Source organism: Streptomyces viridochromogenes (assembly GCF_001270495.1).
Taxonomy (GTDB): Bacteria; Actinomycetota; Actinomycetes; order Streptomycetales; family Streptomycetaceae; genus Streptomyces; species Streptomyces viridochromogenes_A.
Genome location: NZ_LGUR01000200.1, coordinates 55,788 through 113,458, shown reverse-complemented (window position 1 = coordinate 113,458; position 57,671 = coordinate 55,788). Strand labels below are relative to the sequence as shown.

Below are 57,671 nucleotides of genomic sequence, written 5' to 3'. Positions count from 1 at the left end.
CTGCCCGACCAACGGTCCCTCCGGCGGTACGACGAGAGTGCCGCCGGACGCGAAGGCCATGCACAGCTCGCCCACGGAGATGTCGAACGCGGGCGAGGCCAGCTGGAGCACCCGGCTGTCCGCGTCCAGCGCCAGGGCGTCCACGAGGCCGTCCGCGAGGGCCGTCAGGCCCGTGTGCGGGACGACGACGCCCTTGGGGCGGCCGGTGGAGCCCGAGGTGTGGATGACGTAGGCGGGAGTCGACGGGGCCAACTCATCGGCGTTCAGCGGCTGTTCGTCGAAGACGCGGTCATCGAGGACGAGCGTGGGGACGGCCGTCTCCGGCAGCGCCCCGGGCTCGCCGACCACCACCAGCACCGGCCCCGCGTCCGCCAGCGCCGTCCGGATGCGCTCCGGCGGATAGTCCGGGTCGACCGGCAGGTAGGCGGCGCCCGTGCGCTGCACCGCCAGCAGGGCCTGGACCATGGCCGCCGTGCGGCCCAGGGCGAGGGCCACGATGCGGCCGGGCCCGGACCCGTGCCGGGTCAGACGAGCAGCCAGCCGGTTCACGCGGTCGGTCAGCTCGGCGTACGTCAGCCGCAGGCCGTCGGCCTCCAGCGCCGGCGCGCCGGGGGTGCGGGCCGCCTGCCGGGCCACCAGGTCGGGCAGGGCGCGGGGCGCGGGCGCGGGGGCGCCGGACGCGAGCTCAGCGACGCGGCGCAGGCCGGCCTCCGGCACGAGCCCGACCTCGGCGAGCGGCACCTCGGGGTCGGCGGTGAAGCGGCGCAGCAGCTCCAGGTAGGCGTCCGTCCAGTGCCGTACGGTGTCGGCGCCGAAGAGGGCCGTACGGATCTCGAAACTGCCGTCCATCGTGCCGTCGTCGGCGTCCCGGACGATGCCGACGAGGTCGTGCTCGCCACCTGTGTGGATGCGCTCGGGCTCGCTGAACTCCCGCAGCGCGGCCACGCTGCGCTGCTGCGTGAGGTGCATGAACACCCACTGGAACAGCGGGGAGCGCCCGGCGCTGCGGTCGGGCGCGACCGCCGACACGATCCGGCCCACGGGCACGTCGGAGTTGGCCATCAGCTCGGGGAAGTCCGTGGCGAACCGGCCGAGCACGTCGGCGAAGGAGTCACCGGGGCGAATCCGCCAGCGCGTCGGGATGGCGTTCATGACGTACCCGATGACCCGCTCCAGGCCCTTGGCGGCGCGGTTGGCGGTCGGGGTGCCGAGCACCAGGTCGTCGGCGCCGGTGAGACGGTGCGCGAGGACCGCGAAGGCGGCCATCAGGACGACGTAGACGGAGGCGCCGCGCTCCCGGGCCAGTGCCCGTACCGCCTGCGCGGTCGGGGCGTCGACCTTGAACGGGATCTGCGCGATGCCCTCCGCGAGCCCGTTCCCGGCGCCCGGCACGGCGAGCGGCCCCGGGGGCTCGGCGAGATAGCGGCGCCAGAAGTCCAGCCGCGCCTCGAAGACCCCCGACTCCGCCAACTCGCCCTGCCAGGAGGCGAAGTCGGCGTACTGGATACGCGGGCGGGCCGAGGGCGGGGCCGTACCGGCGCGCAACGCGCGGTGGACGTCGGCGAACTCGGCCTGGAGCACGTCGAAGGACCACCAGTCGGCGATGACGTGGTGCAGGCTCAGCATCAGCGTGGTCCGCCGCTCGTCGACCGTGACGAACCGGGCCCGCATCAGGGGTTCTCCGGCGAGGTCGAAGGGGCGGCGCCGGAAGGTCTCGAAGGCCTCGGCGATGGTGGTGCCGGTGCCGCGCAGGTCCTCCCGCTCCAGCCGGAAGCGCTCCTCCGGCGGGAAGGTGACGGTGAGCGCGCCCGGTTCGCCGCCGATGCGGGCGCGCAGGATGTCGTGGTGTCCCCGGACCAGGGTCAGCGCCGTCTCCAGGCGGTCCGGGTCGACCGGCTCGACCGTCTCGTCGAAGTGATAGGCGCAGCACAGGTTGAGCGCCGGGGTGCCCGGATACAGCGACTCGTACACCCACAGGTCCTCCTGCGCCGGGCTGAGCCGCACCGGCCCGTCCCCGTCGCGCGGCGGCACCACCGCCGGGATCAGGCCCGCCTGCCCGGACTCCACCAGCCGCCGCATCAGCCGTACCCGCTGTTCACCGCTGAGCGCGCTGAACCGCTCGGCCATCGACGCTCCGGCCGCCCCCGTTGTCGCCGTCACGCCACGTCCTCCCGCAGCTCGGCCAGCCGGTGCAGCCCGGCCAGCATCTCGTCGCGGCCGAGCCCGAAGTCCACGAAGCAGGCGACCTCGTCGCAGCCCAGTTCGCGCAGGTCGGCGAGCATCTTCCGGCAGGTCTCGGCCGAGCCGAGCAGACTGCCCCAGGTCAGATAGCGATGGAAGGCGAACTCGGCGAGCATCGCGGTCTGTTCGGCCGTCAGCTCCGCCGTCGCCGGGTCGGCCGTGCGGTTCGCCGTGGTCTGCCGTACGTACGACCGCAGATACCTCTTCAGCGGTACGGCGGTCAGGCGTCGCGCCTCCGCGTCGTCCGCGCCGACGAACGTGTGCGCCATCAGGGTCACCCGGCCGTGCGCGTCGGTGCCGCCCTGGTCGGGGGCGGCGGCGCAGGCCGCGCGATAGCGGGCGATCCGCTCGGCCAGCTCCTCCCGGCTCTGCCCGACGGTCGCCCCGAGGACCCCGGTGCGCAGGCTTCCGGCGGCCTCCCAGGTCGCGGGGTTGCCGGAGCTGGTGAGCCACAGGGGAAGGGTGTCCTGCACGGGCCGGGGCTGCGGAAGGACGGTGACCGGGGCGCCGGTGCCGTCGGTGAACTCGGCCGGCTCGCCCGCCCACAGCCGGCGCAGCAGCGGGATGTCCCGCAGGGTCCGCTCGCGGCGGCCCTCGTAGTTGCCGGGGGCGAGGACGAAGTCGGCGGAGTGCCAGCCGGTCGCGGCCGACAGCCCGATCCTGCCGTGCGACAGGTTGTCGACGACGGCCCAGTCCTCCGCGATCCGCAGCGGATGGTGCAGCGGCAGGATCACGCTGCCCGCCCGGATGTTGATCCGCTCGGTGGCCACGGCGAGCGCCGCGCTGAGCACCGGCGGGCTGGGGAACACCTGCCCCACCTGCTGGAAGTGCCGCTCGGGCGTCCAGATCGCGTGGAAGCCGAGCCGGTCCGCGGTACGGGCGACGGTGAGGATGTCGTCGTAGGCCCGGCTGTGCGGCGGTGCGCCGCCCCCGGCCGTGGTGCCGGCGGGCGTGTCGGCGCCGAAGAACATCACGCTCAGGTCCATGGCACCTCCTTCTGGCTGGTGTCGGTACGGCCGTCGGGGCCGGGCTGCCGGGGAACGCGCGGCCGCCGCACGATGGGCGCGGCGGCGGGCGCCTCGGCCGGTGCCCGCTCCAGCTCGGCGGCGAGGGCGGCGACCGTGGGGGAGGTGAACAGCTGGGCGGCCGTCACCGTGCGGCCGGCGCCGGTCAGACGGGCCGCGACCCGTACCGCGCGCAGGGAGTTGCCGCCGAGCTGGAAGAAGTCGTCGTGCGGGGCGATGCCCTCGACGCCGAGGACGTCGGACCAGACGGCGGTGATCTCCCGGCGCAGGGCGGAGTCAGCCGGGGCCGGCCCCGGGCTGTCGGCGGGGGGTGCGGGGGCGCGGAGCGCGTCCAGGGCCGGGTCCGCCCGCCGGGGCGGTGCGGGCAGCGGAAGCCGGGACAGCGGCACGTCCGGATCGGCGGCCGCCGCTCGCAGCGCCTCGACGACGGCGTCCGCCAGCCACTCCGCGAACTCCGGCTCCAGACACGACGTCCGGTACTCGAAGACCAGCGTCATCCCGTCCGGCGCGCCCGACGGCCCGTGCTCGTCCGTGACGTCGACCAGCAGCTCGAACCTCGCCGTGCCGGTCCGCAACGGCTCCACGCCGGACGCGGCACCGGGCAGGTCCACCTCGGCGCGGGCGTTGTTCTGCAACGCCAGCACCACCTCGGTGAACGGCTGCCGCCCCGGTGGCCGCACCGGGTTGAGGGCTCCCACGACCTCCTCGAACGGCACGTCCTGGTGGGCGAAGGCGTCCAGTGCCGTCTCCCGGGTACGCGCGAGCAACTGCCGGGCCGTCGGATCGCCGGACGCGTCGGTGCGCAGCACCAGCATGTTGACGAAGAACCCGACGACGTCGTCGACCGTGCCGTCGTGCCCCCGCCCCGCGATCGGCGAGCCGACCGCGAGATCCTCACCCGCTCCGGCCCGCACCAGCACGGCGGCGAGGGCTGCGTGCAACGCCATGAACAGCGTCGCCCCCTCCGCCCGCGCCACCTCGACGATCCGCGCGTGCCCGGCCGCGTCCAGCCGCCGTACGACGGTGGCGGCCTCCCGGCCCGGTACGGCGGGCCGCTCGGGGCGCCGGGGAAGCAGCGGGCCGCCGACCGGGAGATCGGCCAAAGCCTTGTGCCAGAAGGCGAGTTGGGCGGTCGCGAGGGACCCCGGATCGTCCGCCGAGCCGAGCCGCTCCTGCTGACGGCGGGCGAAGTCGGCGTACGGGACGGGCAGCGGGGCCAGTCCCGGATCGGAACCGGCGACCCGGGCGGCGTAGGCACGCGACAGGTCCCGGAAGAGCGGGGGCAGGGACCAGCCGTCGCCCGCGATGTGGTGCAGCACGAGCAGCAGCGCGTGCTCACCCGGCCGGTCCCGGACGCCGAACAGCACGGCGTGCAAAGGGAGTTCGGCGGCCAGGTCGAAGCGGTGCCGGGCGGCTTCGGCGACGGCTCGCGCCAGCTCACCCGAATCGACCTCGACCTGCCGTAGCCCAGGGCGCGCCTCGACACCGTCCAGCACCCGCTGCCCAGGCTCCCCGGCGCGCTCATCGAAGACGGTACGCAGCGCCGTCTGCCGGGCGGCCACGTCCCCGAGCGCGGTCCGAAGCGCCCGCGCGTCGACCTCGCCGCGCAGCCGCACCAGCACCGGCAGGGTGTACGCCGTCCCCGCGTCGACCCGGTCCAGGAACCAGAGGCGGCGCTGGGCGTACGAGAGGGGCAGCGCGCCGTCGCCCCGCGAAGGCGCGGGAACCGCGGCCCGGTCGCCCTTCGCCGCCGCGTTCTCCCCGTCCGCCGTGTCGGCCTCCGCCACATGGGGCACCAGCGCCGCCGGTGTCCGGCCCTCGAACAGCGCCCGTACGCCGACCCGGGCACCCAGCGTCAGCTGGATCCGCCCCAGCAGGCGCGCCACCATCAGCGAGTTGCCGCCGAGCGCGAAGAAGTCGTCCTCGGGACCGACCGACGCCACCCCCAGTACCTCGGAGAAGAGCCCGCACAGCGCCTCTTCGACCGGGCCGGACGGCTGCCGTGCCGCCGCCGAGGCCAGCGAGCCGGTGATCGGCCCGGGCTCCGGCAGGGCGGCGCGGTCCAGCTTGCCGTTGGCGGTGAGAGGCAGCGCGTCCAGGAGCACGAAGGCGGCCGGGACCAGGTAGTCGGCCAGCACACGAGCGGCGTGCTCGCGCAACTCCCGCTCGGAAGGCCGCGGTTGACGTCCCTCGCGGGGGACGACGTACGCGATCAGTCGCTTCTCACCCGCCGCGTCGGGACGGGCCACGACGGCGGCCCGGACGACACCCGGATGGCGGGCCAGCACTGTCTCCACCTCGCCGGGCTCCACCCGGAACCCGCGGATCTTGACCTGGCCGTCGGCCCGTCCCAGATACTCCAGCACCCCGTCCGCCACCCGGCGCCGCACCAGGTCACCGGTGCGGTACATCCGCTCACCGGCGGCCCCGTCCGGGTCGGCCACGAACCGTTCGGCGGTCAGCTCGGGACGGCCGCAGTAACCGAGGGCGACGCCCGCCCCGGCGGCGTACAGCTCACCGGTCTCGCCGTCCGCGACGGGCCGCAGCCGCTCGTCGAGCACCCGCAGCCGTTTGCCGGCCAGCGGGCGGCCGATCGGCACCGGAGCACCGTCCCGCACCTCCTCCGCGGTGACCCGGTGGACGGTCAGGAAGACCATGCCCTCGACCGGGCCGTAGCCGTTGCTCAGCCTCAGCGCGGGGTGGCGCTCCAGGGCGCGGGCCGCGTGCGCGGGCGACAACGGCTCGCCTCCGACGATCAGTTCGCGCAGCCCGGCCAGGGCCCGCGGGTACTCGTCGACGATCACGTCGAAGAGGGACGCGGAGAGATACAGGGAGGTGACGGCGTGCCGGTCCAGCAGGTCGGCCATCACCACGGGGTCGGGGCGCTGCCCCGGGTGCAGTACGCACACGCCGCCGCCCAGCAGCGGGCCCCACAGCTCCATCGCGAACGCGTCCCAGGACACCGGGGAGCTCTGCAGCCACACCGCACCGGCCCCGAAGGACGCGAAGTCCTGCCCGGTCAGCGTCCCGGTGATCGCGGCATGCGAGGCGACGATGCCCTTGGGACGGCCGGTGGAGCCGGAGGTGAACATCACGCAGGCCGGGTCCTGGGGCCGTACCCGCACCGTGCCGCGCGGAAGCGGCTCGGCCCGCTCGGCGTCCTCCACCGCGACCGACTCGGCCTCGCCGACGGGCTGTCGGGTGCCGCGCCGGGACACCACCACGGTGACGCCCGCGTCGGCCGCCATCCCGCGCAGCCGTTCCGCCGGAAAGTCCGGGTCGAGCATCACATGGCCGGCCCCGGCCTTCAGCGTGCCGAGCAGGGCGACCACCATCTCGGCGGACCGCTCCAGGTAGACGCCCACCAGGGCCCCCGGCCGCACGCCGCGCCGTCGCAGCAGCCCGGCGAACCGGTCCGCGCGGGCGTCGAGTTCGCCGTAGTTCAGCCTTTCGTCGCCGTACACCAGCGCGGTCGCCGCGGGTGTCCGCCGAGCCTGTTCCTCGAAGAGTTCATGTACACCGTGCAACGCCCCCCTCATCGCCATCTCAGGCGTCTACGCCCGTGCGGGTGGGACATATGTCCGTCCAGCGGGCCTCGACGAAGGCGAGGCATTCGGCGCGGCTGCCGGCGGTCAGCGCCACGTCCCACCCGTCCGGCACGGTGATCCCGTCGGGCCACAGCGAGAACTGGCCCTCGGCGTTGGTGAGCACGAGATAGGTCCCGTTCTCGTCCTCGAACGGATTGGTGGTCATGATCAGCCCTCCACGAGTTCTCTGCTCCCCGGGTTCTCCGGGTTGTCGGGGACATCAGGGTTCTCCGGCGCCTCGGGATCGCCTGGGCGCACGGAGTCTTCGGCGGCGTCGGTGGCGTCGGGGGAGTCGCCGGCCGCGTCGGGCAGCAGCGTGTCGATCTCCCGCACCGTGCGCCGGGTCATGCTCAGCACCCCGACGGCGATGCCGCAGAGGCCGGCGAGCAGCAGCATGGCGGCCATGCCGCTGCCCGGTCCGTCGCCCACCAGCGGCCCCAGCACCACGAAGATCCCGGCGCCGTCCGCGGCCTGCGGTTCGAAGACATGGTCGGCGAGCGGCCCGGAGACCGCGGTCGCCAGCGGGACGGAGATCTGCGACAGGAACATCACGGCGCCGAAGACCCGCCCGTGCCACTCCTGCGGCACCTTGGTCTGCACGATCGCCTGCATCACGCCGTTGATCATCGGCATCAGCGCGGCGCCCACCAGAATGGCCGCGCACCAGCCGACCACGCCACCCGCGAGCGCCATCGCCACCTGGGCGGACAGACACATGCCGATGATCCCGAGCAGCATGCCCCGTGCCCGGTTCCTCGGCCCGCTCCACGCCGCCATCAACAGCCCGCCCGCGATCCCGCCCACCCCGATGGCCGTGTTGACGCTCGCCAGCGCCGCGGTCTCGCCGCCGGACCGGGCCAGCACCATGGGCTGTACGGCGGCGAAGCCGAAGACCATGACCAGGTTGACCACGCAGAAGGCCAGCATCAGATCGCGCAGGCTCGGATACCGGAAGAGGAACCGCATCCCCTCCACGGCCTCGGCGGTGAGTTTCTTGCGCGGCCCACCCGCCGCCTTCTTCGCGGGACCGGTGTCCCCCCGCATCCGTACGACCCGGACGGCGGCCAGCGCGAGGGCGAAGCTCACCAGGTCGGCGACCAGGATGAAACCGAGCCCGGAGAACGCCACCAGGAGCCCGCCCAGCGCGGGCCCGCCGACATCCGCCGTGCTCTTGGCGCTGGCCAGCAGACTGTTGGCCCGCTGGAGCTGCCCCTTGTCCACCAGCAACGGCACGGCGGCGCCCAGCGCCGGGAACTGGAAGGCGGCGGCGGAGCCGAGCAGCATGACGGCCGCGTAGACCTCCCAGGTGTGCAGTCCGCCCGTGAAGTGCAGGACGCCGAGCAGCGCCACGATCAGCAGCCCGCAACCGTCCGCGAGTTGCAGCGCCGTACGTCTCCTGATCCGGTCGACGAAGGCCCCGGCGAGCGGGCTGAGCAGCACCTGGGGGAGAAGCGCGCACAGCGAGAGGGTGGTCAGCGCGGTGGCCCGGCCGGTGGCCGACCAGGTCTCGAAGACGAAGGCGAAGCGCAGGACGGAATTGCCCACGAGGGAGATCGCCTGCCCGCTCCAGACGAGCATGAAAGGACCCATGCCGCTGAACCGGCCGGCCGTCCCCCCGTCCTGCGCGGTGTCGTCCGGCGAGCGCGCTGAATCGGCCACGTGCGTACCCCCGTCGAATGTGGCTTTCAGACAGGAACCTTAGTTCGAAGTCGCGCGCGGCGCAGCCCTGATCATGAAAGGCGTCCCGGAAGCGGCACGGACCCCACCGGAGTGGTTGTCGACCCGGCGGTTGACCGATGGACTGGCCGGAGCAACTGCCGCCTCCCTAGGATGTGTTGTCGGCGAGGTGATCTCCTCGGCCGGCCCTGTGACTGGGGGAAACGATGGAGCCTGGAAAGCAGCTGTCCACGTCGATCGATGCCACGATTCCGACGGCCGCGCGCATGTACGACTACTATCTCGGCGGCAAGGACAACTACGCCTCCGACCGAGCCGCCTGCGAGGAGCTGGACAAGGTCGTCCCCAGCACCCGCGCCCTCGCGCTGAACAACCGCCGCTTCCTGCAGCGGGTGGTGCGGACGCTGGCCGAGGACTACGGCATCCGGCAGTTCCTCGACCACGGTTCAGGCCTGCCCACCCAGAACAACGTCCACCAGGTCGCGCAGGCCGTCGACCCGTCCTCGCGCGTGGTCTACGTCGACAACGACCCGATGGTCCTGGTCCACGGCCGCGCCCTGCTGGAGCAGAACGAGAACACGGCCGTCATCCACGCCGACATGCGCGAGACCGACGCCATCTTCGCCCACGCCGACACCCAGCGCCTGATCGACTTCTCGCAGCCGGTGGCCGTGCTGTTCAACTCGGTGTTCCACTGCATCCCGGACAGCGACACCGACGGCCCGCTCGCCGTGGCCCGCCGGGTGCGCGAACGGCTCGCGCCCGGCAGCTACATGGTGATGTGCCAGCTGGTCAGCGAGGACGCCGAGGTCCGCAAGTTCGTCACCGACTTCATGGACCAGGCGACCCAGGGGCACTGGGGCCGGGTGCGCGAGCCGAAGGACGTGGCGGAGTTCTTCGAGGCTCTGGAGATCCTCGAACCCGGTCTGGTGGAGGTCTCCACCTGGCGCCCCGACACCGAGGTGGCACCGCGCCAGCTCACCCAGGAGTGGATCGAGTTCGGCGGCGTGGGCCGACTCCGCTAGGCCGTGCGGACACGGCCCAGGGAGTCTCACCTCGGGGAGTACCGCTCCGCCGTCTCGCGCAGCCGCACCAGGGACTCGCGCGGGTTGAGCGCCTCGTCGCCCAGACGGTCCAGGGCGAGGCGGTACTCCTCGGTCTCGTCGCGGTCCTCCAGGAAGGCCGCGCTCTTGATGTGCTCCAGATAGACGATGTCGGGCAGATCGGCGCCGCCGAACCGGAGATAGGTGATCGGCATCGCGGGCGCGGAAGCGTTGGTCACGTCCAGAGGCACGATCTGGACGGTCACATGGGGCCGCTGGGCCATCTCCACGAGATGCTCCAGCTGCGCCCGCATCACCTCACGGCTGCCCAGGACACGCAGCAGCACCGACTCGTCGACGATCGCCCACAGCTGCGGCGCCTCCGGCCGGTGCAGCAGCTCCCGTCGGCGCATCCGCAGCTCCACGCGCCGCTGCACCTCACGTCCCGGCGCCGTCGGCAGCCCGCGCTCCACGACGGCCCGGGTGTAGTCCTCGGTCTGCAACAGGCCGGGAATGTACTGGAGTTCAAAGGTACGGATGGCCGTGGCCGCCTCCTGCAGCCCGACCAGCCGGTCGAACCACTCCGGCATCAGCCGCTTGTCATAGCGCTGCCACCAACCGGGCTCACCGGCGCGCCGCAGCAACTGGAGCAGCACCGAGGCCTCGTACTCCGCGGCCCCGTACTTCTCCAGCAGGGCGCGGATGTCGGCCTCCGTGGGCGGCCGACGGCCCTTGCCCGCCTCGATGCGCGACAGCTTCGCCGGGCTGAACCCCACGGCACGCGCCGCCTGGTCCTGGGAGAGGCCCGCGTCCTCGCGGATACCCGCCAGCTGGACGCCGACCAGCATCTTCAGCAGGGTCGGCGCGGGTTCGGTCCGGTTCAGATACGGCTCGAGGCGGGAGATGCGAGGTGACTCGGCGGACATCCTGACTCCCCGTAGACCGGCATACGACAGACAGCATTATCGCATCCCGCCGCCTCGCGCCGCCGGAACGGCGAGAAGTGGGGAGCTCAACTTCCGCTTCGTGACGGCGTTTCGCTCCCCGCCGGCCTTCCGTTCCCGGGCGGAGGACCCGTCTCACCCGAAGGTGGGACGAGGTGGTCGAACCGGTTCAGACGAGATGGTCGAACTCCCCCTCCTTCGCCCCCGCCAGGAACGCGGTGATCTCGGCCGGGGTGTACACGAGGGCCGGCCCGTCGGGGTCGCGGGAGTTGCGCATCGCGATGCTGCCGTCGCCCAGGGAGGCCACCTCGACGCAGTTGCCCTCGGCATTGCTGTGCCGGCTCTTGATCCAGCGGACGCCCAACGAGCTCGCCGGTACGCCGTTCGGTGCTGTTGGCACTGCACTCTCCTTGCTCACGTTCCGCCACGCGTGCGCCCCGACGCCCTCCGGGCCCGGACCGCACCACGTGCTCTCCGTCGACACCGCTCGCGCAATTTCCCGTGAAATTGCACGGAGGCGCCGTCGGCGTGGATAATAGTCCGCGGCGTCAACGGCAGTGCGGACGCCTCGCCTTGACCGTGTATCAGGGAGACGTTGTGTCCTTACCTGCGTACGAAGGGCTCCGACTGCCCGGCAGCGCTGCGTCCCCCGCGGGGTTGGCAGGGCCGCCCGGAGCACACCCCGGCGCCCCGGCCCGAGCCCGGCTCACCAGGCCCGAACCCCCACGCACCTCGCCCCGCTCCGCCGCCCTGCGCCTCGTCGGCGCCGAACAGGGCTGCGGCCAGGCCCGCGACTTCGTCCGTCGCACCCTTGCCGACTGGTCGTTGGACCACTGCGGCGCGGACGCCCTCACGGTGGTCGCCGAACTGCTGGCCAACGCGGTGCTGCACGCCGCACCGCACGCCGCATCGCACTCCACGGCCCGCCCCTCGTCCGGCGTCGAGGCCGAGATCTGGCTGAAGCTCAGCCTCCGCCGCCCGGCCCACCTCGTCTGCGCGGTCGCCGACCCGAGCGACAACCTCCCGGTCTACCCGCACACCAGCGACCCCTTCGACGAGCACGGGCGCGGGCTGCGCATCATCGACGCCCTGTCCGAGCACTGGGGCTGGACCCGATGCCAGCCCGCGGGCAAAACGGTCTGGGCGATGCTCCGAACCGACCGGCAGGACTGACCCGGCATCCACCACGGCACTGCATCCGCAAATGTGCCGCAGGGGGCGAACATTTGGGCAAGTGCCCGAACAGGCCGCCATATTTTGGGCAACCCGGCCGCCGGTGTAACACGGTCGCGAGAGCGTGGCGCAGGACTAGGTAAAGGAAGAAGCGGGTCGCCCCCCAGAGCCCATATTCGGCTCCTCGGGGGATAACAAATCCGACCCGGCCCGACTGAGTCCGACTCAGTCCGAACCAGCCCGCCCAGCCACGCGTCAGATCGGATTTCTCGTGAACACCGACCCGGTATCCGGATACCAGCCGTACGACCAGCCCATGGGCCCCGACCGCTCCCGGCGCAACCAGGACGCAGGCCGGAGAGCCGCCCTCACCATCTGCACGATCGCCGACGTCTCGGCCGGTCTGCTCGGCCTCTGGATCGTGTTGTACCTGCTCGACGCGAACCAGGCGAACGTGTTCGTGGAGTTCGTGCACGGCGCGGCGAACTGGCTCGGTGGATGGGCACAGGACATTTTCACGATGGACACGGAAGGTCTACGCGTAATCCTCAATTACGGCCTCCCGGCCGCCCTTTACCTGCTCCTGGGGCACGGAATTGCCGCCCGCCTCAACCGGGCCTGACGGCATCACCCACCAGAAGGACCGGCGCTATGAAACGCACTCCCACCAAAGACGATCACCTGCCGATTTATGAAGACCTCGTGCGCGAACGAGGAGACGCCGTGGCGGAAGCGCAGATAGCGGCCGCACACACCCAGCACCAGGCAGCGGAGCTGCTGACCGAGGGAGAGACACCCCACCGGCACCAGCAGCCGGCACACGATCAGCGGGCCCGCTTCCAGTGAGCCGACGCGCGTACTCGTGGACGAGGCGGCCGACGGCCGGCCTGCTCGTCGAGTACGTCCGCAGACAACGAGAGAGGGCGGGAGCCAGTGAGACCGACTCTCGCCCTCTTCTGCTGCCGGCATCCGCCTAGTACTCCAGCCGTAGATCGTGATCTCGATGGTGAGGGGCGCCGAGGCGACAGTCGGACAGCGTCGACCATCTGGCCGAGACCGCCCACGCCGTCGGCTCCTTCTCCCTCTACCCGATTTCACCGAGAGGGAGGGCGTCCCTTATCTCGCTGAGCTTCGCCGTCGTCGCCGGGGTCTGCTCCTGCGCTTGTTCAGTGAGTCGGAGGGCATCGTCAATCTCGCTGAGCTTCGCCGAGGGCAGGACGGCCGCCCGCTCTATCAGGTCGTCCCGTGACACAGTGGTCAGCCACGTGCAAGGGGTGAAGCCTGGACGCGGGAACGCGAGCCGCAGCACGCCTTCGAACGGTACTCCTTCACCGGCGCCCACCATCACTTCGATGCCCAGACCGCTGATGTCGACGCCCGCCGGAGCGACGACCTGCATCACCCGGATCCCGGACGCGTCGTCTCCCGACAGCAGTACGACCAACCTCCGCTCGTCGAACTGGACCCACCAGACTTCGCCACGTTGCACAAGTCCTCCAGACACAGGACGGCGGACAGACGCTGCGCGAGCCTGACGCGGTGTGGAGACGGGTTCGGCCACCGTTGATCATCGGTGTGTGAAGCCTGGAGATCACGCAGTGGCCGCAGTTCACAGCGTAAACCCTGCCCACTGGCAGGAGGCGTTCGAGGGCCTGATGAGCCGGATAGCGGGACGGTTCACGCGGGTCGAATCCCGGCGCCGAGCCCGGAAGTTGGTACTCGGCCTGCTGTCGGACCTGCCGCGCAAGAACTGCTGGACCATCGCCGAGTGGGCCGGGGACAGGACCCCGGACGGCATGCAGCACCTGCTCGGGCGGGCCAAGTGGGACGCCGACCAGGTCCGCGACGACGTGGTGGAGCATCTGCACGACGACGAGGCGGTGCTGGTGGTCGACGAGACCGGCGACGTGAAGAAGAGCACCGACACTGTCGGTGTCCAGCGCCAGTACACCGGCACCGCCGGACGCGTCGAGAACAGCCAGGTAGCCGTTTACCTCGCCTACTCGACTCCGCGAGGGCACGCGGCGATCGACCGGGAACTCTAGGTTCCGCGTTCCTGGACCACCTCCGACCCCGACCGCTGCCGGGCCGCCGGACTCGGTGACAAGACGGAGTTCGCGACCAAGCCAGAGCCGGCCGCCCGCATGGTCACCCGATTCCTGGACGCCGGCCACCGGGCCGCCTGGGTCGCGGGAGACGAGGTCCACGGCGGCAACCCGAGGCTGCGCGCCCCGCTGGAGGAACGCGGCACCGGCTACGTCCTAGCGTGGCCTGCTCGCACGAAGTCACCACAGGCGCCGGGAAGTTCCGCGCGGACACGCTGGCCAGGAAGGTGCCCAAGAGGACCTGGCAGAAGCTGTCCGCAGGGGTCGCAGCCAAGGGCCACCGCTTCTACGACTGGGCCGTCATCGACCTCACCGACCCCCGGCCCGGGAGCCGGCAGTTGCTGATCCAACGCGTCTTTGACCCTGTCCACCGGCTTGGCTGGTCCGACTGGTGACGCCGCCACCAGGCCCGATCCCAGACCAGCCACTACCGACGACAAGCCGCTCAAGCATGAAGATCACGATCTACGGCTGGAGTACTAGGCGATCACCTCCGTGGTGGCGACACACCTGAGCGGTGGCGCTGGAATCCAATGGACGGCAAGTGGTACTCATATCCGCTTGGGTCCTACATGCTCATCGAGATTGAGGTGCTCTCCACGCGCCCACCGACATCTTTCGAACTTGAACACACCTACGAACTGCCTCAGATCTTCAAGGTGGTGTCGTCGGCCTATGAGGGGTTGAAAGCGCGATGGCCTCATGCAGTCTGGAGCGCGCGAACGGGTGAGTGGCGGAGCGTGAAGACGGGCGCGACGGTCCAGCCGAGTCCACCGCAGGGAAGCCCGTCGGCAGGCCTTCCGCAACAGGCCCTCCAGAGAATTGAAAGAGTGCGCCAATTCGAGGCTAGGGGTCACATCAGTCGCGACGAGGCAGCAAGGCTGATCCTCGCCATCATTGAGGAGTACACCTCGTGCTGTGACCGCACAAGTTCGCAGGGTGCGGTCTTGGCAGCTGGAAGCGCGGGTGACATCCGATCCAACCGCTGGAGTGAGGCTTCTTGACGGGCGGCTCCCCCAGCTGGCGTATCCGGGCAGGCATACCGGCGGGGCGGGCCCGAGTTTGGATTCATGCATAGGCCCAGAGTGGTCGTGGAACCACCGGACAGTCGTGGCCTGCGGAAGGTCCGTATGGGGGGCGAGGTGGTGGGCGCGGCCTGGTCCCTACGCGATCTTCGGAAGATCCTCGTCCGCAATGGCTTCCCACAGGACGTGAGCCTCAAGGATCGTGCGCTTATTTCCTGGCGCGAGGTGGGCAGCGAGGGCTGGCCCGACCGCACGCGCAAGAGACGCGCGACCGCTGTAGTCATGACGGCGGGATTGATCGGGTCGGCGGTCGTCCTCGTGGTCATTGGCAGCGAGGATGCCTTCGGCGCGCTGACCTTCGCGTCGCAGGTAAGCGGCTTCCTCCTCTTCCTCGCGGGCCTCGCCCAGCTCTTGGCCGCCTGCGCTGTGCAGGACTACTGGGGCAGGCGGACGGTGCGGTACTCCGGGCTGATGGTTTTGGTCGGCGCTTTCATTGCGCTACTGGTCCATTCCATGCTTGTGGCCCTCTGGTTCCAGAAGATGGAGTTCACGCCCTGGGCCTTCAGCTATATGCCACTGTGGGTATGGTCCCTGTGGGCAACGTGGATCGTCGTTCGGGAGAAGGCCTGGCATGGCACCCCGCACCCCAGACAGGTCACTGCGGGGGTGTTGGCTACTGCCCTGATTGCCGGCGCGAACTTCGCGTACTCGGCCGCGTATCAGCCGTACGCGACGGCTCCCCAAATCACGCTCAGCGCCAAGTTCGGCAAGCCGCAACTGGACCCCAGCGAGCCGGTAATCCGTATTCCGGTGACGTTCTCCCTGCAGAACAGCGGAAAGGTGTCCACTGTGATCCTCGGTAGCGTGTTCCGGGTGCACGGCAGGACATCGGACCCCGAGACCGGCAAGAAGGGACTGGATGGGGTCAGGGAGGACGTGGACTCGTACACGGACAGTGAGCTCTATGCTGGCTTGCCGAAGCGGCGTCTGATCATGACTGGGATGATCACCGATCCCGGAGACTGGTTCGACCCAGGGACGGGGCAAGTCAAGGAAGTAATCGTACAAGTCCCAAAGGCAGCCGCCTACGAGAGTCTGGAGGTCTATGGGGACGTCACCCTGTTCAGAAAAGACCGGGGTAGGATTAACGACGCTTTCCTGTCTCCCCGGTACTCCTGGGTGAAGGGGAAAACGGACATCTTCGAGTGTCCACCGAAGGAATGCGGTGACTACGTCCTGTATATGGGCGCACTGACCCACAACAACCACATCATCAACGTGACACGGAGACAGCGCTACGTATTCGCGGCCCGATATCTTGGCGAAAACTCGGACATGCTCGCGTTTATTTCCCCGCTCAATGCCCAGGGGAAGGTGTCCTATGAGTTCGAACCCGACGAGGCATACGGAGTGGCAACCGTCCCTACCGGAACCGTCATCCCATACGCCACCGTCCTGAAAACTGCCCTCTAATGCTGTGATCGCGTAGGTTCGCCAGGTTCGGGTCTGGCTGCGGTTTTGAGAGGGCGTCCGCCCCAGCGAATGCCCTTCTCGCTGCGGATGCGGGCGCGTTCCTTACGTTCGGCGACCAGGACGTCGCGGTGGCACGGGCCGAACTCGTCGAAGGCGAAGCCCCGGTCCGGGAAGCGGTCCAGCACTTCTTCGATGCGGTCCAGCTTCGCCTCACGTTCCGGGTCCGGGGACTCCTTCCATGTCTTGGTGTGCTGGAAGGTGACGCCACGGCGGGCGAGCAGGCAGCGTAAGGCTTCGCGGCCGATGCGGATGGCCTGGCCGTGGACTTTCCAGAGGTAGGCGACAAGTTTGCGCAGTGACCAGCGGGTGAAGGGCTGGCCGAGCTTGGCAGGTCGGGTGGTGGCCGTCTGGATGACGAAGTCCTCGTTGTCATGGCTGAGCAGGCGGGGACGGCCTCCCGCCCGCTGAGGGTCCAGGCAGGCCAGGCCGATCTCGTTAAACCGATGGATGACGTCCCGGACAGTGTCCTCGTCGGCCTGCACCAGCTGCGCGATCACCGGGACCCCTATTGCCGCCAGCCGACGCCAGCAGCATCATCGCGCGCCGGCAGCGCACCGAACTGCTGCCGCGGCGCACGGTCTGCTGCAGCCGCTGCCCCTCCTGATCGGTCAGCCTGCGCACACGGACAGGCTCAGCCACTGTGCCTCCAGCGGTCGGATCGGACGTCACCGCACATCCAACCGCCACGACCACCAACCCGGCGAACCTACGCGGTCACAGCACTAGGCCCTAGAGATACGCGCGAACACGGGACCAGATTCCGGCCTTGGCGCGGCTTGCGCATGGTCGGCAGGCGGGAAGGTGGTCCAGCCCAACTGCCATCCGCGCCGCTGAAGATCCCTCTCGGTCGCCAACAGCATGGGACCCCGCCATCTTCTGGCGCTCTCGTGTGGGGGCGTGGGGTATCACGGCGGGTCTTAACACGCGCCCACACATAGGGCGGACCGCTGTACAGGGTGTGTCGGAGGTGTGTCGCGACCACTGAGAGACAACGAGAGAGGGCGGGAGTCAGTGAGACTGACTCCCGCCCTTTTCTGCTGGCATCCGCCCTGGTCAGGTCTCGTTTCAACTTTCTGACCGGCGAGTGCCCCCGGCAGGATTCGAACCTGCGCACACGGCTCCGGAGGGCACGCCGTGCACGTTGCTGTTCAGCCATCTGACCTGCAAGAACGCCGCTGCATGGGCTCGGGGGAGGGGCGTTCACTCACCACTCACTCGGAGAGACTCGGCGGAGCCCTACCGGCTCGGTACGTGGCCTGCGTGACTCGTTCGACCCTCAACTTTGAGCCCCTTGGCTAGAAGAGCGCTCTACCAGCCACTGTTTTGCCCGGTCACCCTGTCAATAGCGGCTAGCACGACAACTGTCTGAGTGTGGGGAGCGCTTGGGGGTGGCTGGTGGCCTACGTTCCTATTCTGAAGGGGAAGGCAGGGGAGTTTCTGGCGCTGGGACACGTCGCAGCGGAGGTGCAGGCGCAACTCCGCCCAGTGATGGAGATCGTGCCGGACTTGGAGCTTCGGGACTTGCTAGAGACCTTCTGCGAGCACGCGATGGAGAACGTGCCAAACGGCATGGTCCTCACAGTTGACGGCGGCGCGTTGCCCCCAGTCCGCGTGCTCAGAGGGGATACGGGCGGGCCCATGGTGAGGGTTGGCGAGTCTCTGTGGCTCCGTGGCGTTGCCATGTGCCCAGTCTTCAGGTCTTCCGACACTGACGAAGTGTTGGCAGAGGTGGCAGCGGTATCCGCAGACCACCAGCGGGGAGCCTGCTTGCGCGTATCTACGGCGGAGGACCTCGGCGATTCGCTCCCATGCGGAGAGCGGATCCGGGATCTGCTTCGAGCAGTGCGACTGGCCCCAGACGAAGTTGATCTGTTGATTGATGCCGGTCCAGTGCACTCGGAACGGGCCGGGTCAGCCCTGGCTGATGCAACCACTGAAGCTCTGAAGCGCCTCTCGCTGTGGCCGTGGAGGCGACTCTGCGTGGCGGCCGGCGCCTTCCCCGTCAACCTGACGGGCTTCCGGCGAGGGGGATCAACGCCAGTAGTGAGGGAAGACGCACGCTTGTGGCAGGCAGTCGTCCAGAAGTGGTCAGGGCGGGAACCTGAATTCGGGGACTTCGGCGTGACCTACCCCCGCATGCTGCCCAAGAGCCGTGGGACCCCAGACCCCAACATGCGTTACACCACGGCGGCCGAGTGGCAGGTTTTCGTCTATCCGCGCGTCAAGCCGGGCAACGACGACTTCTTCACTCTCAGTCAAGACCTAGTTAATTCGCCGCACTGGCCTGTCACGGGAGCCGCCACATCCTGGGGTGACGCACGTCTTCAGGAATGCGCCCAGCGGAAGCGACCGAAGGCGGGCGGGGGGACCGAGTGGCGCGCCTGGGCCACGTCGCACCATCTAGCCGTCGTAACGTCCCAGCTGGCAATGACTGGTCGTCCCTAAGGGCTGTCCCGCAAGTGATCTTGATTGCGACATCTCGGATTGTGGTTGGTGTGATCACGGCACCGGAGCCGTGCTGGAGTCCGTGCACCGGGGCGAGCCCGCGCGCCTTCGGCAACCGGCTCACGCCGACCTGGGTGGTCAGCCGGTGAAGGACTCGGGGCCGAAACGGCCCCACGCCAGGAAGAGGGCCAGAGCGAGGTAGACCAGGTCGCCCGCGATCGTGACTCTCTCGCCACGGCGGAGGCGCATGGTCAGCGCGCCGGCGAACAGCAGCACCAGTCCGGTGGCGGCCAGCGGTACCAGGACCGGTGCGATGTCGAGCGCGGCGGGCAGGATCAGGCCCGCCGCGGCCAGGAGCTCGATGGCGCCGATGATTTTGAGGGCACCGGGGCGGAAGTCCTCGACCCATCGGGTGGCGGTGCCGCCCATGGCGGCCAGCTTCTCCTTGGGCACGAACATTTTGGAGCTGCCGGTCAAGCAGACGGCGGCCATCAGTCCGGCGATGATCCAGAGTGCGAGGTTCACAGCAGCTCCTTGATCGAGGATTACCTGCTTCCCCTGGGACGAGACAGCGCCCCCGCATGTGACATCTCCGAACATCCGAGTTCGGGGAGACGTGGATCACACGCGTCCGTGTCACAGGGCGTCGGGCTGTCTCGTCCCAGGGGGTGTAGCCACCGACGAGCACGGAGGAGCACACCATGGACGCGCGACTGAACTACTTCGCCAGCCCGACCGCCGCAAAAGCCCTCAAGCACCTCATGTCGGCGGGCAAGACGCTCAAGGACTCGCCGCTGGCGGCCGCGACACAGGAACTCGTGGCCCTGCGCGTGAGCCAGATCAACGGCTGCGCCGTCTGCATCGACATGCACACCAAGGAGGCCGCCGCGGCCGGCGAGAACTCGGTGCGGCTGAACCTGGTGACGGCGTGGCGGGAGGCCACGGTCTTCACAGAGGCCGAGCGTGCCGCGCTGGAGCTGGCGGAGCAGGGGACCCGGGTTGCGGACGCGGCCGGCGGGGTCAGCGACGAGGTCTGGGCGCGTGCCGCGAAGCACTTCGACGAGGAGCAGCTCACTGCCCTGGTGGTCCTGGTCTCTTTCATGAACACGGCGAACCGGCTGAACATCATCGCCCAGCAGCCGGCCGGCGACTACGAGGTCGGGCAGTTCCACTGATTTGGCCATCGATGAGCCGCCCGGGGCACTGTCACCCCGGGCGCGGGGGTGTTGCACAGCCCCGTTGACGGACCGCAAGATCACCAGAACTGGCCCGCGCCGGGAGATACGGCCGGGCGGGAAGACCTCAAGGGGGATGCGGCGTGAACAAGGTCGACGAGTTCGAGGAGCTGCGGCCACTGCTTTTCTCGATCGCTTACCGGATTCTGGGCAGCGTGAGCGAGGCCGAGGACGCGGTGCAGGAGACATGGCTGCGCTTCGATGGCTCGACGACCCTTCCCACGTCGGTCAAGGCGTTTCTGTCCGCCACGGTGACGCGGATCTCGATCGACGTGCTGCGCTCCGCGCGGGTGCGGCGGGAGGAGTACGTGGGCCCGTGGTTCCCCGAGCCACTGCTGAGTGATCCGTATCAGGATCCGGCGCGCTCGGCGGAGCTGGCCGACTCGGTGTCGATGGCGGCGCTGCTGCTTCTGGAGCGGCTGAGCCCGCTGGAGCGGTCGGTGTTCGTGCTGCGGGAGGTGTTCGGTTTCGGGTTCGACGACGTCGCCTCGGCGGTGGGGCGTTCGGAGGCTGCGTGCCGGCAGCTGCTGGTACGGGCGCGGCGGCACATGGAGGCCGGGCGGCCGCGGTTCGAAGCGGACCGTCAGGAGCGGCAGGAGCTGGCGACGCGGTTCTTCGACGCCCTCCGCGAAGGCGATGTCGCCGGCCTGCGGGATCTGCTGGCCGCCGACGTGCAGATGGTCGGGGACGGCGGCGGCAAGGCCCCGCAGCTGGCCAGGGCCGTCATCGGCGCCGAGAGCGTGGCCCGGCTGCTGGCCTCCGTTTTCCCGCTGCTGGCCCGGATCGACGTGACGTTCGAGCCGCACGAGGTCAACGGCCAGCCCGGCGCCATTTTCCGAGACAGGGACGGCAAGGTCCTCCATGCCCTGGCCCTCGACGTGCTCGACGGGCAGATCCAGACCATCCGCTCGGTGATCAACCCCGACAAGCTCGGCCACCTCGGACCGGTGGCCGACGCCTGGGCCATCGACGGCGAGGTGAAACAAGCCCGCCGGCAGATGAAGTGACCCCGGGACCGGCCGTGGGCCGGCTCGTTCGCCTATCCGGTGACGTTGAGGTTATGCAGGCGGGCGATGCCGCGCATCGCGTGGTGCACGCCGTCGCCGCGGAGGCGGCAGTCACGCAAGATCTTCCAGGTCTTCATGCGCGCGAAGACGTGCTCGACGCGGGCCCGGACCTGTTTGTGGCTTTTGTTGTGTGCCTGCTTCCAGCCGGGGAGTTCTTCGCCCGCGCTGGTGCGGCGGTGAGGGATGATCAGTCCCGTTCCGCGGTAGCCGCCGTCGGCGATCGTTACGGTCTTCCCGACGGCGTCCTTCGCGCCGGACTCGGCCCAGGCACGGCAGTCGTTGCGGTTGCCCGGCAGTGGCCGGCCGATCACGACCACCAGCCGGGTGTCGGCGTCGACGCCCACCTGATGGTTCGTCGAATACCGATAGTTCTTTGACTGCTCGGCCACGCTGTGATCGCGGGTCGGCACCAGGGTGCCGTCCACGATCAGCACGGCGTTCGCGCGAAATCGGCACCGCGGCGGGAGCGCGAGCTTCGGTCCGAGGTGGTCGATGACCCGGCCCGCCGCCGACTTCGACACCCCCGAACAACGGCGCCAGCTGCCTCAGTGTCAGGTTGGTGCGCCAGTAAGCGGCCACCAGCAGCACCCGGTCCTGAAGAGGGAGCTTCCAGGCCGACCACGGCCCGGCGCGTCGGCACCCTCTCGGCGCAGCTGAGTCACCAACTTGCCGAAGGTGCGCGGGCTCAGCCCGGTGAACGGGGCTATCCAAGACGGCTCCGACGCCGTGATCACACCAGCCACAGCCCAAGACCATCGCGCATCAAGATCACTTACGGGACAGCCCTTAGGTCCGCGGAACCGAGGGCGGCGACTCGTGGCCTTCTTTGCTTGCCAGCTCTATGCCGCCATGCGGCCGGCCGAAGTGGTTGGGCTGCGCGAGGAAGACTGCTACCTCCCCGAGATGGGATGGGGCACTCTCACCCTGCGAGAGACACGCCCTGTGTCCGGCAAGAAGTGGACTGACTCAGGGAAGCGCCACGACAAGCGGGGCTTGAAAGCCCGCGAGGTCAACTCGGATAGACCTGTGCCCGCACCGCCCTTGCTGGTTGAGATCCTTCGTGCGCACATTAAGGAGTTCGGCCGGGCCAAGGATGGCCGGATCTTCCAGAACGAGCGCGGCGACGTGCTAGGTACCTTTAGTTACTGGCGGGTCTGGCAGGAGGCCCGGCCGATCGGGCTCCCACCGGACAAGGTGACTTCCCTGCTCGGGCGGCGGCCGTACGACCTGCGGCATACCTGCATCACGAACTGGCTGAACGCAGGGGTTCCGGTAGCCGAGGTGGCCCGCCGTGCGGGCAACTCTCCCGAGGTCATCCATCGCCGATATGAGGGATGCATCGACGGCCACGAGGAGCTGAATAATAGGAAGATCGAGAGGGCGATGGGCTGGGGAGAAGACGACTAAGGTCGACTGTAAATTTACGTACTCAAGTCATGCAGGGTCGGGGAAACAGAAAGCGCGACCGGAAATTGCTCAAGATGCACCTAAGGGGAACGCAATGAAAGTCCCCGGATCTTTATCGATAGATTTCGATCCGGGGATTTACGCGCGTTGCGCGACTAGCGGTACACGCTAATTCAGCGGAAGTTATTCTGAATTTCGACCGGCATTGTCGCCGCGGCTCTGCCAATTACAGATTGTCAATACCGTCGCTGTTCCGACCCCTGCAATCGCAGCTGCGGCCGACGTCTGTTCTGCACCAAGAACCCCCGCGAACACGAGCACGCAGAGAACTCCTGCCACAGCCAACACGCTGATGACCAGCAGATTCCGGTGTCGAGTCGGCCAAGGCGGTTGGACTGGCGACGGTTCGCCTGGGCTTTCGTGGCCATCCATCGTAGAATGAGACATGGAGAGGGCTTTCCCTTCTAGGGAGCTGTGATAAGCCACTCCGGGCGGCCTCCTGTTACAGCAGGGGGCCGCCATTTTTCATTCAGGCGACCTAGGCCATCCGGGTGACCCGGTGGCTTCCATGGTGTACCCGAGAGCCCTCTCAGGCAAACCTATGCTCAGGGTCGTGGAAAACCACTCCTTGCCCCGCACAGCGGCCTTCTTTGACCTGGACAAGACGGTCATTGCGAAGTCGAGCACGCTCACGTTCAGTAAGTCGTTCTATCAAGGCGGACGGATCAACCGCAGGGCCGCCTTGCGTACCGCCTATGCCCAGTTCGTCGTCATGGTCGGCGGCATGGACCACGATTAGATGGAGCGCACCCGCGAGTACCTGTCCGCACTGTGTCACCTGCTGGAACGTCCAGCAGGTGAAGGAAATCGTCGCCGAGACCCTGCACGACCCGATCATCTACGACGAGGCCGCGTCCCTCATCGAGGAGCACCACACGGCCGGGCGCGACGTCGTGATCGTGTCCACGTCGGGTGCCGAGGTGGTCGAGCCGATCGGTGAGCTACTCGGCGCCGACCGCGTGGTGGCCACGCGCATGGTCGTGGGCGACGACGGCTGCTTCACCGGGGAGGTGGAGTACTACGCCTACGGGCCGACGAAGGCCGAGGCGGTCAAGGAGCTGGCCGCGTCCGAGGGGTACGACCTGCCGCGCTGTTACGCCTACAGCGACTCGGCGACCGATCTGCCGATGCTGGAGTCCGTCGGGCACTTGCACGCGGCGAATCCGGACCGCGCACTGCGCCGCGAAGCGGTCGCGCCCGCACGTGGCCGAGAGCGCAGCCAGGCCACTTCCTGAACCTGGAGTTCAAAGGAGTCAACGGCCCGCGAGACCAAGTGCATACGAAAGGATCACTGTTGGTGTACCTGCCTCTTGAGGCGGGTGGAACTCACTCGCTGCTCACTCGCGATCAGTGCGTGACAACGACAAAGAACCGGACCCAGTAGGACTAGGTCCGGCTCTTGATGTCTGGCACTTTGGCTGGTCAGCGGGTTGATCGCGCTGTTCCGGCTTCTGTGCCCCCGGCAGGATTCGAACCTGCGCACACGGCTCCGGAGGCCGTTGCTCTATCCCCTGAGCTACGGGGGCGTGTCGGGCGCCTTGCTCGGCGGCGACGGGTAGAACCCTACCAGCTCTTGGGTGGTGTTCATGAACGGGTTTCCGGGGCCGTGGCACCGGGCGTGACCTGGGGTGGCTCCCCCGCAGGGGGCGGAAGTGGGGAAAAGCCGGACGCGGTGGCCGGTCCCGACCTACTCTCGAGTTGTGTCAGGCGCGTCGGGCCGGGTGCTTGTTGTGGACGACAACAAGGTCATCCGGCAGCTGATCAGGGTCAATCTCGAGCTGGAGGGGTTCGAGGTGGTGACCGCGGCCGATGGTGCCGAGTGTCTGGAAGTCGTTCATCAGGTACGCCCCGATGTGATCACCCTGGACGTGGTCATGCCCCGCCTCGACGGACTGCGTACCGCCGCGCGCCTGCGCGCCGACCCTAGTACCCGCGACCTTCCCCTCGCCATCGTCAGCGCCTGCACCCAGTACGAGGTCGACACCGGCGTCGATGTCGGTGTCGACGCCTTCCTCGCCAAGCCCTTCGAGCCCGCCGAACTCGTCAGCCTCGTACGGCGATTGAGCGAGCGGAACCCGAACGGGGTACGGAGCGCGGAACGCGGCGGCGAGCGCGAAGGCGGGGGAGAGGGCAGCGGCGCGGACAGCGCGGCGGACAGGGGCAGCGACAGGGATCGGGACAGGGATCGGGGCAGGGGCACGGACGCTGCCGTCGTCGGGGGTGTCCTCGGTGCGGCCGGAGAGGCCGCCGGCCGCACCGGCGGCTGACACCGCACCGCATCCCCAGCACCCCGTGCCGTCCACATCCCGGGACCCGCCCAAACCCGTTCGCATACCCACCCCCCTCCTCCCCTACGCTTGTCCCGTGACCCCCGTCGAGCTCTCCCGTACCGTGCTGCGCGCGGTGCGTCGTGCTGTCGACGAGGGGGAGCTGCGCGTCACCGTGCCGGAGCGTGCCGTGGTCACCGCTCCCGGGCCCGGTGGCTGTGGCGACTACGCCACCAACATCGCCCTCCAGCTCGCCCGCCCGGCCGGAGAACCGTCGCTGCGTGTCGCGGAGATCCTGCGACCGCACCTGGCCGACGCGGACGGCGTCGCCGACGTCGTCGTCACCGGTCCCGGTTTCATCAACATCAGCCTGCTGGACACCGCGCCCGCGGCTCTGGTCGAGGAGATCATGCGGCGCGGAACCCGGTACGGGTTCGCCGACGGACCTCACGGGGATCACACGGATCACACGGATCACACGCCTCAAGGACCTCAGGGATCTCACGGACCTCGCGGAACCAACGGGCCTCACGGGCCTGACCGGTACCTCGGGCCTGACCGGTACCTCGGGCCTGACCCGCTCTACGGCCAGATTCGTCAGCTGCACTGCGCCCACGAGATCCGTGCCGTCGTCGTCATGGACGCCGTCGCCCGTCTTCTGCGCTCTCAGGGCGCCCTCGTCCGCACCAGCTGCGAGGCCCGGCCCGAGGCGGAATGGGAGGCCGTCCTCGGCGTGCGCGTCGATGTTCACGGCACGGCTGAATCCCCGGCTCCCCTGGAAGTCGGCGTACGGCCCGTGCCGGCGCCTGCCGACCCCCTCCCGCTCGGCCGCGACGCCGCCCGCTGGGCCCTGCTGTACCCCGCCGGTCACGACCGGCCCCGTATCAGCGACGATCACCTCGTCCAGCGCGAGGGCAACCCCCTCTTCCGCGTCCGGTACGCCCACGCCCGCACCCGGGCCCTCAGCCGCAACGCCGCCGACCTGGGGTTCGACGCCGAACCCGGGGACGTACGGCATGAAGTCGTCGCCCTGCTCGCGGATCATCCCCGTGTCCTGGCCCAGGCGGCTGCCCACCGCGCTCCCGACCGTCTCGCCCGGCATCTCGTCACCGTCGCCGATGCCGTGCTGGCGCTCGTGCCCGCCGTCCTTCCCCGCGGTGCGGAGAAACCCTCGGCCACCCACCGCGCCCGGCTCGCGCTCGCCGAAGCCGCCGGGACGGTGCTGGCCGGTGGCCTGTCCCTGCTCGGCATCGACGCACCCGATCACCTCTGAGAGAGCACACGCCAGTCATGAGCCGTTCCGCACATCCCGCCGGGCCCCGTCACGCCGACGTCCTTCCCGAGGGCCACTACTCCGCCCCGCCCGCGGACCTCAACACCCTCGACCCCAAGGTGTGGGCCCAGACCGTCGCCCGCGATGCCGACGGCGTCGTCACCGTCGGCGGCATCGACGTGAAGACCCTCGCCGAACAGCACGGCACCCCCTCGTACATCCTCGATGAGGCCGACTTCCGTGCCCGTGCCCGGGCCTGGCGCGGTGCCTTCGGGGCCGACGCCGACGTCTTCTACGCCGGCAAGGCGTTCCTGTCCCGTGCCGTCGTGCGGTGGCTGCACGAGGAGGGGCTCAACCTGGACGTGTGCTCCGGGGGCGAGCTCGCCACCGCCCTCTCGGCCGGCATGCCCGCCGACCGCATCGCCTTCCACGGCAACAACAAGTCCGTGGAGGAGATCCGCCGCGCCATCGAGGCCGGTGTCGGGCGGATCGTCCTCGACTCCTTCCAGGAGATCGTCCGCGTCGCCCACATCGCGCAGGAACTCGGCAAGCGGCAGCGCGTCCAGATCCGGATCACCGTGGGCGTGGAAGCGCACACGCACGAGTTCATCGCCACCGCCCACGAGGACCAGAAGTTCGGCATCCCGCTCGCCGGGGGGCAGGCGGCCGAGGCCGTGCGGCGTGCGCTGAGGCTCGACGGGCTGGAGCTCATCGGGATTCACAGCCACATCGGGTCCCAGATCTTCGACATGTCCGGCTTCGAGGTCGCCGCCCACCGAGTCGTCGGGCTGCTCAAGGACATCCGTGACGAGCACGGCGTCGAGCTTCCCGAGATCGACCTCGGGGGCGGGCTGGGGATCGCGTACACCAGCGACGACGATCCCCGCGAACCCCACGAGATCGCCAAGGCGCTCACCGAGATCGTCACGCGTGAGTGCGAGGCGGCCAGGCTGCGGACGCCGCGTATCTCCGTCGAGCCGGGGCGTGCCATCGTGGGCCCCACCGCCTTCACGCTCTACGAGGTCGGCACCATCAAGCCCCTCGACGGGCTGCGGACGTACGTCTCCGTCGACGGCGGCATGTCGGACAACATCCGTACGGCCCTGTACGACGCCGAGTACAGCGTCGCCCTGGTGTCCCGGACGAGCGACGCCGAGCCGATGCTCGCCCGCGTCGTCGGCAAGCACTGCGAGAGCGGGGACATCGTCGTGAAGGACGCGTTCCTTCCCGCCGACCTGGCGCCGGGTGACCTCATTGCCGTACCGGCCACGGGTGCCTACTGCCGGTCCATGGCCAGCAACTACAACCACGTGCTGCGGCCGCCCGTCGTCGCCGTGAACGACGGCGAGGCCCGGGTGATCGTCCGCCGGGAGACGGAGGAGGACCTCCTGCGTCTCGACGTCGGGTGACCAAGTAACCCCGGAGAAGGACCCGGGGGTGGAAGATCTCCTGTCATCCACCTCCGTACAAATGAAATCGATGTCTCACGATCCGGACGAAGGGCAGAAAGTCCCGTCCGGTGAGTGAGACTGGTGCAACCGTAGACGGTATGAGGAAACGAGGTCGGATGATGCGTACGCGTCCGCTGAAGGTGGCGCTGCTGGGCTGTGGAGTTGTCGGCTCAGAGGTGGCGCGCATCATGACGACGCACGCCGACGACCTCGCCGCCCGGATCGGGGCTCCCGTGGAACTCGCGGGGGTGGCCGTACGGCGGCCGTCCAAGGTCCGTGAGGGCATCGACCCCGCGCTCGTCACCACCGACGCCACCGCCCTCGTCAAGCGTGGTGACATCGATGTGGTGGTCGAGGTCATCGGGGGCATCGAGCCCGCCCGCACCCTCATCACCACCGCCTTCGAGCACGGCGCGTCCGTCGTGTCGGCCAACAAGGCGCTCCTCGCCCAGGACGGCGCCGCCCTCCACGCGGCGGCGGAAGCGAACGGCAAGGACCTCTACTACGAGGCCGCCGTCGCCGGCGCCATCCCGCTGATCCGGCCGCTGCGCGAGTCCCTCGCCGGCGACAAGGTCAACCGGGTGCTCGGCATCGTCAACGGCACGACGAACTTCATCCTCGACAAGATGGACTCGACGGGCGCCGGGTATCAGGAGGCCCTCGACGAGGCCACCGCCCTCGGGTACGCCGAAGCCGACCCGACCGCCGATGTCGAAGGGTTCGACGCCGCCGCCAAGGCCGCCATCCTCGCCGGTATCGCCTTCCACACGCGCGTGCGTCTCGACGACGTCTACCGCGAGGGCATGACCGAGGTGACCGCGGCCGACTTCGCCTCCGCGAAGGAGATGGGCTGCACCATCAAGCTGCTCGCCATCTGCGAGCGGGCCAAGGACGGGGCGTCCGTCACCGCGCGGGTCCACCCCGCCATGATCCCGCTGACCCACCCGCTCGCCTCCGTGCGCGGCGCGTACAACGCCGTGTTCGTGGAGTCCGACGCCTCCGGTCAGCTCATGTTCTACGGCCCCGGCGCGGGCGGCTCCCCGACCGCGTCCGCCGTACTCGGCGACCTCGTCGCCGTCTGCCGCAACCGGCTCAGCGGGGCAACGGGGCCCGGCGAGTCGGCGTACGCCGCCCTGCCCGTCTCTCCGATGGGTGACGTCGTCACGCGCTATCACATCAGCCTCGACGTGGCGGACAAACCGGGTGTTCTCGCCCAGGTGGCGACCGTGTTCGCCGAGCACGGTGTGTCCATCGATACGGTTCGCCAGCAGGGCAAGGACGGCGAGGCCTCCCTCGTCGTCGTCACCCACCGTGCGTCCGACGCGGCCCTCAACGGCACCGTCGAGGCGCTGCGCAAGCTCGACACCGTGCGGGGTGTCGCCAGCATCATGCGGGTTGAAGGAGAGTAACCAGCAATGACCCACCAGTGGCGCGGAATCATCGAGGAGTACCGGGACCGGCTGCCCGTCTCCGACACCACGCCGGTCGTGACGCTCCGCGAGGGCGGCACGCCCCTCGTGCCCGCGCAGGTGCTCTCCGAGCGCACGGGCTGCGAGGTCCACCTCAAGGTGGAGGGTGCCAACCCCACCGGGTCCTTCAAGGACCGCGGTATGACCATGGCCATCAGCAAGGCCAAGGAGGAGGGCGCGAAGGCGGTCATCTGCGCCTCCACCGGCAACACGTCGGCCTCCGCCGCGGCCTACGCCGTCCGCGCGGGCATGGTGTCGGCCGTCCTCGTCCCGCGGGGCAAGATCGCGCTCGGCAAGATGGGCCAGGCCCTCGTCCACGGCGCGAAGATCCTCCAGGTCGACGGCAACTTCGACGACTGCCTCACGCTCGCCCGCGACCTGAGCGACAACTACCCCGTGGCGCTGGTCAATTCGGTCAACCCGGTGCGTATCGAGGGGCAGAAGACGGCCGCCTTCGAGATCGTGGACATGCTGGGCGACGCCCCCGACATCCACGTCCTGCCGGTGGGCAACGCGGGCAACATCACCGCGTACTGGAAGGGCTACACGGAGTACGCCGCCGACGGTGTCGCGAAGCAGACCCCGCGCATGTGGGGCTTCCAGGCCTCCGGCTCCGCGCCCATCGTGCGCGGCGAGGTCGTCAAGGACCCGTCGACCATCGCCACCGCCATCCGCATCGGCAACCCCGCGTCCTGGCAGTACGCGCTCGCCGCGCGGGACGAGTCCGGCGGCTTCATCGACGAGGTGACGGACCGTGAAATCCTGCGCGCCTACCGCCTGTTGGCCGCGCAGGAGGGCGTCTTCGTCGAGCCCGCCTCCGCCGCGTCCGTCGCCGGTCTGCTGAAGGCCGCCGAGCAGGGCAAGGTCGACCCGGGCCAGACGATCGTGTGCACCGTCACCGGCAACGGCCTCAAGGACCCCGACTGGGCCGTCGCCGGCGCCCCGCAGCCCGTCACCGTTCCGGTCGACGCGCCGACGGCGGCCGAGCGGCTCGGCCTCGTGTAGCACTGGCGTAAGCGGGCCGCACCCCGTCGTAGGGGTGCCCACCCCGTCGTACGGGGCTCGCGCACGCGAGTAAGAGGGCGCTCGCCTGGGGAATTTCCCTATCGAGGGTGCACAGGGGGCATACGACACGCATCGTGCGCCTCCTGTGCGCCCTATGTCGCCACAGAACCTACCTTCGATAGGCTGTACCTAACCCGCCCGCCGCATATGCCTCGCCATGGGGTGCGGTGCCGCGCCGTCTCCGCGGCCCGGAAGCGGCCCCAGGGGTCTTCGTACGTCATCGAATGTCCTCATCGAATGTCTTCGACAATCACGCAGCTCAAGGAGAGTCATCAAGCGATGGCCGGTCCAGCGTTCCGCGCCGCCGCCGTCCGGGTGCGCGTCCCCGCCACCAGCGCCAACCTCGGCCCGGGCTTCGACGCCCTCGGCCTGTCGCTGGGGCTCTACGACGACGTGGTCGTCCGGGTGGCCGACTCCGGGCTGCACATCGACATCGCGGGTGAGGGCAGCGAGACGCTGCCGCGTGACGAAAAGCACCTTCTCGTACGCTCCCTGCGCACCGCCTTCGATCTGCTGGGCGGCCAGCCGCGCGGCCTGGAGATCGTCTGCGCCAACCGCATTCCGCACGGCCGCGGTCTGGGCTCCTCCTCGGCCGCCATCTGCGCCGGCATCGTCGCGGCCCGCGCCGTGACCATAGGCGGCGAGGCCAAGCTCGACGACCCGGCCCTGCTGGAACTCGCCACCGAGATCGAGGGCCACCCCGACAACGTCGCGGCCTGTCTGCTCGGCGGTTTCACCCTCTCCTGGATGGAGGCGGGGGCCGCGCGGGCCATCAGGATGGAGCCTGCCGATTCCATCGTTCCGGTGGTTTTCGTGCCCGGAAAGCCGGTGCTCACCGAGACCGCGCGCGGCCTGCTCCCGCGCACCGTCCCCCATGTCGACGCCGCCACCAACGCGGGCCGCGCGGCGCTGCTCGTCGAGGCCCTGACCAGGCGCCCGGAGCTGCTGCTGCCCGCCACCGAGGACCGTCTCCACCAGGAGTACCGCGCGCCGGCCATGCCGGAGAGCGCCGCGCTGGTGGAGCGACTGCGGGCCGACGGAGTCCCGGCAGTCATTTCAGGAGCGGGACCCACCGTGCTCGCGCTGGCCGACGCCGACAGCGCCGACAAGGTGTCCCATCTGGCAGGCGAGGGCTGGGCCGCGAACCGGCTCGACCTCGACGCGCAGGGAGCGAGCGTGTTGCCGCTTGCGACCGGCTGAGTCGATGAGAAACGCGCGCTTGCCGGATTTCGAGAGGGGGAATGTTTGTTGGATCCGGTAGTGTTAACCTCAAGTCTGCACCCGACCCCACCATGGCGAGGTGCTTGTTGTCCCCGTCCGGGACAGACATTCTTCCGGGAGCCTCCCAAGCCGCACTGTGTTCCGTACGACGTACGCGGGCAGTACCTCGTACGCGGGCACTGAGCGACTTGCCGGGCACGCTCCGGAACCGGCGCGACCGAGCCGAGTGACACAGACACTCAGTGGCACGGCTCTGGGAAGCGTCATCACCAGATATTTCCTCCGCCGCTTTGGCGGACCACCGCCCCGGCACGGTCCACACACCAGGGACCGAAGCCGGACAGCACAAACGGTCGCCGAGCCAGACAGGCCGACGTCCGCTCCAGGGAAGGACCCTTCGTGAGCGACACCACCGATCTGATGGGCGCACGTGTCGAGGAGACCGCTGCCGCGCCCGCCACGGACGCCTCCGCGCCTGCCACCGGTGCCGGCTCCCGGCGGCGCCGCGGTACCGGCCTTGAAGGCATGGTGCTGGCCGAGCTGCAGCAGGTCGCATCCGGCCTCGGCATCAAGGGCACGGCGCGTATGCGCAAGAGCCAGCTGATCGAGGTCATCAAGGAGGCGCAGGCCGGCGGCGGCGCCGCCCCGGCGAAGGCCGAGACCGCCACCGAGACCAAGCCGAAGCGCCGCGCCACCTCCCGGGCCCGTACGGGCGACGAGGCCGCCGCCGCGAAGAAGGCGGAGAAGGCCGCTGAGGCCCCCGCCGAGAAGGCCGTGGCCCAGCAGCAGATCGAGATCCCCGGCCAGCCGGCCAGCGAGGACGCCCCGGCGGAGCGCCGCCGTCGCCGCGCCACCGCCGACGCCGGTGCCCCCGCGGCCGCCCCCGAGACGGTCGCCGCCGAGGCGAAGAGCGAGCCGAAGGCCGAGACGCCCGCGCAGTCGCAGGCCCAGCAGGGCGACGCCAAGGGAGACGCGGGTGAGGGCGGCGAGGGCCGCCGCCGCGACCGCCGTGAGCGCGGCCGGGACCGTGACCGCGGTGACCGTGGCGACCGCCGCAAGGGCGACGAGCAGCAGGGCGGCGGCCGTCAGGACCGCCAGCAGGGCCAGCAGCAGAGTGGTGGTCGTCAGGACCGTCAGCGCGACAACGGCCCGCAGGACGACGACGACTTCGAGGGCGGCCGCCGTGGCCGTCGCGGTCGTTACCGGGACCGTCGTGGCCGCCGCGGCCGCGACGAGATGGGCAGCGAGCCGCAGATCGCCGAGGACGACGTCCTGATCCCCGTCGCGGGCATCCTGGACATCCTCGACAACTACGCCTTCATCCGTACCTCGGGCTACCTGCCGGGTCCGAACGACGTGTACGTCTCCCTCGCTCAGGTCCGCAAGAACGGCCTGCGCAAGGGCGACCACGTCACCGGCGCGGTCCGGCAGCCGAAGGAAGGCGAGCGGCGCGAGAAGTTCAACGCGCTGGTGCGTCTCGACTCCGTCAACGGCATGGCGCCCGAACACGGCCGCGGCCGCCCGGAGTTCAACAAGCTCACCCCGCTCTACCCGCAGGACCGCCTCCGCCTGGAGACGGACCCGGGCGTGCTGACCACCCGCATCATCGACCTCGTGTCGCCGATCGGTAAGGGCCAGCGCGGTCTGATCGTGGCCCCGCCGAAGACCGGTAAGACCATGATCATGCAGGCGATCGCCAACGCGATCACGCACAACAACCCCGAGTGCCACCTGATGGTCGTCCTCGTCGACGAGCGTCCGGAAGAGGTCACCGACATGCAGCGGTCGGTGAAGGGCGAGGTCATCTCCTCGACCTTCGACCGCCCGGCCGAGGACCACACCACGGTCGCCGAGCTCGCCATCGAGCGTGCCAAGCGCCTGGTGGAGCTGGGTCACGACGTCGTCGTGCTGCTCGACTCGATCACGCGTCTGGGCCGTGCGTACAACCTCGCCGCCCCGGCCTCCGGCCGCATCCTGTCCGGTGGTGTCGACTCGACCGCGCTGTACCCCCCGAAGCGCTTCTTCGGTGCGGCCCGCAACATCGAGGACGGCGGCTCGTTGACCATCCTCGCCACCGCCCTGGTGGACACCGGGTCCCGCATGGACGAGGTGATCTTCGAGGAGTTCAAGGGCACCGGCAACATGGAGCTCAAGCTCGACCGGAAGCTCGCCGACAAGCGCATCTTCCCGGCGGTGGACGTCGACGCGTCCGGTACCCGTAAGGAAGAGATCCTGCTCGGCAACGAGGAGCTGGCGGTCGTCTGGAAGCTGCGCCGGGTGCTGCACGCGCTCGACCAGCAGCAGGCGATCGAGCTGCTGCTCGACAAGATGAAGCAGACGAAGTCGAACGTCGAGTTCCTGATGCAGATCCAGAAGACGACGCCGACGCCTGGAAACGGCGACTAGTCATCGAGGGCTGCTCGCCGGTCGTCGACGGAAGGTTCGTCGTGGCTGGTCGCGCAGTTCGCCGCGCCCCTGTGGGGCGTTGAGGCCGCCCTACGTCATTCAGTGACGTAGGGCGGCCTTTCGGCGCTGATAGGGACGGGCGTAATCGGTGCGCCCCTTCCTGTTCACGCATCCCTGGGGGGACCTTCTTGAGCACCACCCTGTCCGGCAGCGGTCGTCACAGACGCCGGATCCGTTTCGGGCTGCCCGTCGCCGCCGCCGGTGTCGCCGCGGCCGTCGCCGCCGCGCTGCTGACCTCGTCCGCCGGGGCCACGACCGCGCTGCCCAGGCCCGCCGTGAAGCCCACCACCAGTTCGGCCTCGCTCGCCGAACTGGAGCGGCGGGTCGCGGGTGCCGTCGCCGGTGACGACACCGCGGGGGAGACAGCCAAGAAGTCGTCGTACGGCGCGAGCACCAGCAGCTCTTCCGGTGCCGCCGCCGACGACTCCACCGTGAGCCCCATGGTCATCGGCGGCACCACGACCGGCATCAGCTCGGCGCCCTGGATGGCGCAGCTCTGGTACTACGACGACCAGGGCACCGCAGACGAGGCCGACGACCTCGGGTTCTTCTGCGGTGGCGCCGTCGTCGCGCCCACGAAGATCCTCACCGCCGCGCACTGCGTCAAGGGCTACGACTGGTACAACTACGGCGCCGTCGTCACCGGCACCGCCCAGCTGCCCACCACCGACGACGCCGGCAACAGCGACCTGCACGGTGGCACCGCCAGCCTGCCGCACCGGCAGTGGTACCACCCGTCGTACAGCTCGACGACGATCGACAACGACATCGCCGTCATCACGCTGGGCAACCCGGTCAAGGCGACGCCGATCCGCATGACGACGTCCGGCGACACGGCCTCCTACGCGGCCGGCACGAACGCCAAGGTCTACGGCTGGGGCCGGACCAGCTCCACCAGCCAGGACGTCTCCGACACGCTGAAGACGGCCACGCTGCCGATCCAGTCCGACACCACCTGCACGGGGTACTACGGCAGCGAGTTCATCAAGGGCCACATGGTCTGCGCGGGCACGCCGGCCAGCGGCAGCGACAGCGGTACGACCTCCGCCTGCAACGGCGACTCCGGCGGGCCGCTCGTCGTGAACGGCCGGATCGTCGGCGTCGTCTCCTGGGGCGTCCAGAACTGCGTCGCCAAGGGCGCTTACAGCGTCTTCGCCAAGGTCACCTCGTACGTCGGTGCCGTCTACCCCCGGGTCGACGACACCAACATCAGCGGGGACCACCGGGCCGACCTGTGGCTGCGCAACGCCTCCACCAAGACCGGTTACTCGAAGGACTCCAGCGGCAGCTCCTTCGCCGCGCGCGAGTCCTGGGGCAGCTGGAGCGGCGTCAACGTCGTCCTCCAGACCGACCTCGACCGGGACGGCTACCAGGACCTGATCTACCGGCGCAGCTCCGACGGCGACCTGTTCTGGTCGCACTACGTGCCGTCGAGCGGCGGCTGGGCCACCAAGCAGATCGCCGACAACTGGAAGACCCGCACCCGCATCGTCGTCCCGGGCGATGTCACCGGCGACTACCAGCCCGACCTGCTCTCGGTCGACTCCGGCGGCTACCTGTGGATCTACCCGGGCAACGGCAACGGCACCTTCGGCACCAGGGTGAAGGTCGGCTCCGGCTGGAACCAGTACAACTCCCTGCGCGGCCACGGCGACTTCACCGGCGACGGCAGGACCGACCTGATCGCGCGCGCCTCCAGCAACGGTTACCTGTACCTCTACAAGGGCACCGGCAAGTCCGGCACGGGCGCCTTCTCCAGCCGGGTCAAGGTGCGTGAGTGGGCCGGCTACAACGCCTTCGACGCCGTCGGTGACATCAGCGGCGACGGCAAGGCGGACTTCCTGGCCCGTACACCCGGCGGCGCGCTCTACCTGTACAAGGGCACCGGAAAGGCCACCAGCGAGATCTTCGACACAAGGATCTCGGTCGGAACGGACTTCAAGCAGTACGACATCTTCGGCTGAAACCGCAGGTGAGACGGGACTGCCCGGTATCGCCGACTACGGACCGTGCCCACCGCTGCCCGGCGGTGGGCACGGTCCGTTGTGCAACCCTTCTCCGAGTTTCCCCGTCTGACCGGACGGGGTGACGATGGTGTGGTACGGGCCAAATGGCCACGCCTGACCCTGAAAGCAGGGGGTAACCGACCGGACGAGAACCTAGGAGCACAGTGTCCGCCGAGAGCACGCCGGAGCCCGGCATACCGGGCGAGACCGGCAGCACAGGTCCCCGCCACCGCGCCAAGGGCCGCCGACGCAAGCCCCGCGACAAGCGCAAGGGCCTGCTGATCACGGCCTGGACGGCCGCCGGGATCGTGATCCTGGGCGGCACCGGCGCCGGGTACCTGTACCTCAAGCTCAACGGCAACCTCAAGAGCGTCGACATCGACCAGGCCCTCGGCACCGAACGGCCGGAAAAGGTCGACAACGGCTCCGAGAACATCCTCGTCCTCGGCTCGGACACCCGCTCCGGCAGCAACAAGAAGCTCGGCGGCGGCACCGACGACGGCAGCGCCCGCTCGGACACGGCGATGATCGTGCACGTCTACGAGGGCCGTAAGAAGGCCAGCGTGGTCTCCATCCCGCGGGACACCCTCATCGACCGCCCCAAGTGCACCGACACCAACGGGGACACGCACGACGCCGCGTCCGGCGTGATGTTCAACGAGGCATACTCCACGGGTGGCGCCGCCTGCACCGTGAAGACGGTCGAGTCGGTCACCGGCATCCGCATGGACCACTACCTGGAGGTCGACTTCTCCGGCTTCCAGCAGCTCATCGACGAGCTCGGCGGCGTCGAGGTCACCACCACCAAGGCCATCAGTGACCCCGACAGCCACCTCGACCTCAAGGCCGGCACCCACCAGCTCACCGGCAAGCAGGCCCTGGGCCTGGTCCGCACCCGGCACGGCGTCGGCGACGGCTCCGACCTCGGCCGTATCCAGCTCCAGCAGGCCTTCGTCAAGGCACTGATCAACCAGATCAAGGACATCAACCTCTTCGGCAGCCCGAAGAGGCTCTACGACCTGGCCAACACCGCCACGAAGACGGTGACCACCGACTCCGACCTGGGCTCCGTCAACAAGCTCATGTCCTTCGCGGACGGCCTCAAGGGCATCAGCTCCAAGAACATGAACATGGTCACGATGCCGGTCCGGTACGACCCGGCCGACCCGAACCGGGTGATCGTGGCCGAGGCGAAGGCCAAGCAGGTGTGGACGGCGTTGAAGAACGACAAGCCGATCCCGAAGTCGGCCACGCAGGGCACGGCCGAGGGCGACGCCAAGGGTGTGGTGAGCGCTTCGTGAGCTTCAGGGAATAGATCACGGGTACCCCCGGTTTTGGGGGATGGCCCCAGTCCTGGCAGACTGGTACGTCGGCTCCGGTTCACGCTCCCGCACCCCGCGTCAGCGACCCGGCGCCCTCCCGAAACTAGGAGACACCTTGAAGCGCGACATCCACCCCGAGTACGTCGAGACGCAGGTCAGCTGCACCTGTGGCGCGTCGTTCACCACCCGTAGCACGATCGCGAGCGGCACCATCCGCGCCGAGGTCTGCTCCGAGTGCCACCCGTTCTACACGGGCAAGCAGAAGATCCTCGACACCGGTGGCCGTGTGGCCCGCTTCGAGGCCCGCTTCGGCAAGGCTGCTGCCGGCTCCAAGAAGTAGCGAGCTCCAATCCGCCGGTCCACGGCCGCGCCCCTCACAGGCGCGCCGGGACCGGCGTTTTTGGTCGCCCGCCTTCCCCCTTCTTTCTTACGCAGTTCAGGAGCCCAAGATGTTCGAGGCCGTCGAGGACCTGGTCGCTGAGCACGCCGACCTGGAGAAGAAGCTCGCCGACCCGTCGGTCCACGCCGACCAGGCCAACGCGCGCAAGCTCAACAAGCGCTACGCCGAGCTCACCCCGATCGTCGCCACGTACCGCTCCTGGAAGCAGACCGGCGACGACATCGAGACGGCGAAGGAACTCGCCGCCGACGACCCGGACTTCGCGGCCGAGGTCAAGGAGCTGGAGCGGACGCGCGAGGAGCTGACGGAGAAGCTGCGGCTTCTGCTCGTCCCGCGCGACCCCAGCGACGACAAGGACGTCATCCTCGAGATCAAGGCGGGCGCGGGCGGCGACGAGTCGGCGCTGTTCGCCGGTGACCTGCTGCGGATGTATCTGCGGTACGCGGAGCGGGTCGGCTGGAAGACCGAGATCATCGACGCCACCGAGTCCGAGCTGGGCGGCTACAAGGACGTCCAGGTCGCGGTGAAGACCAAGGGCGGCCAGGGTGCCACCGAGCCCGGCCAGGGCGTCTGGGCCCGGATGAAGTACGAGGGCGGCGTGCACCGCGTGCAGCGCGTCCCGGCGACCGAGTCCCAGGGCCGTATCCACACGTCGGCCGCGGGTGTCCTCGTCACCCCCGAGGCCGAGGAGGTCGACGTCGAGATCAACCCGAACGACCTCCGCATCGACGTGTACCGGTCGTCAGGACCGGGCGGGCAGTCCGTCAACACCACCGACTCCGCTGTGCGCATCACGCACATTCCGACCGGAGTCGTCGCCTCCTGCCAGAACGAGAAGAGCCAGCTGCAGAACAAGGAGCAGGCACTGCGTATCCTGCGCTCCAGGCTGCTCGCAGCGGCGCAGGAGGAAGCCGAGAGGGAAGCGGCCGACGCCCGCCGCAGTCAGGTCCGCACCGTCGACCGCTCCGAGAAGATCCGTACCTACAACTTCCCGGAGAATCGCATCTCGGACCACCGCGTCGGCTTCAAGGCCTACAACCTGGACCAGGTCCTGGACGGCGACCTCGACGCGGTGATCCAGGCGTGCGTCGACGCGGACTCGGCGGCCAAGCTGGCGGCCGCGTAAGGGCGTAGACGTAAGGGACGTACGCACGTACGAGTACGACACGGAGGACTTGCGTGCAGCAATTCATCGGGGGGCGAACCCCGAGCCCCCGCAGCGTGCTGCTCGCGGAGGTGGCCCAGGCCACCCAGCGGCTGGCCGACGCCGGCGTGCCCTCGCCGCGCAACGACGCGGAGGAGCTCGCCGCGTTCGTGCACGGCGTGAAGCGGGGCGAGCTGCACTCCGTGAAGGACGCGGACTTCGACGCCCGCTACTGGGAGGTCATCGCCCGGCGTGAGCAGCGCGAGCCGCTTCAGCACATCACCGGGCGGGCCTACTTCCGCTATCTCGAACTCCAAGTCGGGCCCGGGGTGTTCGTGCCCCGCCCCGAGACGGAGTCGGTGGTCGGCTGGGCCATAGACGCCGTCCGCGCGATGGACGTCGTGGAGCCCTGCATCGTCGACCTGTGCACCGGCTCCGGCGCCATCGCGCTCGCCCTCGCCCAGGAGGTGCCGCGCTCCCGCGTGCACGCCGTGGAGCTGTCCGAGGACGCCCTGCACTGGACCCGCAAGAACGTCGAGGGGTCCAGGGTCGACCTCCGTCAGGGCAACGCCCTGGACGCCTTCCCCGACCTGGACGGCCAGGTCGACCTGGTCATCTCCAACCCGCCCTACATCCCGCTCACCGAATGGGAGTACGTCGCTCCCGAGGCGCGGGACTACGATCCCGAACTCGCCCTGTTCTCCGGCGAGGACGGCCTCGAACTCATCCGCGGTCTGGAACGGACCGCACACCGGCTCCTGCGCCCCGGAGGCGTCGTCGTCATCGAGCACGCCGACACCCAGGGCGGCCAGGTGCCGTGGATCTTCACCGAGGAGCGGGGCTGGGCCGACGCGGCCGACCACCCGGACCTCAACAACCGCCCCCGGTTCGCGACGGCCCGCAAGGCACTGCCGTGACCACCGCCCCGACTTCGATCCCGCAGTACGTGTACGAGGAGGCCCGCTAGATATGGCACGGCGATACGACACCAACGACGCGACCGACCGCACGACGGGTCTGCGTGAGGCCGCGTCCGCCGTCCGCCGTGGCGAGCTCGTGGTCCTCCCGACCGACACGGTGTACGGCATCGGCGCCGACGCGTTCACCAAGGAGGCCGTCGGCGACCTGCTGGAGGCCAAGGGGCGGGGCCGCAACATGCCCACTCCTGTCCTGATCGGCTCCCCGAACACGCTCCACGGTCTCGTCACGGACTTCTCCGAGCTGGCCTGGGAGCTGGTCGACGCGTTCTGGCCGGGCGCGCTGACGCTGGTCGCCAAGCACCAGCCGTCGCTGCAGTGGGACCTGGGGGACACGCGGGGCACGGTCGCCGTGCGGATGCCCCTCCACCCGGTCGCCATCGAGCTGCTGACGGAGGTCGGTCCCATGGCCGTGTCGTCGGCGAACCTGACGGGCCACCCCGCGCCCGAGGACTGTGACGCCGCCCAGGAGATGCTCGGCGACTCGGTCTCCGTCTACCTGGACGGCGGCCCGACCCCCGGCAACGTCCCGTCGTCGATCGTCGACGTGACGCGCGAAGTGCCCCTCCTCCTGCGCGCGGGCGCGATCTCCGCGGACGAGCTGCGGAAGGTCGTACCCGACCTCGAGGTGGCCAATTGACAGCCCCTGAAGCGGGGCGTGGCATAGGCAACGGGGAAAGCGCGGCGGAGATCACGACGACCTTCGTGGGCCTCCCGCGCGACAGCTTCCGCATCCTCCACGTCAGCACCGGCAACGTGTGCCGCTCGCCGATCACCGAGCGGCTGACCCGTCATTTCGTGGCGCAGCGGCTCGGTGTGCTCGGCGGCGGGCTGATCGTGGAGAGCGCGGGCACCTGGGGCCACGAGGGCGCGCCCATGGAGTCCAACGCGGAGACGGTCCTCGCCGACTTCGGCGCGGACGCCTCCGACTTCGTCGGCCGCGAACTCCTCGACGAACACGTCATCCGCGCCGACCTGGTCCTGACCGCCACCCGCGACCACCGCGCCCAGGTCATCTCCATGGGCCATTCGGCGGGCCTGCGCACCTTCACCCTCAAGGAGTTCACCCGCCTGGTGAAGGCCATAGACCCCGCGACGCTCCCTGCCCTGGAGGAGGGCGTGGTCTTCCGCGCACGCGCCCTGGTGCGTGCGGCGGCGGCTCTACGCGGGTGGCTGCTTGCGCCGACGGCGGAGGCGGACGAGGTGTATGACCCGTATGGGGCACCGTTGACGTTTTTCCGGTCGGTGGGGGACGAGATACATGAGGCGCTGGATCCGGTGGTGACGGTGCTGACGGGGGTTCCCGCGCGGGCGTGACGCGGGATGTGTTCGGAGTGGGGCAACGCCGGGCGGGTCTGGCGTCCCCGGCCTACATTGGACGTACGTCATCGTCGACGCACGCCCGGAGCCCATCATGTCGGTCACCCATACCCTCGAGGCCGATGTCCTGCGCCGTCAGGACCCTGAGCTCGCCGACATCCTGCTCGGGGAGTCCGACCGGCAGGCGACGACGCTCCAGCTCGTCGCTGCCGAGAACTTCACCTCGCCCGCCGTGCTGGCGGCGCTGGGGTCGCCGCTCGCCAACAAGTACGCGGAGGGGTATCCGGGCGCCCGGTACCACGGTGGCTGCGAGATGGTCGACGTCGCCGAGCGGCTCGCCGTGGAGCGGGCCAAGGCGCTGTTCGGGGCCGAGCACGCCAACGTGCAGTCGCACTCGGGGTCGTCGGCCGTCCTCGCCGCGTACGCCGCGCTGCTGCGGCCCGGCGACACCGTCCTGGCCCTCGGGCTGCCGTACGGCGGGCACCTCACGCACGGCTCGCCCGCCAACTTCTCCGGGCGCTGGTTCGACTTCGTGGGCTACGGGGTGGACGCCGAGACCGGGCTCATCGACTACGACCAGGTGCGGACGCTGGCTCGCAACCATCGGCCCAAGGCGATCGTGTGCGGGTCCATCGCCTACCCCCGCCACATCGACTACGCCTTCTTCCGCGACATCGCCGACGAGGTGGGCGCGTATCTCATCGCCGACGCCGCCCACCCCATGGGGCTCGTCGCCGGGGGAGCGGCGCCGAATCCGGTGCCGTACGCCGATGTGGTGTGCGCCACCACGCACAAGGTGCTGCGGGGACCGCGCGGCGGCATGATCCTGTGCGGCTCGGACCTCGCCGAGCGGATCGACCGCGCCGTCTTCCCGTTCACCCAGGGCGGCGCCCAGATGCACACGATCGCCGCAAAGGCCGTCGCGTTCGGCGAGGCGGCAACACCGGCGTTCGCCGCGTACGCCCATCAGGTGGTCGCCAACGCCCGGATGCTCGCGGCCGGGCTGGCCGCGGAGGGGCTCGTCGTCACCACCGGCGGGACCGACACCCACCTCATCACCGCAGACCCGGCACCGCTCGGCGTCGACGGCCGTGACGCACGCGGCCGGCTCGCGGCGGCCGGAATGGTGCTGGACTGCTGCGCGCTGCCGCACGGAGACGCCCGGGGCCTGCGGCTCGGTACGGCGGCCGTGACCACCCAGGGCATGGGGGAGGGGGAGATGGCGTGGCTCGCCGCGCTGCTGGCGGGGGTGCTGCGCGGGGAGACCGAGAGCCAGAAGGCCCGTGAAGAAGTGCGGGAGCTGGCCGGTAGATTTCCGCCGTATCCCGGCTGAGGCGGGGTAGACGCACCTGCGACACAGCCACGCGTGCAACCATCGTCGCTACCCGAAAGTCCCCACACATATGCGTCGCGTATGTGTCCGTCGCTAGGGTGTGGGGCTGTGATGGCCAGCGAGACCTGTGGGGAAGCCCGTGCGTGAATACCTGCTGACGCTCTGCATCACGGCCGCGGTGACGTATCTGCTGACAGGGCCGGTACGTAAGTTCGCGATCGTGGCCGGGGCGATGCCGGAGATCCGGGCACGTGACGTGCACCGGGAACCCACTCCGCGGCTCGGCGGGATCGCGATGTTCTTCGGCCTGTGCGCGGGCCTGCTGGTCGCCGACCACCTCACCAACCTCAGCGCGGTCTTCGAGAAGTCCAACGAACCGCGGGCGCTGCTCTCCGGAGCGGCGCTGATCTGGCTGATCGGTGTGCTGGACGACAAGTTCGAGATCGACGCCCTGATCAAGCTGGGCGGCCAGATGATCGCCGCCGGCGTCATGGTCATGCAGGGTCTGACGATCCTGTGGCTGCCCATCCCGGGTTTCGGCTCGGTCGCCCTGACCCAGTGGCAGGGCACCCTGCTGACGGTCGCGCTCGTCGTCATCACCATCAACGCGGTCAACTTCGTCGACGGCCTGGACGGCCTCGCGGCCGGCATGGTGTGCATCGCCTCGGCCGCGTTCTTCCTCTACGCCTACCGGGTCTGGGTGTCGTACGGCATCGAGGCCGCCGCCCCCGCCACCCTGTTCGCGGCGATCCTGATGGGCATGTGCCTGGGCTTCCTGCCGCACAACATGCACCCGGCGCGGATCTTCATGGGCGACTCCGGCTCGATGCTGATCGGCCTGGTCCTCGCCGCGGGCGCCATCTCCATCACCGGTCAGGTCGACCCGGACGCGCTGAAGCTGTTCGCCGGCTCCGAGAAGGAGGCCGTGCACCAGACGGTGCCCGTCTACATCCCGCTGCTGCTGCCCCTGACGATCATCGCGATCCCGGCCGCCGACCTGGTGCTGGCCATCGTCCGCCGCACCTGGCGCGGCCAGTCGCCGTTCGCCGCCGACCGCGGGCACCTGCACCACCGCCTGCTGGAGATCGGTCACTCGCACAGCCGCGCGGTGCTGATCATGTACTTCTGGTCGGCCCTGATCGCCTTCGGCGCGCTCGCCTACTCCGTGAACTCGGCGTCCATGTGGATCGTGCTCAGCGTGGTGTTCCTCAGCGCCATCGGTCTGGGTCTGCTGCTGCTCCCGCGCTTCACGCCGCGCGCCCCCCGCTGGGCCGAGGCCATCGTGCCGCCGCGCTACCGCCGCCGCCAGGTCGTCGCCGAGCCCGCGGCCACCACGCCGCAGACCGCTGCCGCCGAGACCCCGGCGGACTCCCTGCCCGAGGAGGAACCGCGCACCCCGGTCGCCGCGGGGGTCGCGGGAGTCAACGGCGCGACCGCCATCGGCGCCCGTTCGCGCTTCCTGGACCGGCGCAAGGCCGGATCGTCCCGCTGACGGCCGAGGGTCAAGGTAAGAGCGCGGTCAAGGTAAGAATCTGACTAGAGCATTGCCAAGTCATGGGGGAACGAAGTTCCCCAATACCAGACAAGTCGGCTGGGATTCTGCACAGACGCGCAGTGTCACTCTCATGTGTGACACCGAGCACACACCCCAGGTAAAGACCTCATCAAATAGTTTGTGATACGGTTCACGAGAACCCCCGGATAGAGCCGAAGGACCGTAGTGCGACGGTCCACCGGCGTGAGGTTCTCTCTCCACCCGGGACTACGCTCGTCCATGACGACACCCTGCCCCCACCGTGAAAGCGGAGTTGCCGCCATGCCGTCCAATGACGCCCGGATCCTGCTCCAGGCCGCTGTGCCCACAGCCGCCGTCGGCGCTGTCGCAGCCGTCGTCAGCGGGGTGGTCGCCGGTGGCAAGGGGGCGGTCGGGGCTGTCGTCGCGACGGTGGTCGTGATCCTCTTCATGGGACTCGGCCTCTACGTTCTGCAACGCACTGCCAAATCGCTTCCGCATCTGTTCCAGGCGATGGGCCTGATGCTGTACGCGGCGCAGATCCTGCTGCTGTTCATCTTCATGGCCGCGTTCAAGAACACGACGCTGTTCCATCCGCGAGCCTTCGCGTTCACCTTGCTCGCCGGCACTCTCGTGTGGATCGCCATGCAGACGCGCGCCCACATGAAGGCCAAGATCCTCTACGTTGAACCCGATTCGGGCACCCCCTCGAAGGGTGACAAGCCCGAAAAGACGGGGCACTCGTCGTGAGAGGTAGGGGCGGGATAAGGGCGCTCGAGAAGTCCTGCTATCGTCCGGTGCCAACTGCGGCATCGCGGGCGCGGGCATCTGAGCTGACGCCTGCTCAATCGCGAGGCGAGATGCCCCCCAGCCGCCCCCACATCCGTAACACCAGTCCCGTGCCGAACCGCGGCTGCGCGCCGCGCCGACACAACGAGGTTGCCGTACCTATGCGCCACGCTGAAGGAGCCCGCGGTGAGTGCTGACCCGACGCAGGTGCTCGCCTTCGACACCAACTGCCACCTCTTCGACGGGTGTGGCTTCGCCGATGTGTCCCCGGGCCTGCACTCGTTCATGTTCCAGCCCCTGTGGGGTGACGGCGACAGCAACGTGTACTTCAACAAGACGATGCTGCTGGCGCTGCTCGGCTCGATCATCATCGTGGGCTTCTTCTGGGCCGCCTTCCGCAGGCCGCAGGTGGTCCCGGGCAAGCTCCAGATGGTCGCCGAGGCGGGCTACGACTTCATCCGGCGCGGTGTCGTCTACGAGACCATCGGCAAGAAGGAAGGCGAGAAGTACGTACCGCTCGTCGTCTCGCTCTTCTTCTTCGTCTGGATGCTGAACCTCTGGTCGATCATCCCGCTCGCCCAGTTCCCGGTCACCTCGATCATCTCGTACCCGCTGGTCCTGGCGCTGATCGTCTACATCCTGTGGGTGTCCCTGACCTTCAAGCGGCACGGCTTCGTCGGCTTCTGGAAGAACGTCACCGGCTACGACAAGTCGCTCGGTGCGGTGCTGCCGCTGGCCATGCTGATCGAGCTCTTCTCGAACCTGCTGATCCGGCCGTTCACCCACGCCGTGCGACTCTTCGCGAACATGTTCGCGGGTCACACCCTGCTGCTGCTGTTCACGATCGCCAGCTGGTACATGCTGAACGGCTTCGGCATCGCCTACGCGGGTGTCTCGTTCGTGATGGTCATCGTGATGACCGCCTTCGAGCTGTTCATCCAGGCCCTTCAGGCGTACGTGTTCGTCCTGCTGACGTGCACCTACATTCAGGGCGCTCTCGCCGAGCACCACTGAGCCAACGCCCTCCCACCTCCACAGATCGTCCGGTGGCCAACCCCCACCGGTCCGTAAAGAAAAGGAAGAACTGGCATGTCCCAGACCCTTGCTGCTGTCGAAGGCTCCCTCGGCTCCATCGGTTACGGCCTCGCCGCGATCGGCCCGGGCGTCGGCGTCGGCATCATCTTCGGTAACGGCACCCAGGCTCTCGCCCGCCAGCCCGAGGCGGCCGGCCTGATCCGCGCCAACCAGATCCTCGGCTTCGCCTTCTGTGAGGCGCTCGCCCTGATCGGTCTGGTCATGCCGTTCGTCTACGGCTACTGATCCACCACACCAGTCCAGCCGACTAGACGAAAGGCACTCACATGAGCCAGCTGCTCATCGCGGCGAGCGAGGGGGAGAACCCTCTCGTCCCGCCGATCCCTGAGCTTGTCATCGGCCTCCTCGCCTTCGTCATCGTCTTCGGCTTCCTCGCCAAGAAGCTCCTCCCGAACATCAACAAGGTTCTGGAACAGCGTCGCGAGGCCATCGAGGGCGGTATCGAGAAGGCCGAGGCCGCGCAGACCGAGGCCCAGAGCGTCCTCGAGCAGTACAAGGCCCAGCTCGCCGAGGCCCGGCACGAGGCCGCGCGTCTGCGCCAGGAGGCGCAGGAGCAGGGCGCCACGCTCATCGCCGAGATGCGCGCGGAAGGCCAGCGGCAGCGCGAGGAGATCGTCGCCGCCGGTCACGCCCAGATCGAGGCCGACCGCAAGGCCGCCGCGTCCGCGCTGCGCCAGGACGTCGGCAAGCTCGCCACCGAACTGGCCGGCAAGCTCGTCGGTGAGTCCCTGGAGGACCACGCCCGGCAGAGCCGTGTCATCGACCGCTTCCTCGAGGACCTCGAGGAGAAGGCCGAGGCCGCGCGATGAACGGAGCGAGCCGCGAGGCCCTGGCAGCCGCACGTGAGCGTCTCGACGCGCTGACGGATTCGACGTCCGTCGACGCGGCCAAGCTCGCCGACGAGCTGGCCGCCGTCACCGCGCTGCTCGACCGCGAGGTGTCGCTGCGTCGGGTCCTCACCGACCCGGCGCAGGCCGGTGAGGCCAAGGCCGAGCTGGCTCAGCGCCTGCTCGGCGGCCAGGTCGGCGGCGCCACCGCCGATCTGCTGGCCGGCATGGTGCGCTCCCGCTGGTCGCAGTCCCGCGACCTGGTGGACGCGCTGGAGGTGCTGGCGAGCACCGCCGACCTCACCGCCGCGCAGAAGGCGGGCAACCTCGACGAGGTCGAGGACGAGCTGTTCCGGTTCGGCCGGATCGTCTCCTCGAGCACCGAGCTGCGTGCCGCGCTGACCAACCGCGCCGCGAAGAGCACGGCCAAGGGCGAGCTGCTGCGCAGCCTGCTCGGCGGCCGGGCCAAGGCGACCACCGAGCGTCTGGTCACGCGTCTTGTGACCGCGCCGCGTGGACGTAGCCTGGAGACGGGACTGGAGTCCCTGTCCAAGCTCGCCGCCGACCGTCGGGACCGCATGGTGGCCGTGGTCACCTCGGCGGTACCGCTGAGCGGCCCGCAGAAGCAGCGCCTGGGCGCCGCCCTCGCGAAGCTCTACGGCCGTCCGATGCACCTCAACCTCGACGTGGACCCCGAGGTCGTCGGCGGAATCCGGGTGCAGGTCGGTGACGAGGTCATCAACGGCTCCCTCGCGGACCGCATCGAGGACGCCGGCCGCCGACTGGCGAGCTGAGCCTCAACTCAATAGGCAGTACGTACTTACGACGGCCCTGGTTGGGCCGTGCAGAAGAATCCTGGGGGTCGCCCCCAGACCCCCAAAGTGAAACTTCGGGCCCAACAAGGAGAGCAGGGAACCCAGATGGCGGAGCTCACGATCCGGCCGGAGGAGATCCGGGACGCGCTGGAGAACTTCGTCCAGTCGTACAAGCCGGACGCGGCCTCGCGCGAGGAGGTCGGTACGGTCACCCTTGCCGGCGACGGCATCGCGAAGGTCGAGGGCCTGCCCTCGGCCATGGCCAACGAACTGCTGAAGTTCGAGGACGGCACCCTCGGCCTCGCGCTCAACCTGGAAGAGCGCGAGATCGGCGCCATCGTCCTCGGTGAGTTCAGCGGCATCGAGGAGGGTCAGCCGGTCTCCCGTACCGGTGAGGTCCTCTCCGTGGCCGTCGGCGAGGGCTACCTCGGCCGCGTCGTCGACCCGCTCGGCAACCCGATCGACGGCCTCGGCGAGATCGAGACCAGCGGGCGTCGTGCCCTTGAGCTGCAGGCCCCCACGGTCATGCAGCGCAAGTCGGTGCACGAGCCGATGGAGACCGGCTACAAGGCCGTCGACGCGATGACCCCGATCGGCCGTGGCCAGCGTCAGCTGATCATCGGTGACCGTCAGACCGGCAAGACCGCCCTGGCCGTCGACACGATCATCAACCAGCGCGACAACTGGCGCACCGGCGACCCGAACAAGCAGGTCCGCTGCATCTACGTCGCCATCGGCCAGAAGGGCTCGACGATCGCGTCGGTCCGCCGCGCGCTGGAGGAGAACGGCGCGCTGGAGTACACGACCATCGTCGCCGCCCCGGCGTCCGACCCGGCCGGCTTCAAGTACCTGGCGCCGTACACCGGTTCGGCCATCGGTCAGCAGTGGATGTACGAGGGCAAGCACGTCCTCATCATCTTCGACGACCTCTCGAAGCAGGCCGACGCCTACCGCGCCGTGTCCCTGCTGCTGCGCCGCCCGCCGGGCCGTGAGGCCTACCCGGGTGACGTCTTCTACCTGCACTCCCGTCTGCTGGAGCGCTGCGCGAAGCTCTCCGACGACATGGGCGCCGGCTCGATGACCGGTCTGCCGATCGTCGAGACCAAGGCCAACGACGTCTCGGCGTTCATCCCGACCAACGTCATCTCCATCACCGACGGCCAGTGCTTCCTGGAGTCGGACCTGTTCAACGCCGGTCAGCGCCCCGCGCTGAACGTCGGTATCTCCGTCTCCCGAGTCGGTGGTTCCGCGCAGCACAAGGCGATGAAGCAGGTTTCCGGCCGTCTGCGCGTCGACCTCGCCCAGTTCCGTGAGCTGGAGGCGTTCGCCGCCTTCGGTTCCGACCTGGACGCCGCGTCGAAGGCGCAGCTGGAGCGCGGTCAGCGCATGGTCGAGCTGCTGAAGCAGGCCCAGTACGAGCCGATGTCCACCGAGGACCAGGTCGTCTCCGTGTGGGCCGGTACCACCGGCAAGATGGACGAGGTGCCGGTCGTCGACATCCGCCGCTTCGAGAAGGAGCTCCTGGAGTACCTGCACCGCAAGGAGCAGGGCCTCATGACCTCCATCAAGGAGGGCGGCAAGATGTCGGACGACACGCTCACCGCCGTCGCCGACGCCATCGTCGAGTTCAAGAAGCAGTTCGAGACCTCGGACGGCAAGCTGCTCGGCGAGGACGCGGCGGTCGGCCCGAAGGCGACCACCGCCTCCAAGTGACGTAAGGAAGGGACCTGACTCATGGGAGCTCAGCTCCGGGTCTACAAGCGTCGCATCCGATCCGTCACCGCGACCAAGAAGATCACGAAGGCGATGGAGATGATCGCCGCCTCGCGCGTCGTCAAGGCGCAGCGCAAGGTGGCGGCCTCCACGCCGTACGCGACCGAGCTCACCCGCGCGGTCACGGCGGTCGGCACCGGCTCGAACACCAAGCACCCGCTGACCACGCAGGCCGAGACGGTCACGCGGTCCGCGGTGCTGCTCCTCACGAGCGACCGTGGTCTGGCCGGCGCCTTCAACTCCAACGCCATCAAGGCGGCGGAGCAGCTGACCGAGCGCCTGGAGCGCGAGGGCAAGGAGGTCGACGTCTACATCGTCGGCCGCCGTGGTGTGGCGCACTACAACTTCCGTGAGCGCAAGATCGCGGAGTCGTGGAGCGGCTTCACCGACGAGCCCACGTACGCGGACGCCAAGAAGGTCGCGGCTCCGCTGATCGAGGCGATCGAGACGGAGACGGCTGAGGGCGGCGTGGACGAGCTCCACATCGTCTACACCGAGTTCGTCTCGATGATGACCCAGCAGGCACTGGATGCGCGTCTGCTGCCGCTCAGCCTCGAAGAGGTCGCGCAGGAGGCCGCGCCGAAGGGCGAGATCCTCCCGCTGTACGACTTCGAGCCCTCGGCGGAGGACGTCCTCGACGCGCTTCTGCCGCGCTATGTGGAGAGCCGTATCTACAACGCGCTCCTCCAGTCGGCCGCTTCGAAGCACGCCGCCACGCGGCGCGCGATGAAGTCGGCCACCGACAACGCCGGAGAGCTCATCGAGACGCTGTCCCGGCTTGCGAACGCGGCCCGCCAGGCCGAAATCACCCAGGAAATCAGCGAGATCGTCGGTGGCTCCGCAGCCCTGGCCGACGCGACCGCGGGGAGTGACCGCTAATGACCACCACTGTTGAGACCGCGACGGCCACGGGCCGCGTCGCCCGGGTCATCGGCCCGGTCGTCGACGTGGAGTTCCCCGTCGACGCGATGCCGGAGATCTACAACGCCCTCCACGTCGAGGTCGCCGACCCGGCGAAGGCGGGCGAGAAGAAGACGCTGACCCTGGAGGTCGCCCAGCACCTGGGTGACGGCCTGGTCCGCACCATCTCCATGCAGCCCACCGACGGTCTGGTCCGCCAGGCCGCCGTCACCGACACGGGCACGGGCATCACCGTCCCGGTCGGCGACTTCACCAAGGGCAAGGTGTTCAACACCCTCGGTGAGGTGCTGAACGTCGACGAGACCTACGACGGCGAGCGCTGGTCCATCCACCGCAAGGCCCCGAACTTCGACGAGCTCGAGTCGAAGACCGAGATGTTCGAGACCGGCGTCAAGTGCATCGACCTGCTCACCCCGTACGTCAAGGGTGGAAAGATCGGTCTGTTCGGCGGCGCCGGCGTCGGCAAGACGGTGCTCATCCAGGAGATGATCTACCGCGTCGCCAACAACCACGACGGTGTGTCGGTGTTCGCCGGTGTCGGTGAGCGCACCCGTGAGGGCAACGACCTCATCGACGAGATGAGCGAGTCGGGCGTCATCGACAAGACCGCGCTGGTCTTCGGTCAGATGGACGAGCCCCCGGGCACCCGTCTGCGCGTCGCGCTGGCCGGCCTGACCATGGCCGAGTACTTCCGTGACGTCCAGAAGCAGGACGTGCTGTTCTTCATCGACAACATCTTCCGCTTCACGCAGGCCGGTTCCGAGGTGTCGACCCTGCTCGGCCGTATGCCCTCCGCGGTGGGCTACCAGCCGAACCTGGCCGACGAGATGGGTCTCCTCCAGGAGCGCATCACCTCGACCCGTGGTCACTCGATCACCTCGATGCAGGCGATCTACGTCCCCGCGGACGACCTGACCGACCCGGCCCCGGCCACCACGTTCGCCCACCTCGACGCGACGACGGTGCTGTCCCGTCCGATCTCCGAGAAGGGCATCTACCCGGCGATCGACCCGCTGGACTCCACGTCCCGCATCCTGGACCCGCGCTACATCACGGCGGACCACTACAACACCGCCATGCGTGTCAAGGGGATCCTGCAGAAGTACAAGGACCTCCAGGACATCATCGCGATCCTCGGTATCGACGAGCTCAGCGAGGAGGACAAGCTGGTCGTCCAGCGTGCCCGCCGCGTCGAGCGCTTCCTGTCCCAGAACACCCACGTCGCCAAGCAGTTCACCGGTGTGGACGGCTCCGACGTGCCGCTGGACGAGTCGATCACCGCGTTCAACGCGATCTGCGACGGTGAGTTCGACCACTTCCCGGAGCAGGCGTTCTTCATGTGCGGTGGTCTTGAGGACCTCAAGAAGAACGCGAAGGAACTGGGCGTCTCCTGACGCACCGGTGCTCTTGAGCCATTGAGCTCTTGACGGAGGGGGCGGGGGTTCGTCCCGCCCCCTCTCTCACGCCTACTAGACTTGTAACCAACACCCGGCAGAACCGCCGGGTGGTGACCCGAGGAGCCACCTTGGCTGCTGAGCTGCACGTCGCGCTGGTCGCCGCCGACCGTGAGGTCTGGTCGGGCCAGGCCACCCTGGTCGTCGCGCGCACCACGTCCGGCGACATCGGCGTCATGCCCGGTCACCAGCCGCTGCTCGGTGTGCTGGAATCGGGCCCGGTGACCATCCGTACGAGTGAAGGTGGAACCGTCATCGCCGCGGTGCACGGCGGTTTCATCTCCTTCGCGGACGACAAGCTGTCGCTGCTGGCCGAGATCGCCGAGCTTTCGGACGAGATCGATGTCCAGCGCGCGGAGCGGGCACTCGAGCGCGCGAAGGGGGACGACGACGCGTCCGCCGAGCGCCGCGCGGAGGTCCGCCTGCGGGCGGCGACGGCGCGCTGACCCCCAAGGTCACCTCCCGAGCCCTTTAGGCTCTGGGGGAGCGCACGCGATGACGTCACTCAGCCGCGGCTGGGACCGGAGCAATCCGGTGCCGGTCGCGGCTGAGGCAGATATGGAAGTTTTTTCCGTTCCGTTACCTAGGAGACGAGGAGGTCGGTGCCGATGGTCCTCGCTCTGACTGTGTGCGGAATCGTCGTCGCCCTCGTGGTGCTGGGATTGTTCGTCTTCGGCCTGCGCCGCAGACTCATCCAGCGCTCGGGCGGCACCTTCGACTGTTCCCTGCGCTGGGACCTGCCGGAGAAACCCGACCCCAACGGCAAGGGCTGGAGCTACGGCGTCGCCCGCTACAACGGCGACCGCATCGAGTGGTACCGCGTCTTCTCCTACGCCTACCGCCCGCGCCGCATCCTGGAACGCTCCGCCATCGAGGTGGTCGGCCGCCGGGTTCCCGACGGCGAGGAGGAGCTGGCGCTGCTCTCCGACGCGGTGATCCTCACCTGTCTGCACCGGGGCACGCGCCTCGAACTCGCCATGAGCGAAGACGCGCTGACCGGTTTCCTCGCGTGGCTTGAGGCAGCCCCGCCCGGTCAGCGCGTCAATGTGGCCTAGTACGTCTGTGTCGCTGGGTACGTCCGCTAGTTGAGCCCGTTGTTGATGGCGGTCACCAGCTCACCGTTGCCGGTGTCACCGCTGAACTCCCAGAAGAACGCGCCGCCCAGACCCTGGTTCTTGGCCCAGGTCATCTTCCCGGCGATGGTCGACGGGGTGTCGTAGGACCACCAGTTGTTGCCGCAGTGGGCGTACGCCGTGCCGGCGATGGTGCCGCTCGCCGGGCAGGAGTTCTTCAGGACCTTGTAGTCCTCGATGCCCGCCTCGTAGGTGCCGGGAGCCGCGCCGGTCGCCGAGCCGCCCGGGGCGGACTGGGTGACGCCGGTCCAGCCGCGGCCGTAGAAGCCGATACCGAGCAGGAGCTTCTTGGACGGCACGCCCTTGGACTTGAGCTTGGCGATGGCGTCGGCGGAGTTGAAGCCCGCCTGCGGGATGCCCGCGTACGAGGTGAGCGGTGAGTGCGGGGCGGTCGGGCCGTCCGCGTCGAAGGCGCCGAAGTAGTCGTACGTCATCACGTTGTACCAGTCGAGGTGCTGGGCGGCGCCGCCGTAGTCGGCCGCGTCGATCTTGCCGCCGGAGGAGCCGTCGGCGGTGATGGCCGCGGTGACCAGGTAGTTCGAGCCGAATTCCGTGCGCAGCGCGGACATCAGGTTCCTGAAGGCCGCGGGGCCGGAGGTGTCGCAGGTCAGGCCGCAGGCGTTCGGGTACTCCCAGTCGATGTCGATGCCGTCGAAGACGTCGGCCCAGCGCGGGTCCTCGACCACGGCCTTGCAGGACTTGGCGAACGCGGCCGCGTTCTGCGCGGCCTGGCCGAAGCCGCCGGAGTAGGTCCAGCCGCCGAACGAGTACAGCACCTTGATGTGCGGGTACTTGGCCTTCAGCTGGCGCAGCTGGTTGAAGTTGCCGCGCAGCGGCTGGTCCCAGGTGTCGGCGGTGCCGCTGACGGACTGGTCGGCGGTGTAGGCCTTGTCGTAGGCGGCGTAGGTGTCGTCGACGGTGCACTGACCGTTCTTGACGTTGCCGAACGCGTAGTTGATGTGCGTGATCTTCGAGGCGGAGCCCGAGGTCACCAGGTTCTTGACGTGGTAGTTGCGGCCGTAGACGCCCCACTCGGTGAAGTAGCCGAGCTTGACCTTGTCGCCGGTGGGCGGCGGGTCGGTGGTGCCGCCGGTGGTGCGCACCGCGCGGGCGCCGCTGACCGGGCCGGTCTGGTCGGCGGTGTCGCGGGCCTGGACGCTGTAGGAGTAGTCGGTGCCGGCCGTCAGCCCGCTGTCGCTGTACGACGTGGTCGTCACGGTGGCGACCTTGGCGCCGTCGCGCAGGACGTCGTAGTTCTTGACGCCCTTGTCGTCGGTGGCGGCGCTCCAGGACAGTTTCACCGACGTGTTGGTGATGTCGGAGGCGGTGGGGGTGCCGGGGGCGGAGGGAGCCGTGTCCCCTGGGATGGTCCCGCCGTCGCAACTGCCGCCGTTCAGCTTGCAGTTGGAGGGCGAGCCGGAGCCGGCGCCGTTGAAGCCGAAGCTGACGGAGACGCCGGGGGCCAGGGTGCCGTTCCAGGACTTGTTCTTGGCGGTCCAGTGGGTGCCGGAGGAGGTGACGTCGGCGTCCCAGGCGGAGGTGACGGACGTACCGGAGGGAAAGTCCCACTCGACCGTCCAGGAGCTGAGGGAGGTCGTGCCGGTGTTCTTCACCGTCCACTTGCCCTCGAAGCCGGAGCCCCAGTCCTGGGTCTTGGCGTAGGTGGCGGTGGCGGATGTCGCGGCTTCGGCCGGGCTCGCGAGGCCGACCAGGCCCGCCAGCGGGAGCAGCAGGGTCGCGAACCCCGCCATGGCTCTGTGTCTGAAGCGCATGCTGCGCCTCCTCGGGGAGTTGGGGGCGTGACTGAGCCTTCACGCCCACGGTGCCGCGAGAATAGAAAGGTCTGGACCACGGGTCAATAGGTCTGGACCACTCTCGTATACGGCAGGCCCCGGACCCTAGATCCCCAACTCCTGCGCCAGTACGGCCGCTTGCACCCGGCTGCGCAGTTCGAGCTTCCCCAGCAGACGGCTGACGTGGGTCTTCACCGTCGCCTCGGCCATGTCGAGCCGGGCCGCGATGTCGGCGTTGGACAGGCCCTCGCCGAGGCACGACAGCACCTCGCGTTCGCGGCGCGTGAGACTGTCCAGCACGGACGGGTCGGCCGTCGGCTCCCGTACGGGCTTCGCGGCGAACTCGGCGATCAGGCGCCGGGTGACGGCCGGGGCGATGAGGCCCTCGCCGCGCGCCACCGTGCGCACCGCCGCCAGCAGGTCCTTGGCCTCGGTGTTCTTGAGCAGGAAGCCGGACGCCCCGGCGCGCAGTGCCCCGAACACGTACTCGTCGAGGTCGAAGGTGGTGAGTACGAGGACGTCGGCCAGCCGCTCCGCGACCACCTGCCGCGTCGCCGACACCCCGTCCAGGCGAGGCATCTGTACGTCCATCAGCACCAGGTCCGGCCGCAGTTCGCGTGCTATGGCCACCGCCTGCTCGCCGTCCGCCGCCTCGCCGACCACCTCGATGTCGGGCGCGCTGCGCAGGATGAGGACGAGCCCGGCGCGGACGGCGGACTGGTCCTCGGCGACGAGGACACGGATCATGCGTGGTCTCCTTCGGTCAGCGGCAGCGTGGCGCGTACCACCCAGATCTTGCCGTCCGCAGAGTCCGGGTCGCCGGCGGGACCGGCCTCGAACGCGCCGCCCAGCAGCTCGACCCGCTCCCGCATCCCGACCAGCCCGGCGCCGGAGCCGGGCGCGCGCGGCCCGTCACGGTCGCCGAACGGGCTGGTCACGGTGACGGTGAGGCAGCCCCCGCGCTGAGCGAGCGCGACCGTGACCCGGCCGGGGGAGGCGTGCTTGAGGGCGTTGGTCAGGGCCTCCTGGACGATGCGGTAGGCGGCGAGTTCGACCGGGGTGGGGACGCCGCGGGGTTCCGCGTCGAGGTGGACGTCGAGGCCGTTGGTGCGGGCGCCTTCGACCAGCGCGTCGAGGCCGTCGAGCGTGGGTGCGGCGACCGGCTCGGTGTCGCCGCTGGAGTCACGCAGGATGCCGATGAGCCGGCGCATCTCGGCAAGCCCTTCGACGCTGTTCTCACGGATGACCGCGAGGGCCTCCTGGGAGGTCTTCGGGTCGTCGAGGGAGAGCGCGGCCGTGGAGTGGATGGCGATGGCGGAGAGGTGGTTGGCGACCATGTCGTGCAACTCGCGTGCCATGCGGGCGCGTTCCGAGGTGATGGCCTGCGTGCGGTCCATCTCGGCCAGCAGCGCGGTCTGTTCGGCGCGCAGCCGGGCGGCCTCGGCGGCATCCCGGTGGTTGCGGACGATCCAGCCGGTGGAGGCGGGCGCGTACGCCACGACACCGACGACCACGCCGATCAGCAGCGCCTCCGGGACGCGCCACACCGCGAACGGCACCAGCGTTCCGGCCACCGTGAGCAGGCCGGTGATCCACTGGATCCGGCGGGCCGAGGCGAGCGGGCCGTAGAGCACGGCCGCGTAGACGAGGTCGGTGAACATCAGGACCGTGGCCAGGCTGCCCTGGGTGAAGACGTCCGCGCAGATCGCGGGCGTACCGATCAGCAGGGCCGAGCGGGGGGCCGCCCGGCGCAGCAGCTCGCAGCCGGCCATCACGGTGAGCGGCACCAGGATCGGCCAGGGGCCGTCGAAGAGCGTGATCGGGTCCCTGGCGGTCCGCGTGGCCAGGCCGATGCCCACCAGCAGCAGGCCGCCGAGCAGCCCGCCGATGGCGATGTACACGTCGAAACGGTGCGGGCGGGGGAGGGCCATGACTCCATCCAACACGGTGGCCGTGGCCGACGCCTGATTCCGGGGGAGGGTCCTGGACTGCATCTTTCGATGTACCGCGAGTTCGTCAGCGCCGACGACGAAAGCGGCGCATCCCGACGGGAGCCTGGAGGGGTGACCGATTCCGCTGTGAGGAGCGTGCCGTGATCGTCGCGTTGATCATCGCCTGCGAAGTGGGCTTCTGGGTGCTGCTGGCCCTGGGCCTCGCCGTCCGCTACCTGCTGAAGTGGCGCCGTACCAGCGTGGTGCTGCTGCTGTGCGAGCCGGTGCTGGAGCTGGTCCTGTTCGTCGCGACGGCGATCGACCTGAAGAACGGCGCCGAGCCGAGCTGGGAGCACGGCGTGGCGGCGCTCTACATCGGCTACACCGTCGCCTTCGGCCACTACACGATCCGCTGGCTCGACGGCCACGCCGCCCACCGCCTGGGCGGCGCCCCGCCCCCGCGGAAGCCGCCCCGCTACGGCCGCGCCCGCGCCCGGCACGAGGCGAAGCTGTGGCTACGGGCAGTGGTCGGGGGAGCGGTGGCCCTCGGGCTGCTCCAACTCGCGGTCTGGTACGTGGGCGACTCGGGGGACGTCAGCTCCCTGCGGGCCTTCCAGTGGGTGGCGATCCGCACGGTCGGCATCTACGGCCTGATCGCCCTGGGGTACTGGATCTGGCCGAAGAAGGCCCCCGCCGGCGCCGAGGAGGAGTCCCGGCTCACGGCTGACAAGGAGCATGTCCGGTCATGAGCCCGGCGACGAAAGCGGTGGGGGCTGCGTGGCTTTGCGGCTCCGCCGCTTGTGCGCGACCAGCCACGACGCACCTGCGGACGACAGCCGCCCGATTCGCGGCACCAGCACTCCCGCGGAGCGGCTAGCGTTCCCCGCCCGGCACCCACAGCACGTCCCCGACCGCCTTGTTCGCCGTCCTCGCCAGGATGAAGAGCAGGTCGGACAGGCGGTTGAGGTACGTCGCCGTCAGCGGGTTCATCACCTCGCCGTGCACCTCCAGCGCAGCCCACGTCGAGCGCTCCGCCCGGCGGACGACCGTGCAGGCCTGGTGCAGCAGGGCCGCACCCGGTGTACCCCCCGGCAGGATGAACGACCGCAGCTTCTCCAGCTGCTCGTTGAAGTGGTCGCAGTCCGCCTCCAGCTTGTCGATGTAGAACTGCTCGACCCGCAGCGGCGGGAACTCCGGGTTCTCCACCACCGGCGTCGACAGGTCCGCACCCACGTCGAACAGGTCGTTCTGCACCCGGGTGAGGACCTTGACGATCTCCTCCTCCAGCCCGCCCAGCGCGATCGCCGTGCCGATCACCGCGTTCGCCTCGTTGGCGTCGGCGTACG

Annotated in this window: 50 protein-coding genes, 1 tRNA gene and 4 pseudogenes (2 of these 55 cut by a window edge); 39 read left to right on the top strand and 16 right to left on the bottom strand. The window is 69.3% G+C overall.

All coding sequences use genetic code 11. The features are described 5' to 3' along the window. The 5 genes in view from ADK36_RS22915 to ADK36_RS22895 are tightly spaced (at most 19 nt apart) and all read right to left on the bottom strand, a layout consistent with a single transcriptional unit that may run on beyond the window. Positions 1-2,160, bottom strand: partial view of a non-ribosomal peptide synthetase gene (locus tag ADK36_RS22915; RefSeq protein ID WP_159391183.1) — the start only. 2,556 nt of this gene lie to the left of the window's left edge; only the first 2,160 of its 4,716 coding nucleotides appear in the window; its start codon is at positions 2,158-2,160; its stop codon lies beyond the left edge, outside the window. Further along, positions 2,157-3,227, bottom strand: a complete 1,071-nt coding sequence (locus ADK36_RS22910; RefSeq protein WP_063776879.1) for a MupA/Atu3671 family FMN-dependent luciferase-like monooxygenase — start codon at positions 3,225-3,227, stop codon at positions 2,157-2,159. The genes ADK36_RS22915 and ADK36_RS22910 overlap by 4 nt, the downstream gene beginning before the upstream one ends. After that, complete coding sequence (locus tag ADK36_RS22905; RefSeq protein ID WP_053198780.1) at positions 3,218-6,793, bottom strand: non-ribosomal peptide synthetase; 3,576 nt, start codon at positions 6,791-6,793, stop codon at positions 3,218-3,220. The genes ADK36_RS22910 and ADK36_RS22905 overlap by 10 nt, the downstream gene beginning before the upstream one ends. Positions 6,794-6,812: 19 nt before the next feature. Continuing rightward, positions 6,813-7,019, bottom strand: coding sequence for an MbtH family protein (locus tag ADK36_RS22900; protein WP_048582962.1), 207 nt, complete (start codon positions 7,017-7,019; stop codon positions 6,813-6,815). Between the two features lie 2 nt (positions 7,020-7,021). Next, the gene (locus ADK36_RS22895) at positions 7,022-8,512 is read right to left on the bottom strand and encodes an MFS transporter (RefSeq protein WP_159029200.1); all 1,491 of its coding nucleotides are present in this window, start codon (positions 8,510-8,512) and stop codon (positions 7,022-7,024) included. A 224-nt stretch (positions 8,513-8,736) separates the two neighbouring features. Here ADK36_RS22895 and ADK36_RS22890 point away from each other — a divergent pair, with 224 nt between their 5' ends. Then, positions 8,737-9,555, top strand: a complete 819-nt coding sequence (locus ADK36_RS22890; protein ID WP_048582960.1) for an SAM-dependent methyltransferase — start codon at positions 8,737-8,739, stop codon at positions 9,553-9,555. Positions 9,556-9,581: 26 nt separating this feature from the next. Here ADK36_RS22890 and ADK36_RS22885 read toward each other — a convergent pair whose 3' ends face one another. Next, positions 9,582-10,499: a helix-turn-helix domain-containing protein gene (locus ADK36_RS22885; RefSeq protein ID WP_048582959.1), complete on the bottom strand. Its 918-nt coding sequence runs from the start codon at positions 10,497-10,499 to the stop codon at positions 9,582-9,584. A 187-nt stretch (positions 10,500-10,686) separates the two neighbouring features. Then, positions 10,687-10,917: a DUF397 domain-containing protein gene (locus ADK36_RS22880; RefSeq protein WP_048582958.1), complete on the bottom strand. Its 231-nt coding sequence runs from the start codon at positions 10,915-10,917 to the stop codon at positions 10,687-10,689. Positions 10,918-11,114: 197 nt separating this feature from the next. Between ADK36_RS22880 and ADK36_RS22875 the strand changes: the two genes are divergently transcribed. The 3 genes from ADK36_RS22875 (at position 11,115) to ADK36_RS50990 (ending at position 12,536) form a co-directional block, all read left to right on the top strand. Continuing rightward, the gene (locus ADK36_RS22875; RefSeq protein ID WP_234329834.1) at positions 11,115-11,690 is read left to right on the top strand and encodes an ATP-binding protein; all 576 of its coding nucleotides are present in this window, start codon (positions 11,115-11,117) and stop codon (positions 11,688-11,690) included. A gap of 316 nt (positions 11,691-12,006) precedes the next feature. Next, positions 12,007-12,312 (top strand): hypothetical protein, encoded by a 306-nt coding sequence (locus ADK36_RS22870; RefSeq protein WP_048582974.1) that lies wholly within the window; start codon positions 12,007-12,009, stop codon positions 12,310-12,312. A 101-nt stretch (positions 12,313-12,413) separates the two neighbouring features. Continuing rightward, a complete protein-coding gene (locus tag ADK36_RS50990; RefSeq protein WP_267887414.1) occupies positions 12,414-12,536 on the top strand; it encodes a hypothetical protein in 123 nt (40 codons plus the stop codon). 238 nt (positions 12,537-12,774) lie between these two features. Here ADK36_RS50990 and ADK36_RS22865 read toward each other — a convergent pair whose 3' ends face one another. Then, positions 12,775-13,179, bottom strand: a complete 405-nt coding sequence (locus ADK36_RS22865; protein WP_048582957.1) for a growth inhibitor PemK — start codon at positions 13,177-13,179, stop codon at positions 12,775-12,777. Between the two features lie 166 nt (positions 13,180-13,345). Between ADK36_RS22865 and ADK36_RS22860 the strand changes: the two are divergent. The 3 genes and pseudogenes from ADK36_RS22860 to ADK36_RS22855 form a co-directional block, all read left to right on the top strand. Then, positions 13,346-14,008: pseudogene (locus ADK36_RS22860) on the top strand (IS701 family transposase); the annotation flags it as partial. A 14-nt stretch (positions 14,009-14,022) separates the two neighbouring features. After that, positions 14,023-14,190, top strand: a complete 168-nt coding sequence (locus ADK36_RS50295; RefSeq protein ID WP_234329835.1) for a hypothetical protein — start codon at positions 14,023-14,025, stop codon at positions 14,188-14,190. A gap of 735 nt (positions 14,191-14,925) precedes the next feature. After that, positions 14,926-16,293, top strand: a complete 1,368-nt coding sequence (locus ADK36_RS22855) for a hypothetical protein (RefSeq protein ID WP_053198778.1) — start codon at positions 14,926-14,928, stop codon at positions 16,291-16,293. A 134-nt stretch (positions 16,294-16,427) separates the two neighbouring features. Here ADK36_RS22855 and ADK36_RS22850 read toward each other — a convergent pair. Beyond that, positions 16,428-16,992 (bottom strand): annotated as a pseudogene (locus tag ADK36_RS22850) (helix-turn-helix domain-containing protein); the annotation flags it as partial. Positions 16,993-17,724: 732 nt separating this feature from the next. Between ADK36_RS22850 and ADK36_RS46490 the strand changes: the two are divergent. Then, positions 17,725-18,798: a beta family protein gene (locus ADK36_RS46490; protein ID WP_338060788.1), complete on the top strand. Its 1,074-nt coding sequence runs from the start codon at positions 17,725-17,727 to the stop codon at positions 18,796-18,798. Positions 18,799-18,936: 138 nt separating this feature from the next. On the opposite strand, the gene ADK36_RS22845 is transcribed toward ADK36_RS46490, so the two are convergent. Then, the gene (locus ADK36_RS22845; RefSeq protein WP_048582955.1) at positions 18,937-19,323 is read right to left on the bottom strand and encodes a DoxX family protein; all 387 of its coding nucleotides are present in this window, start codon (positions 19,321-19,323) and stop codon (positions 18,937-18,939) included. Between the two features lie 176 nt (positions 19,324-19,499). On the opposite strand from ADK36_RS22845, the gene ADK36_RS22840 reads away from it, so the two are divergent. Then, positions 19,500-19,973, top strand: a complete 474-nt coding sequence (locus ADK36_RS22840) for a carboxymuconolactone decarboxylase family protein (RefSeq protein ID WP_048582954.1) — start codon at positions 19,500-19,502, stop codon at positions 19,971-19,973. A gap of 143 nt (positions 19,974-20,116) precedes the next feature. After that, positions 20,117-21,040, top strand: coding sequence for an RNA polymerase sigma-70 factor (locus ADK36_RS22835; RefSeq protein ID WP_048582953.1), 924 nt, complete (start codon positions 20,117-20,119; stop codon positions 21,038-21,040). A 32-nt stretch (positions 21,041-21,072) separates the two neighbouring features. Here the strand turns inward: ADK36_RS22835 and ADK36_RS22830 are convergent. Further along, positions 21,073-21,843 (bottom strand): annotated as a pseudogene (locus ADK36_RS22830) (transposase). Between the two features lie 106 nt (positions 21,844-21,949). On the opposite strand from ADK36_RS22830, the gene ADK36_RS22825 reads away from it, so the two are divergent. Both ADK36_RS22825 and ADK36_RS22820 read left to right on the top strand, forming a co-directional pair. Continuing rightward, complete coding sequence (locus ADK36_RS22825) at positions 21,950-22,507, top strand: tyrosine-type recombinase/integrase (protein WP_425315500.1); 558 nt, start codon at positions 21,950-21,952, stop codon at positions 22,505-22,507. Between the two features lie 601 nt (positions 22,508-23,108). Then, positions 23,109-23,763 (top strand): annotated as a pseudogene (locus tag ADK36_RS22820) (HAD family hydrolase); the annotation flags it as partial. Positions 23,764-24,021: 258 nt separating this feature from the next. Here the strand turns inward: ADK36_RS22820 and ADK36_RS22815 are convergent. Beyond that, positions 24,022-24,093 (bottom strand) — tRNA-Arg (locus ADK36_RS22815). Positions 24,094-24,297: 204 nt separating this feature from the next. Here ADK36_RS22815 and ADK36_RS22810 point away from each other — a divergent pair. The 26 genes from ADK36_RS22810 to ADK36_RS22685 all read left to right on the top strand — a co-directional run bounded on the left by ADK36_RS22810 (position 24,298) and on the right by ADK36_RS22685 (position 52,523). Further along, positions 24,298-24,834, top strand: coding sequence for a response regulator (locus ADK36_RS22810; RefSeq protein ID WP_053198776.1), 537 nt, complete (start codon positions 24,298-24,300; stop codon positions 24,832-24,834). Between the two features lie 97 nt (positions 24,835-24,931). Beyond that, a complete protein-coding gene (nrtL, locus tag ADK36_RS22805; protein ID WP_053198774.1) occupies positions 24,932-26,107 on the top strand; it encodes an ArgS-related anticodon-binding protein NrtL in 1,176 nt (391 codons plus the stop codon). Between the two features lie 17 nt (positions 26,108-26,124). Next, positions 26,125-27,516, top strand: coding sequence for a diaminopimelate decarboxylase (lysA, locus tag ADK36_RS22800; protein ID WP_048582949.1), 1,392 nt, complete (start codon positions 26,125-26,127; stop codon positions 27,514-27,516). Positions 27,517-27,677: 161 nt separating this feature from the next. Continuing rightward, positions 27,678-28,967, top strand: coding sequence for a homoserine dehydrogenase (locus tag ADK36_RS48065; protein WP_048582972.1), 1,290 nt, complete (start codon positions 27,678-27,680; stop codon positions 28,965-28,967). Between the two features lie 6 nt (positions 28,968-28,973). Then, positions 28,974-30,032, top strand: coding sequence for a threonine synthase (thrC, locus tag ADK36_RS48060; protein ID WP_048582948.1), 1,059 nt, complete (start codon positions 28,974-28,976; stop codon positions 30,030-30,032). A 339-nt stretch (positions 30,033-30,371) separates the two neighbouring features. Further along, positions 30,372-31,292, top strand: a complete 921-nt coding sequence (gene thrB / locus ADK36_RS22785; protein ID WP_030049617.1) for a homoserine kinase — start codon at positions 30,372-30,374, stop codon at positions 31,290-31,292. Positions 31,293-31,712: 420 nt separating this feature from the next. Continuing rightward, the gene (rho, locus tag ADK36_RS22780) at positions 31,713-33,719 is read left to right on the top strand and encodes a transcription termination factor Rho (RefSeq protein WP_048582947.1); all 2,007 of its coding nucleotides are present in this window, start codon (positions 31,713-31,715) and stop codon (positions 33,717-33,719) included. Positions 33,720-33,907: 188 nt separating this feature from the next. Further along, entirely contained in the window at positions 33,908-35,743 is a 1,836-nt protein-coding gene (locus ADK36_RS22775) for a trypsin-like serine protease (protein WP_425315451.1), read from the top strand. 206 nt (positions 35,744-35,949) lie between these two features. Next, the gene (locus tag ADK36_RS22770; RefSeq protein ID WP_048582946.1) at positions 35,950-37,086 is read left to right on the top strand and encodes an LCP family protein; all 1,137 of its coding nucleotides are present in this window, start codon (positions 35,950-35,952) and stop codon (positions 37,084-37,086) included. A 136-nt stretch (positions 37,087-37,222) separates the two neighbouring features. Further along, positions 37,223-37,447, top strand: a complete 225-nt coding sequence (gene rpmE, locus ADK36_RS22765; protein WP_030944953.1) for a 50S ribosomal protein L31 — start codon at positions 37,223-37,225, stop codon at positions 37,445-37,447. 109 nt (positions 37,448-37,556) lie between these two features. Further along, on the top strand, positions 37,557-38,633 hold the full coding sequence (prfA, locus tag ADK36_RS22760; protein ID WP_030049624.1) for a peptide chain release factor 1: 1,077 nt from the start codon (positions 37,557-37,559) through the stop codon (positions 38,631-38,633). 95 nt (positions 38,634-38,728) lie between these two features. Next, complete coding sequence (prmC, locus tag ADK36_RS22755) at positions 38,729-39,568, top strand: peptide chain release factor N(5)-glutamine methyltransferase (protein WP_048582945.1); 840 nt, start codon at positions 38,729-38,731, stop codon at positions 39,566-39,568. Between the two features lie 52 nt (positions 39,569-39,620). Continuing rightward, positions 39,621-40,268 (top strand): L-threonylcarbamoyladenylate synthase, encoded by a 648-nt coding sequence (locus ADK36_RS22750; RefSeq protein ID WP_048582944.1) that lies wholly within the window; start codon positions 39,621-39,623, stop codon positions 40,266-40,268. After that, a complete protein-coding gene (locus ADK36_RS22745; RefSeq protein WP_053198773.1) occupies positions 40,265-40,945 on the top strand; it encodes a low molecular weight phosphatase family protein in 681 nt (226 codons plus the stop codon). Before ADK36_RS22750 ends, ADK36_RS22745 begins: the two co-directional genes overlap by 4 nt. Positions 40,946-41,042: 97 nt before the next feature. Then, positions 41,043-42,281, top strand: a complete 1,239-nt coding sequence (gene glyA, locus ADK36_RS22740; protein WP_048582942.1) for a serine hydroxymethyltransferase — start codon at positions 41,043-41,045, stop codon at positions 42,279-42,281. A gap of 139 nt (positions 42,282-42,420) precedes the next feature. Next, positions 42,421-43,773: an MraY family glycosyltransferase gene (locus tag ADK36_RS22735; RefSeq protein WP_048582941.1), complete on the top strand. Its 1,353-nt coding sequence runs from the start codon at positions 42,421-42,423 to the stop codon at positions 43,771-43,773. Positions 43,774-44,097: 324 nt separating this feature from the next. Next, positions 44,098-44,544, top strand: coding sequence for a hypothetical protein (locus ADK36_RS22730; protein WP_048582940.1), 447 nt, complete (start codon positions 44,098-44,100; stop codon positions 44,542-44,544). A 225-nt stretch (positions 44,545-44,769) separates the two neighbouring features. Beyond that, positions 44,770-45,597, top strand: coding sequence for a F0F1 ATP synthase subunit A (atpB, locus tag ADK36_RS22725; protein ID WP_048582939.1), 828 nt, complete (start codon positions 44,770-44,772; stop codon positions 45,595-45,597). Between the two features lie 75 nt (positions 45,598-45,672). Further along, positions 45,673-45,903, top strand: a complete 231-nt coding sequence (atpE, locus tag ADK36_RS22720) for an ATP synthase F0 subunit C (protein ID WP_009321656.1) — start codon at positions 45,673-45,675, stop codon at positions 45,901-45,903. Between the two features lie 41 nt (positions 45,904-45,944). Next, a complete protein-coding gene (locus ADK36_RS22715) occupies positions 45,945-46,487 on the top strand; it encodes a F0F1 ATP synthase subunit B (protein WP_048582938.1) in 543 nt (180 codons plus the stop codon). Continuing rightward, complete coding sequence (locus tag ADK36_RS22710; protein ID WP_048582937.1) at positions 46,484-47,299, top strand: F0F1 ATP synthase subunit delta; 816 nt, start codon at positions 46,484-46,486, stop codon at positions 47,297-47,299. Before ADK36_RS22715 ends, ADK36_RS22710 begins: the two co-directional genes overlap by 4 nt. A gap of 126 nt (positions 47,300-47,425) precedes the next feature. Continuing rightward, on the top strand, positions 47,426-49,033 hold the full coding sequence (atpA, locus tag ADK36_RS22705) for a F0F1 ATP synthase subunit alpha (protein WP_048582936.1): 1,608 nt from the start codon (positions 47,426-47,428) through the stop codon (positions 49,031-49,033). A gap of 21 nt (positions 49,034-49,054) precedes the next feature. Beyond that, complete coding sequence (locus ADK36_RS22700) at positions 49,055-49,972, top strand: F0F1 ATP synthase subunit gamma (protein WP_048582935.1); 918 nt, start codon at positions 49,055-49,057, stop codon at positions 49,970-49,972. Further along, complete coding sequence (gene atpD, locus ADK36_RS22695; protein WP_048582934.1) at positions 49,972-51,408, top strand: F0F1 ATP synthase subunit beta; 1,437 nt, start codon at positions 49,972-49,974, stop codon at positions 51,406-51,408. The genes ADK36_RS22700 and atpD overlap by 1 nt, the downstream gene beginning before the upstream one ends. Before the next feature lie 131 nt (positions 51,409-51,539). After that, entirely contained in the window at positions 51,540-51,914 is a 375-nt protein-coding gene (locus ADK36_RS22690) for a F0F1 ATP synthase subunit epsilon (protein WP_030049636.1), read from the top strand. Positions 51,915-52,076: 162 nt separating this feature from the next. After that, positions 52,077-52,523, top strand: a complete 447-nt coding sequence (locus tag ADK36_RS22685) for a DUF2550 domain-containing protein (RefSeq protein ID WP_048582933.1) — start codon at positions 52,077-52,079, stop codon at positions 52,521-52,523. Between the two features lie 26 nt (positions 52,524-52,549). Here the strand turns inward: ADK36_RS22685 and ADK36_RS22680 are convergent, their stop codons facing one another. From ADK36_RS22680 to ADK36_RS22670, 3 genes are all read right to left on the bottom strand, one after another. Next, entirely contained in the window at positions 52,550-54,373 is a 1,824-nt protein-coding gene (locus ADK36_RS22680) for a glycoside hydrolase family 18 chitinase (RefSeq protein WP_053198771.1), read from the bottom strand. Positions 54,374-54,499: 126 nt separating this feature from the next. Then, entirely contained in the window at positions 54,500-55,141 is a 642-nt protein-coding gene (locus tag ADK36_RS22675) for a response regulator (protein WP_053198769.1), read from the bottom strand. Continuing rightward, a complete protein-coding gene (locus ADK36_RS22670) occupies positions 55,138-56,325 on the bottom strand; it encodes a sensor histidine kinase (protein WP_053198768.1) in 1,188 nt (395 codons plus the stop codon). The genes ADK36_RS22675 and ADK36_RS22670 overlap by 4 nt, the downstream gene beginning before the upstream one ends. A 161-nt stretch (positions 56,326-56,486) precedes the next feature. Between ADK36_RS22670 and ADK36_RS22665 the strand changes: the two genes are divergently transcribed. Next, entirely contained in the window at positions 56,487-57,074 is a 588-nt protein-coding gene (locus ADK36_RS22665; protein ID WP_048582929.1) for a hypothetical protein, read from the top strand. A gap of 124 nt (positions 57,075-57,198) precedes the next feature. Here the strand turns inward: ADK36_RS22665 and ADK36_RS22660 are convergent, their stop codons facing one another. Next, a protein-coding gene (locus tag ADK36_RS22660) for a cob(I)yrinic acid a,c-diamide adenosyltransferase (RefSeq protein WP_048582928.1) crosses the window boundary here: on the bottom strand, positions 57,199-57,671 show its 3' portion. 100 nt of this gene lie beyond the right edge of the window; 473 of the gene's 573 nt are visible here — the last part of the coding sequence; its start codon lies beyond the right edge, outside the window — the gene reads right to left on this strand; it ends in the stop codon at positions 57,199-57,201.

Excerpts from the sequence above, each read along its gene's own strand:
- atpE (WP_009321656.1), top strand. The coding sequence starts at position 45,673 with ATGTCCCAGACCCTTGCTGCTGTCGAAGGCTCCCTCGGCTCCATCGGT.
- ADK36_RS22840 (WP_048582954.1), top strand. The coding sequence starts at position 19,500 with ATGGACGCGCGACTGAACTACTTCGCCAGCCCGACCGCCGCAAAAGCC.
- ADK36_RS22715 (WP_048582938.1), top strand. The coding sequence starts at position 45,945 with ATGAGCCAGCTGCTCATCGCGGCGAGCGAGGGGGAGAACCCTCTCGTC.
- ADK36_RS22825 (WP_425315500.1), top strand. The coding sequence starts at position 21,950 with ATGCGGCCGGCCGAAGTGGTTGGGCTGCGCGAGGAAGACTGCTACCTC.
- ADK36_RS22885 (WP_048582959.1), bottom strand. The coding sequence starts at position 10,499 with ATGTCCGCCGAGTCACCTCGCATCTCCCGCCTCGAGCCGTATCTGAAC.
- ADK36_RS22890 (WP_048582960.1), top strand. The coding sequence starts at position 8,737 with ATGGAGCCTGGAAAGCAGCTGTCCACGTCGATCGATGCCACGATTCCG.
- ADK36_RS22685 (WP_048582933.1), top strand. The coding sequence starts at position 52,077 with ATGGTCCTCGCTCTGACTGTGTGCGGAATCGTCGTCGCCCTCGTGGTG.
- ADK36_RS48065 (WP_048582972.1), top strand. The coding sequence starts at position 27,678 with ATGCGTACGCGTCCGCTGAAGGTGGCGCTGCTGGGCTGTGGAGTTGTC.
- atpA (WP_048582936.1), top strand. The coding sequence starts at position 47,426 with ATGGCGGAGCTCACGATCCGGCCGGAGGAGATCCGGGACGCGCTGGAG.
- thrC (WP_048582948.1), top strand. The coding sequence starts at position 28,974 with ATGACCCACCAGTGGCGCGGAATCATCGAGGAGTACCGGGACCGGCTG.
- prfA (WP_030049624.1), top strand. The coding sequence starts at position 37,557 with ATGTTCGAGGCCGTCGAGGACCTGGTCGCTGAGCACGCCGACCTGGAG.
- ADK36_RS22900 (WP_048582962.1), bottom strand. The coding sequence starts at position 7,019 with ATGACCACCAATCCGTTCGAGGACGAGAACGGGACCTATCTCGTGCTC.
- ADK36_RS22750 (WP_048582944.1), top strand. The coding sequence starts at position 39,621 with ATGGCACGGCGATACGACACCAACGACGCGACCGACCGCACGACGGGT.
- ADK36_RS22675 (WP_053198769.1), bottom strand. The coding sequence starts at position 55,141 with ATGATCCGTGTCCTCGTCGCCGAGGACCAGTCCGCCGTCCGCGCCGGG.
- glyA (WP_048582942.1), top strand. The coding sequence starts at position 41,043 with ATGTCGGTCACCCATACCCTCGAGGCCGATGTCCTGCGCCGTCAGGAC.
- atpD (WP_048582934.1), top strand. The coding sequence starts at position 49,972 with ATGACCACCACTGTTGAGACCGCGACGGCCACGGGCCGCGTCGCCCGG.
- ADK36_RS22680 (WP_053198771.1), bottom strand. The coding sequence starts at position 54,373 with ATGCGCTTCAGACACAGAGCCATGGCGGGGTTCGCGACCCTGCTGCTC.
- ADK36_RS22870 (WP_048582974.1), top strand. The coding sequence starts at position 12,007 with ATGGGCCCCGACCGCTCCCGGCGCAACCAGGACGCAGGCCGGAGAGCC.
- lysA (WP_048582949.1), top strand. The coding sequence starts at position 26,125 with ATGAGCCGTTCCGCACATCCCGCCGGGCCCCGTCACGCCGACGTCCTT.
- thrB (WP_030049617.1), top strand. The coding sequence starts at position 30,372 with ATGGCCGGTCCAGCGTTCCGCGCCGCCGCCGTCCGGGTGCGCGTCCCC.
- ADK36_RS22855 (WP_053198778.1), top strand. The coding sequence starts at position 14,926 with ATGGGGGGCGAGGTGGTGGGCGCGGCCTGGTCCCTACGCGATCTTCGG.
- ADK36_RS22670 (WP_053198768.1), bottom strand. The coding sequence starts at position 56,325 with ATGGCCCTCCCCCGCCCGCACCGTTTCGACGTGTACATCGCCATCGGC.
- ADK36_RS22710 (WP_048582937.1), top strand. The coding sequence starts at position 46,484 with ATGAACGGAGCGAGCCGCGAGGCCCTGGCAGCCGCACGTGAGCGTCTC.
- ADK36_RS22910 (WP_063776879.1), bottom strand. The coding sequence starts at position 3,227 with ATGGACCTGAGCGTGATGTTCTTCGGCGCCGACACGCCCGCCGGCACC.
- ADK36_RS22700 (WP_048582935.1), top strand. The coding sequence starts at position 49,055 with ATGGGAGCTCAGCTCCGGGTCTACAAGCGTCGCATCCGATCCGTCACC.
- ADK36_RS22730 (WP_048582940.1), top strand. The coding sequence starts at position 44,098 with ATGCCGTCCAATGACGCCCGGATCCTGCTCCAGGCCGCTGTGCCCACA.